The sequence below is a fragment of the Janthinobacterium sp. NKUCC08_JDC genome (assembly GCF_019345575.1).
GTDB lineage: Bacteria > Pseudomonadota > Gammaproteobacteria > Burkholderiales > Burkholderiaceae_D > Janthinobacterium > Janthinobacterium aestuarii.
This window is the reverse complement of sequence record NZ_JAHKQW010000001.1, coordinates 1-54,756: the sequence shown is the minus strand read 5'-3', so window position 1 is coordinate 54,756 and position 54,756 is coordinate 1. Positions and strand designations below refer to the sequence as shown.

The 54,756-nt window shown below is 60.9% G+C and carries 60 protein-coding genes, 1 tRNA gene and 1 pseudogene (1 of these 62 only partly in view); 27 read left to right on the top strand and 35 right to left on the bottom strand.

Annotated features, from left to right (window positions below):
* From KO538_RS00305 to KO538_RS00215, 19 genes are all read right to left on the bottom strand, one after another.
* Positions 1-120, bottom strand: partial view of a hypothetical protein gene (locus KO538_RS00305; protein ID WP_219327170.1) — the 5' end (the start) only. Its footprint begins 1,350 nt before the window's first position; only the first 120 of its 1,470 coding nucleotides appear in the window; it begins with the start codon at positions 118-120; its stop codon lies beyond the left edge, outside the window.
* Positions 117-5,441, bottom strand: coding sequence for a tape measure protein (locus KO538_RS00300; RefSeq protein WP_219327169.1), 5,325 nt, complete (start codon positions 5,439-5,441; stop codon positions 117-119). Before KO538_RS00300 ends, KO538_RS00305 begins: the two co-directional genes overlap by 4 nt.
* Positions 5,431-5,775: a DUF1799 domain-containing protein gene (locus tag KO538_RS29725; RefSeq protein WP_219327168.1), complete on the bottom strand. Its 345-nt coding sequence runs from the start codon at positions 5,773-5,775 to the stop codon at positions 5,431-5,433. Before KO538_RS29725 ends, KO538_RS00300 begins: the two co-directional genes overlap by 11 nt.
* Positions 5,776-5,792: 17 nt before the next feature.
* Positions 5,793-6,140, bottom strand: a complete 348-nt coding sequence (locus KO538_RS00290; protein WP_219327167.1) for a hypothetical protein — start codon at positions 6,138-6,140, stop codon at positions 5,793-5,795.
* Positions 6,141-6,178: 38 nt separating this feature from the next.
* Complete coding sequence (locus tag KO538_RS00285) at positions 6,179-7,150, bottom strand: phage tail tube protein (RefSeq protein WP_219327166.1); 972 nt, start codon at positions 7,148-7,150, stop codon at positions 6,179-6,181.
* A 3-nt stretch (positions 7,151-7,153) separates the two neighbouring features.
* Entirely contained in the window at positions 7,154-7,318 is a 165-nt protein-coding gene (locus KO538_RS00280) for a hypothetical protein (RefSeq protein WP_219327165.1), read from the bottom strand.
* Positions 7,315-7,758: a hypothetical protein gene (locus KO538_RS00275; protein WP_219327164.1), complete on the bottom strand. Its 444-nt coding sequence runs from the start codon at positions 7,756-7,758 to the stop codon at positions 7,315-7,317. Before KO538_RS00275 ends, KO538_RS00280 begins: the two co-directional genes overlap by 4 nt.
* Complete coding sequence (locus KO538_RS00270) at positions 7,755-8,075, bottom strand: hypothetical protein (protein ID WP_219327163.1); 321 nt, start codon at positions 8,073-8,075, stop codon at positions 7,755-7,757. The genes KO538_RS00275 and KO538_RS00270 overlap by 4 nt, the downstream gene beginning before the upstream one ends.
* Positions 8,075-8,404 carry a DUF2190 family protein gene (locus KO538_RS00265; RefSeq protein ID WP_219327162.1) on the bottom strand — a complete coding sequence of 110 codons (330 nt, stop codon included), beginning with the start codon at positions 8,402-8,404 and terminating at the stop codon, positions 8,075-8,077. The genes KO538_RS00270 and KO538_RS00265 overlap by 1 nt, the downstream gene beginning before the upstream one ends.
* A 57-nt stretch (positions 8,405-8,461) precedes the next feature.
* Entirely contained in the window at positions 8,462-10,528 is a 2,067-nt protein-coding gene (locus KO538_RS00260) for a ClpP-like prohead protease/major capsid protein fusion protein (protein WP_219327161.1), read from the bottom strand.
* A gap of 79 nt (positions 10,529-10,607) precedes the next feature.
* Positions 10,608-12,140: a phage portal protein gene (locus KO538_RS00255; protein WP_219327160.1), complete on the bottom strand. Its 1,533-nt coding sequence runs from the start codon at positions 12,138-12,140 to the stop codon at positions 10,608-10,610.
* Positions 12,140-12,373, bottom strand: a complete 234-nt coding sequence (locus KO538_RS00250) for a hypothetical protein (protein WP_257620094.1) — start codon at positions 12,371-12,373, stop codon at positions 12,140-12,142. The genes KO538_RS00255 and KO538_RS00250 overlap by 1 nt, the downstream gene beginning before the upstream one ends.
* 87 nt (positions 12,374-12,460) lie before the next feature.
* Complete coding sequence (locus tag KO538_RS00245) at positions 12,461-12,745, bottom strand: Mor transcription activator family protein (RefSeq protein WP_219327159.1); 285 nt, start codon at positions 12,743-12,745, stop codon at positions 12,461-12,463.
* Complete coding sequence (locus KO538_RS00240; RefSeq protein ID WP_257620092.1) at positions 12,745-14,811, bottom strand: phage terminase large subunit family protein; 2,067 nt, start codon at positions 14,809-14,811, stop codon at positions 12,745-12,747. Before KO538_RS00240 ends, KO538_RS00245 begins: the two co-directional genes overlap by 1 nt.
* Positions 14,808-15,317, bottom strand: coding sequence for a terminase small subunit (locus tag KO538_RS00235; RefSeq protein ID WP_219327158.1), 510 nt, complete (start codon positions 15,315-15,317; stop codon positions 14,808-14,810). The genes KO538_RS00240 and KO538_RS00235 overlap by 4 nt, the downstream gene beginning before the upstream one ends.
* A gap of 216 nt (positions 15,318-15,533) precedes the next feature.
* Complete coding sequence (locus tag KO538_RS00230) at positions 15,534-16,286, bottom strand: hypothetical protein (RefSeq protein WP_219327157.1); 753 nt, start codon at positions 16,284-16,286, stop codon at positions 15,534-15,536.
* Complete coding sequence (locus KO538_RS00225) at positions 16,283-17,011, bottom strand: hypothetical protein (protein ID WP_219327156.1); 729 nt, start codon at positions 17,009-17,011, stop codon at positions 16,283-16,285. Before KO538_RS00225 ends, KO538_RS00230 begins: the two co-directional genes overlap by 4 nt.
* On the bottom strand, positions 16,950-17,888 hold the full coding sequence (locus KO538_RS00220) for a YdaU family protein (RefSeq protein WP_219327155.1): 939 nt from the start codon (positions 17,886-17,888) through the stop codon (positions 16,950-16,952). The genes KO538_RS00225 and KO538_RS00220 overlap by 62 nt, the downstream gene beginning before the upstream one ends.
* Positions 17,889-18,018: 130 nt before the next feature.
* Positions 18,019-18,630, bottom strand: coding sequence for a hypothetical protein (locus KO538_RS00215; RefSeq protein WP_219327154.1), 612 nt, complete (start codon positions 18,628-18,630; stop codon positions 18,019-18,021).
* 435 nt (positions 18,631-19,065) lie between these two features.
* Between KO538_RS00215 and KO538_RS00210 the strand changes: the two genes are divergently transcribed.
* From KO538_RS00210 to KO538_RS00120, 19 genes are all read left to right on the top strand, one after another.
* Positions 19,066-19,782, top strand: a complete 717-nt coding sequence (locus KO538_RS00210) for a S24 family peptidase (RefSeq protein WP_257620091.1) — start codon at positions 19,066-19,068, stop codon at positions 19,780-19,782.
* Positions 19,783-19,802: 20 nt separating this feature from the next.
* Positions 19,803-20,306, top strand: a complete 504-nt coding sequence (locus KO538_RS00205) for a hypothetical protein (RefSeq protein ID WP_219327153.1) — start codon at positions 19,803-19,805, stop codon at positions 20,304-20,306.
* Positions 20,307-20,762: 456 nt separating this feature from the next.
* Positions 20,763-21,104, top strand: a complete 342-nt coding sequence (locus KO538_RS00200) for a hypothetical protein (RefSeq protein ID WP_219327152.1) — start codon at positions 20,763-20,765, stop codon at positions 21,102-21,104.
* The gene (locus KO538_RS00195) at positions 21,101-21,439 is read left to right on the top strand and encodes a hypothetical protein (RefSeq protein ID WP_219327151.1); all 339 of its coding nucleotides are present in this window, start codon (positions 21,101-21,103) and stop codon (positions 21,437-21,439) included. Before KO538_RS00200 ends, KO538_RS00195 begins: the two co-directional genes overlap by 4 nt.
* Positions 21,436-21,579 (top strand): hypothetical protein, encoded by a 144-nt coding sequence (locus tag KO538_RS00190; RefSeq protein ID WP_219327150.1) that lies wholly within the window; start codon positions 21,436-21,438, stop codon positions 21,577-21,579. The genes KO538_RS00195 and KO538_RS00190 overlap by 4 nt, the downstream gene beginning before the upstream one ends.
* 112 nt (positions 21,580-21,691) lie before the next feature.
* On the top strand, positions 21,692-21,880 hold the full coding sequence (locus KO538_RS00185; RefSeq protein ID WP_219327149.1) for a hypothetical protein: 189 nt from the start codon (positions 21,692-21,694) through the stop codon (positions 21,878-21,880).
* A 44-nt stretch (positions 21,881-21,924) separates the two neighbouring features.
* Entirely contained in the window at positions 21,925-22,491 is a 567-nt protein-coding gene (locus KO538_RS00180) for a PRTRC system protein E (protein ID WP_219327148.1), read from the top strand.
* A 14-nt stretch (positions 22,492-22,505) separates the two neighbouring features.
* Positions 22,506-22,907 (top strand): PRTRC system protein C, encoded by a 402-nt coding sequence (locus tag KO538_RS00175; protein ID WP_257620089.1) that lies wholly within the window; start codon positions 22,506-22,508, stop codon positions 22,905-22,907.
* A gap of 2 nt (positions 22,908-22,909) precedes the next feature.
* Positions 22,910-23,116: a hypothetical protein gene (locus tag KO538_RS00170; protein ID WP_219327147.1), complete on the top strand. Its 207-nt coding sequence runs from the start codon at positions 22,910-22,912 to the stop codon at positions 23,114-23,116.
* Entirely contained in the window at positions 23,113-24,165 is a 1,053-nt protein-coding gene (locus tag KO538_RS00165; protein ID WP_219327146.1) for a PRTRC system protein F, read from the top strand. Before KO538_RS00170 ends, KO538_RS00165 begins: the two co-directional genes overlap by 4 nt.
* Complete coding sequence (locus KO538_RS00160; protein ID WP_219327145.1) at positions 24,162-24,911, top strand: PRTRC system protein B; 750 nt, start codon at positions 24,162-24,164, stop codon at positions 24,909-24,911. The genes KO538_RS00165 and KO538_RS00160 overlap by 4 nt, the downstream gene beginning before the upstream one ends.
* 18 nt (positions 24,912-24,929) lie before the next feature.
* Positions 24,930-25,721: a PRTRC system protein A gene (locus KO538_RS00155; protein ID WP_219327144.1), complete on the top strand. Its 792-nt coding sequence runs from the start codon at positions 24,930-24,932 to the stop codon at positions 25,719-25,721.
* Positions 25,722-25,732: 11 nt separating this feature from the next.
* Complete coding sequence (locus tag KO538_RS00150) at positions 25,733-26,521, top strand: PRTRC system ThiF family protein (protein ID WP_219327143.1); 789 nt, start codon at positions 25,733-25,735, stop codon at positions 26,519-26,521.
* A 26-nt stretch (positions 26,522-26,547) separates the two neighbouring features.
* Entirely contained in the window at positions 26,548-26,937 is a 390-nt protein-coding gene (locus KO538_RS00145) for a hypothetical protein (RefSeq protein ID WP_219327142.1), read from the top strand.
* An 11-nt stretch (positions 26,938-26,948) separates the two neighbouring features.
* Positions 26,949-27,635 (top strand): hypothetical protein, encoded by a 687-nt coding sequence (locus KO538_RS00140; RefSeq protein WP_257620088.1) that lies wholly within the window; start codon positions 26,949-26,951, stop codon positions 27,633-27,635.
* A 10-nt stretch (positions 27,636-27,645) separates the two neighbouring features.
* Positions 27,646-27,894 carry a hypothetical protein gene (locus KO538_RS00135; protein ID WP_219327140.1) on the top strand — a complete coding sequence of 83 codons (249 nt, stop codon included), beginning with the start codon at positions 27,646-27,648 and terminating at the stop codon, positions 27,892-27,894.
* Positions 27,895-27,906: 12 nt separating this feature from the next.
* Positions 27,907-28,461 carry a hypothetical protein gene (locus tag KO538_RS00130; RefSeq protein ID WP_219327139.1) on the top strand — a complete coding sequence of 185 codons (555 nt, stop codon included), beginning with the start codon at positions 27,907-27,909 and terminating at the stop codon, positions 28,459-28,461.
* Positions 28,458-28,715 carry a hypothetical protein gene (locus KO538_RS00125; RefSeq protein WP_219327138.1) on the top strand — a complete coding sequence of 86 codons (258 nt, stop codon included), beginning with the start codon at positions 28,458-28,460 and terminating at the stop codon, positions 28,713-28,715. Before KO538_RS00130 ends, KO538_RS00125 begins: the two co-directional genes overlap by 4 nt.
* Entirely contained in the window at positions 28,712-28,975 is a 264-nt protein-coding gene (locus KO538_RS00120) for a hypothetical protein (RefSeq protein WP_219327137.1), read from the top strand. The genes KO538_RS00125 and KO538_RS00120 overlap by 4 nt, the downstream gene beginning before the upstream one ends.
* Here the strand turns inward: KO538_RS00120 and KO538_RS00115 are convergent.
* From KO538_RS00115 to KO538_RS00100, 4 genes are all read right to left on the bottom strand, one after another.
* On the bottom strand, positions 28,970-29,935 hold the full coding sequence (locus tag KO538_RS00115) for a site-specific integrase (RefSeq protein WP_219327136.1): 966 nt from the start codon (positions 29,933-29,935) through the stop codon (positions 28,970-28,972). The genes KO538_RS00120 and KO538_RS00115 overlap by 6 nt on opposite strands.
* Before the next feature lie 155 nt (positions 29,936-30,090).
* A tRNA-Leu gene (locus KO538_RS00110) sits at positions 30,091-30,174 on the bottom strand.
* 102 nt (positions 30,175-30,276) lie between these two features.
* Positions 30,277-32,568, bottom strand: a complete 2,292-nt coding sequence (locus KO538_RS00105) for a TonB-dependent receptor (RefSeq protein WP_083292933.1) — start codon at positions 32,566-32,568, stop codon at positions 30,277-30,279.
* A gap of 438 nt (positions 32,569-33,006) precedes the next feature.
* Positions 33,007-34,731 carry a methyl-accepting chemotaxis protein gene (locus tag KO538_RS00100; protein WP_219327135.1) on the bottom strand — a complete coding sequence of 575 codons (1,725 nt, stop codon included), beginning with the start codon at positions 34,729-34,731 and terminating at the stop codon, positions 33,007-33,009.
* Between KO538_RS00100 and KO538_RS00095 the strand changes: the two genes are divergently transcribed.
* Positions 34,730-34,945: a hypothetical protein gene (locus tag KO538_RS00095; protein WP_219327134.1), complete on the top strand. Its 216-nt coding sequence runs from the start codon at positions 34,730-34,732 to the stop codon at positions 34,943-34,945. The genes KO538_RS00100 and KO538_RS00095 overlap by 2 nt on opposite strands.
* Before the next feature lie 52 nt (positions 34,946-34,997).
* On the opposite strand, the gene KO538_RS00090 is transcribed toward KO538_RS00095, so the two are convergent.
* From KO538_RS00090 to KO538_RS00075, 4 genes are all read right to left on the bottom strand, one after another.
* A complete protein-coding gene (locus KO538_RS00090; protein WP_219327133.1) occupies positions 34,998-35,387 on the bottom strand; it encodes a DUF4440 domain-containing protein in 390 nt (129 codons plus the stop codon).
* Positions 35,387-35,599 carry a hypothetical protein gene (locus tag KO538_RS00085; RefSeq protein ID WP_034755154.1) on the bottom strand — a complete coding sequence of 71 codons (213 nt, stop codon included), beginning with the start codon at positions 35,597-35,599 and terminating at the stop codon, positions 35,387-35,389. The genes KO538_RS00090 and KO538_RS00085 overlap by 1 nt, the downstream gene beginning before the upstream one ends.
* A gap of 51 nt (positions 35,600-35,650) precedes the next feature.
* Positions 35,651-36,151, bottom strand: a complete 501-nt coding sequence (locus KO538_RS00080; protein ID WP_219327132.1) for a DUF2939 domain-containing protein — start codon at positions 36,149-36,151, stop codon at positions 35,651-35,653.
* A 127-nt stretch (positions 36,152-36,278) separates the two neighbouring features.
* The gene (locus tag KO538_RS00075) at positions 36,279-36,725 is read right to left on the bottom strand and encodes a DUF2939 domain-containing protein (protein ID WP_219327131.1); all 447 of its coding nucleotides are present in this window, start codon (positions 36,723-36,725) and stop codon (positions 36,279-36,281) included.
* A gap of 112 nt (positions 36,726-36,837) precedes the next feature.
* Here KO538_RS00075 and KO538_RS00070 point away from each other — a divergent pair, with 112 nt between their 5' ends.
* Entirely contained in the window at positions 36,838-37,674 is an 837-nt protein-coding gene (locus KO538_RS00070) for a hypothetical protein (RefSeq protein ID WP_219327130.1), read from the top strand.
* A gap of 15 nt (positions 37,675-37,689) precedes the next feature.
* The gene (locus KO538_RS00065; protein ID WP_219327129.1) at positions 37,690-39,897 is read left to right on the top strand and encodes an acylase; all 2,208 of its coding nucleotides are present in this window, start codon (positions 37,690-37,692) and stop codon (positions 39,895-39,897) included.
* A gap of 107 nt (positions 39,898-40,004) precedes the next feature.
* On the opposite strand, the gene KO538_RS00060 is transcribed toward KO538_RS00065, so the two are convergent.
* The gene (locus KO538_RS00060; RefSeq protein WP_219327128.1) at positions 40,005-41,186 is read right to left on the bottom strand and encodes a PLP-dependent aspartate aminotransferase family protein; all 1,182 of its coding nucleotides are present in this window, start codon (positions 41,184-41,186) and stop codon (positions 40,005-40,007) included.
* Positions 41,183-42,574: a pyridoxal-phosphate dependent enzyme gene (locus tag KO538_RS00055; protein WP_374106818.1), complete on the bottom strand. Its 1,392-nt coding sequence runs from the start codon at positions 42,572-42,574 to the stop codon at positions 41,183-41,185. Before KO538_RS00055 ends, KO538_RS00060 begins: the two co-directional genes overlap by 4 nt.
* Positions 42,575-42,864: 290 nt before the next feature.
* Between KO538_RS00055 and KO538_RS00050 the strand changes: the two genes are divergently transcribed.
* Positions 42,865-43,413 (top strand): thymidine kinase, encoded by a 549-nt coding sequence (locus KO538_RS00050; RefSeq protein WP_219327127.1) that lies wholly within the window; start codon positions 42,865-42,867, stop codon positions 43,411-43,413.
* 1 nt (position 43,414) lies between these two features.
* On the opposite strand, the gene KO538_RS00045 is transcribed toward KO538_RS00050, so the two are convergent.
* On the bottom strand, positions 43,415-43,687 hold the full coding sequence (locus tag KO538_RS00045; protein ID WP_034755175.1) for a putative signal transducing protein: 273 nt from the start codon (positions 43,685-43,687) through the stop codon (positions 43,415-43,417).
* Between the two features lie 49 nt (positions 43,688-43,736).
* Complete coding sequence (locus KO538_RS00040; RefSeq protein WP_219327126.1) at positions 43,737-45,707, bottom strand: methyl-accepting chemotaxis protein; 1,971 nt, start codon at positions 45,705-45,707, stop codon at positions 43,737-43,739.
* Positions 45,708-46,226: 519 nt separating this feature from the next.
* Between KO538_RS00040 and KO538_RS00035 the strand changes: the two genes are divergently transcribed.
* Entirely contained in the window at positions 46,227-48,497 is a 2,271-nt protein-coding gene (locus KO538_RS00035; protein WP_034755182.1) for a carboxy terminal-processing peptidase, read from the top strand.
* A 199-nt stretch (positions 48,498-48,696) separates the two neighbouring features.
* Here the strand turns inward: KO538_RS00035 and KO538_RS00030 are convergent, their stop codons facing one another.
* Complete coding sequence (locus KO538_RS00030; RefSeq protein ID WP_219327125.1) at positions 48,697-49,623, bottom strand: LysR family transcriptional regulator; 927 nt, start codon at positions 49,621-49,623, stop codon at positions 48,697-48,699.
* A gap of 106 nt (positions 49,624-49,729) precedes the next feature.
* Between KO538_RS00030 and KO538_RS00025 the strand changes: the two genes are divergently transcribed.
* Positions 49,730-50,944, top strand: a complete 1,215-nt coding sequence (locus KO538_RS00025; protein WP_034755187.1) for an MFS transporter — start codon at positions 49,730-49,732, stop codon at positions 50,942-50,944.
* Positions 50,945-51,108: 164 nt separating this feature from the next.
* Here KO538_RS00025 and KO538_RS00020 read toward each other — a convergent pair whose 3' ends face one another.
* Complete coding sequence (locus tag KO538_RS00020; protein ID WP_374106817.1) at positions 51,109-51,792, bottom strand: pentapeptide repeat-containing protein; 684 nt, start codon at positions 51,790-51,792, stop codon at positions 51,109-51,111.
* A gap of 309 nt (positions 51,793-52,101) precedes the next feature.
* On the opposite strand from KO538_RS00020, the gene alaC reads away from it, so the two are divergent.
* A complete protein-coding gene (gene alaC, locus KO538_RS00015; protein WP_034755193.1) occupies positions 52,102-53,319 on the top strand; it encodes an alanine transaminase in 1,218 nt (405 codons plus the stop codon).
* Between the two features lie 331 nt (positions 53,320-53,650).
* Here the strand turns inward: alaC and KO538_RS29230 are convergent, their stop codons facing one another.
* Positions 53,651-53,791, bottom strand: coding sequence for a hypothetical protein (locus KO538_RS29230; protein ID WP_257620082.1), 141 nt, complete (start codon positions 53,789-53,791; stop codon positions 53,651-53,653).
* A 26-nt stretch (positions 53,792-53,817) separates the two neighbouring features.
* Between KO538_RS29230 and KO538_RS00010 the strand changes: the two genes are divergently transcribed.
* Positions 53,818-54,486 carry an alpha/beta fold hydrolase gene (locus KO538_RS00010; RefSeq protein WP_257620080.1) on the top strand — a complete coding sequence of 223 codons (669 nt, stop codon included), beginning with the start codon at positions 53,818-53,820 and terminating at the stop codon, positions 54,484-54,486.
* Positions 54,487-54,647: 161 nt separating this feature from the next.
* Here the strand turns inward: KO538_RS00010 and KO538_RS00005 are convergent.
* Positions 54,648-54,756, bottom strand: a pseudogene (locus KO538_RS00005) (IS1595 family transposase); the annotation flags it as partial.

Here is a 54,756-nt window from a genome sequence, read left to right as displayed (position 1 = left end):
CGGCCAGGACGAGATAAAACGCGTCACTTCGACGCCGGCCACATTCACCTGCACCTCGATCAGCACCATGCGACTGGCCGACGAGCTTTGCAGCCACGTCAAAAATTGCACATCGGTCATGCGGAATACTCCACTTGTTTCGCCCAGGCGGATGCCTTGGCGGATTTATCGACGCCGGCCACGACCGTCTTGGCCGCTTTGTCGTTCGATTCGACGGTGGCCTGGATGGTGGCGCCGGTTTGCTTGGCCTGATCGGCGCGCAAGCCCTTGAGCTCGACTGTTTGGGCATCCAGCCTGGCGTTCAAGGCGCGGATTTCAGCGACCAATGCGTCGGAGCCAACATTCGAGCCAGCCGAATAGCGCATGGCGTCAAAAACTACGGGGGCCGGGGCGCTGGAAAAAGCGACTGGTGCAGCAACGGCTGGCGCATTGGTAAATTCCACACCCATGCCACTCGCCGTGCCCATCGCCGCACGCAGGTTGGCGATGGCTTGCGCCACCGTCAGCACGCTGTCGTTGATGGTGATCAGGCCCGACACCTGGGCCTTGAGAGCGTCCAGGCTGGCCTGCTGCACGTCGACCTGAGCCGAGGCCCACTTGGCAGCGTCCTCGTTGGCGGCGATGACGCGCGCGTAATCCGCCGCGTACTTGGCATCAGAGGCGTTCACCACCTGCGACGCCGTCAGGAACGCCTGCTCAGCAGCCGACAGGCCGGACTGCGCCGTCGCATCGCCGGCATTCGCCGCCGCCAGGGTTTTCTCGAATTGCGCCCGTGCCTCGGCATACTTTTGCTCCGGCGTCAGCACGGACTGGCTGCCCAGGGCCATGCTGGCGTTCAGGCTGTTCAAGGTAGCCACCCACGATTTCGATTTATCCAGCGCCGTCTGGGCCGCTGCCGATTCCTTTTCGTAGGCCTTGCCCAGCGCATCCTTGGCCGACACGACCGCCCTGGCCGCCTGCACCTGGTCGAACAGCGCGCGGTTGACGGCGGCGACGCTGGAGCGCTGGATGGCCAGCAGTTCCGTTTCGCTTTTCGTCAGTTCGTTGAGCTGTTTTTGCAGGTCCAGGCGTTCGCTGGCAATTTCGCTGGCGGTTTTGAGCACCGCTGCATACTCGCCAGTTGCCGCAGCCACTTCGGCAGCGTAATCGGCAGCTTTCTTGAACGGTTCGGCAAGGGCAATCAATTCCACATACATCGCCTGGCCAGCAGTCGTATTCAGGTCCTGCGCCAACACCAGGGCCTTAAACTGATCGATCGTCGTCACGCCCGATACGCCCAGCTTGCCCATGGCATCGTTCACCGATTTCGTGATCGGTGCCATGCGCTCCGCTTCCGACAGAAAGTTTTCGACGAAGAAGCCGGTACCGCTGGTCAGCTTGTCAAGGCCGCCGGCCGCGGCGATCAGGCTTTCGCTCAGCGCCACCGCGCCAAGGCCAGTGGTATTGAAGGACTTGCCCAGCACGGCCAGCACGTCGGACACCTGCATAAAGTCGTTGGTGACGCGCACCAGTGTTTCCAGGTAGCCTTCGCCAACCGCCTGGTATTCCTGCAGGCCGGCCACGCCGAACTTGGCCATGTTGTCCCCGAGCTTGGAAAACGCCGTTTCCAGTGCTTTCTGCTGCTCTTCGCCAGACAGTCCTTTCAAGCTGATCTTGCCCAGATCGACGACAAACGAATTAAGCCGAGTGTTGAATGCGGCGCCGCCCATGCCCAGCACATCAGCGGCATCGCGGATTGTCTGTCCCATGCTGCTGATGATCATGGTGAACTGGTTATTCATTTCCCCTGACAGCGCGGCGGTTTGTGTACTGTCCTTGTCCTTATAGGTGAAACCGAATGCCTTCTTCTTCGTGTTGACATCGGCATACGCTTGGGCGGTAAAGCCCAACGCATCCACATTCCCAAGCGACATGGCGTTACCGGTAATGCCCTGGTCTTTGATCGACGTCGAAGTCTTAAACAATTTCGATACCGCAAAGCCGATTGCCGCACCGATTGCCATGCCGATGGGGCCAGCGACCGCGCCCATCATCGTCAAGCTGCCGCCAATCGTGCCCATCGTCATCGCGCCAGCGATACTGCCACCCAGCATGGCGCCGCCGTAGGTGGCTGCACCGGACAGGGCCAGTTGCCCACCCTTGCCGAACGTCGGCGCCGAGCCGGTCTGTATGCCAGCTGCCGCACCACCGCCCTCGGCAACTACGCCCGAGCGGGCGAGCAGGCCGGCCAGATTGCCGATCCCGCTCACCATCTTCCTCAGCGACGAGTCCATCGAAATGGTGTGCGCCAAGCCCAGGCCGGAGTTTTTCTCCATGATGGCCAAGCTGTGCGCGATCGATTCCGATTTCGCGGACGAATCACCCAGCACCGTGCCAGTGCCGTTGGCCGCCTGGCGTTGTTCGGACAGGCTGACGCTGCCCCCGCCCATGCCACCGAACATTTTTGCCCCGATTGCAACTACAGCCGCCAGCGTCGCCGCGCCGGCCGCCAGGTTCAGCGGGAACGGTAGCGAGGCCAGAGCTTTCACCACGGCCGTAATGCCCCAGGCGCTGGCCTCGGTCGCGGCCAGGCCAGTGGACGCGGCCGTGGTCGTCGCCTCACCGGTCAACTTGGTGGCGTTCAAGGTCAGGTTGGCGGCGACCTCCGCCTCTTTGAAGAAAATCTTCTTGATCATCGACTCGACAGCCATCGCCATTTCGTAGGCACGAAATGCTTTTTCTGCAGTTTCCATCACCTTGTAGCCAGTGCTGTTTTCCTTGAAGAAGACCTTGGCGGCGCTGGCCATGTCGCCATAGCTTTTGATCTTCGCCTGGGCACTTCCACGCGCGGCGGCGATCTCGGCCTTGGCGATCGCATCGGCACCACTCTTGGGATCGGCTTTGACCGTCGCCAGTTGTGCGGCGATCGCCTGCTGCTGCACCGCGTAGCCAGAGAGCGCGGTCGTCAGGCCGCCGATGGCGCTGCCGACCTTCCCAAAGGACGCGGCCATGCCGTCGGCAGCGGATTTTGTGGCGGCATCAACAGCGGTCAGAACGTCGAGCAGTTCCTTTGCCTTGGCGACGCTGGAACCCGTGTCGAGCGCGCCCAATGTATTTGCCGTGGCTGCCTTTTCCTTTTGCAGGCCGATCATGCGCATCAGGTGATTAACTTCTGCCTCATCCAGGTCAAGATCCTGCGGGCCACGTCGCGCCAGGCGATCCTCCATTCGAGCCAGGGTTAGTGCCTCGATCTGGGCTTTTGACATACCGTAGGTAGCGATGGCCTGTTTATTTGCCTCGATCTCGTCGTAAGCTGCGGCGGCTTCCTGGTCACGACCATCTTTCAGTTCCTGGACAGCTTTTTGGACGTTCTTGGCCGACAGCAGCTGCGCATCTTCGCGTGCGACCTGTGCTATTAACCCGCGGGCGCGCTCGATGTCGGCAGAATTCAGTTTGGTTTTATCCGCCAGGATGGCTGCATTCAGCTTGACCGTCATTTTCTGTGCGTCGGTCATATTTTCATAGCCGAGCGCCTCCAACTTGTTGGCTTCCAGTTTCTCTTGAATGGATGCCACCAATGACTTATAGGCGTTTTCTTCCTGTTTCAGGGCCGATGCAGCGCCCTTATCGATGTATTTCGCCCGGATACTTACTTCAATATCAGCGGGGATGGTTCCAAAGTTCGCACGCAACTCGGCAAGCTCAGCTTCCATGCGGTCTTTTGCAGAGCCATATTTCCCGCGCCAATCTTTAATTCGATCATTTCGAGTTCCCTCTTTATCCACTATGCGCTCTTCCTGCGCACTCGCAATCTTGCTCTCCAGCGTGTTGTAATCAGCGGTGAGAGTGACAACCAATCGAGCAAGTGATTCTTTGGAGCGCAATGAGAATCGGCCCACGCCATTCTGTGCATCTTCCATATTTTTTTTTGCCTTGGCCAGCGCATCTTTATCTGCATCATTGGCATGTTTGGCAACAGGAACCGCATTTCGCAGGGCGTTACGCTCCTTCAGTTTGACTATTTCCTTGTCCAGCCGATCAATCGCTTCCAATGTTGTTTCAGCTACAACTTCCGCAGTTTCCTTCGCGGCCGCCTTTGCCTTGTTGGAATAATGAGACCAGGCAATAGCCGCCGCACCCAGCGCGGTAATGATGAGACCAATCGGCCCCCCCATAAAAGCCATAATGCCGCGCAAGACACCCATGGCCCTGGTGGCAAGGGTCGCCGCGGCTGCCTGGGCAGTCAAAGCCACTGTAGCTGCGGTGGTTGCCCTGGTGGCAGCAGTAGCAGCGGCGGCTTCAGCCGCCATCGCCACAGCATGCGCTTCCGCTAGGGCAGTTGCGCGTGCTTCGGCAGGGATCAAGCCATTCAACGCTATGGCAAGCATCACCTCGCCTTCGGCTGCCGCAATGGCAGTGCGCAGTTCGGCAACCCTGGCGGTGGCCAGCGCTGCAGCGGCGCCAGTCGCCGTACTAGTCGCACGCGCCTCGGTCAGCTTGGCCGCAGCTGCTATGGCGCTGGCCTCACTGGTCGTGACGGCAAGCGCCAAACTACTGGTCGCAGCTGCCTTGTTTGCAACCGTCGCAGCATAGGTGTCAGTGACCCACTTGCTCATCCAGGTACCTAATTTGGCGGCGGTGAGCGTCGTGATGGTGCCCATCAGTATCGCCATGTTGTCCGACAAGAGTCGAATGCCGGTCGTCAGCGCAGATACAGTGCCGTTGGCCTGCGCCTTGACGGCCGTGAGTTCCATGAATTCATCTTTCAAGACCGTCAGCGCGCCGCCTATGGTGGCGATTTTCTTGCCTTCTTCCTGCAGCGCCCCCAGAGCTTTTGGCAGTACATCGGCCATGATCTGTGACGTGATTTTTCCCTCGCCAGCAAGGCCTTTCAGGGCGCCAATCGGCAAGCCCATGCCATCTGCCAAGGCTTTCATCAGGCGCGGCGCGGCTTCGTTAACGGCATTGAATTCTTCACCGCGCAGGGTGCCGGAGGCGAATGCCTGCGACAACTGCAGCTGGGCCGACGCCGATTCCGTCGCCGTGGCGCCGGAAACTTTCAGCGCCAGGTTGACGGTTTCGGTGATGTCGGCAACCTGCTTTTGCGTCGTGCCCAGTTCGCGCGTGCCGTTGGCAATGCGCGCATACAGCGTTCCGGTGCCAGCCAAGGACTGCTGCGAGCCTGTGGCGATGCGTTTCACATCGGCGTAGGCGGCGTTGTATTCGTTCTGCGACACCGTCGCCAGACGTAGCTGGGCAGTGAATTTCGTATACTCATCGCTCATGCCGACGATGGCGGCCAGCCCCGTGCCCATACCGATGGCTCCCAAGGCGGCGCCAACCTTGTCGCTGTACGACGCGATATCGCGAAGAGAAGATGTCGACTGCGTGCGCAAGCGATTGAATTCCCGGATCGCCTGGGTCGAGTCGGCGGTAATGATTACGCGTGATTCATTTGCCATCGGTTTTCTCTCTCCAGGCGCTCAAGGTCGCCCGCTCCATACATTGAATTTCATGAAAAATACGCTCTTCATCGCAGCGCTTGACGCGAGCCTTGCGCATGACAACTTCGACACCGGGGTAATTCAATCCGGTCGCGCCGGCCATACCCACCATCCACTGCGTGCTCATTGCCTGGAACAGATTCCAGCTGGGCACGTTCTCCGGCCACAAGTACAGTGCTTCGCAAGCGACTGGCGCCCGCCGAAGCCGAAACCCTATGCCTGCAGCCGCTTCTTCGGTCAATTCGCGGCGTAGCGCTTCGTCTTCGCCTGACTCCACCAGGCCGAGCGCCACATGGCGCGCGACCTGACTTAGTTTTTTGCCTTGGCGCCGGCCTCTTTCATGTAGGCGGTGAAGCACAGCATGCCCAGGCCGGAGATATTGAGGAGGGCTTCGAGCGCCTCGGCGCAAAATTCCGCCGGCGTGTCATCTTCTTCCAGCACCAGGCGCTGATCGCGCCAGCCGGTTGCGACGCCGGTGATGAACTCGTCCACTTGCGTTTCGCCGCTGCCGATGGCCGTTTTCAGGTCCGCAGCATTGAGGCGATTGCAAATCAAGGTGAATTTGAAGGGAATGGCCTTGCCGCCTTCATTCGTATGGGAACCGGACACCAGCACTGCTACGGTATTACCAACAACGATTTTGTATTTTTTGGTCATGATGTATTTCCTGATAGCGGGGCCAGCGGCCCCAGGGTTTAAAAACTGGTAACGATGCGGATTTCGTCGTTGCCGGCGACGGGGTTGATCAGCAGTTTGTAGCCGCACATGCGAGCGCCGTTGAGATCTTCCTTTGTCGGCTCGATGCGCTGCACGCCGGGCATGAACACGCAGACACGGCTGCCGGCGACGGTACCGTGGACCATGCCGAGGCTGGTCTTGGCGGTGGCCAGCACGGCGGCCATGGCGGCCACTTCTTGCGCCGCGGTCAGATCCAGCTGGACGGCGCCAGTGACCTTGCGCTCGGTGATCGGCACCGACTCGCCGCCCAGCAGCGGCTGGAATGGCGTGCTGATGCCCAGCTCGATGGTCAGGCCCTGGCTTGGATAAAAGTCGCCGCCGACGAGCGCCGGCGCGGTGGCCGTCGCATGCGTTGCGCCCCAGATCAGGTTGCCGGAATTGGCGTCCAGGACGATTTCGGGAATCTGCCAGTCTTCCAGTTCGGTGGTCGGCGCGGCGGCAACGGCAACGCCGCCATTCAGGCAAACGAATTTGCACGAAATAACCGGTTTTTCACCTACGGTCAGCTTGAGCGAGGCAGTGCCGCGCGCGCCCAGGCCTTTGTGGATCACGCCATCGTCATACCAGTAAATGGTGGCCGATTCAAAACCGGTCGACACCGGCACGTAATCGACGCGCACGCCGGCCGTCACCACCTCGGCAAAGCCGCATGCACGCAGCAGCGTGCCCCAGGCCGGGACGGCGCCCAGGGTGCCGGCGCCGACCAGTTCGACGTCGAAGCCCATTTCGACATAGCGGCTGCCGACCAACTGCTCGTCACCGCCCAGGTAGGGCCGGATATTGTTGCGCTCGACGTTTTGCGCGTTCAGCGGGTTGATACTCAGGTTGCTGACCAGCATGGCGTTGGCCGCGCCGGTCGGCACGGCGTCGACGCCGTACACGGGTTCCGTTTTGGCGAGGATCGCCGTATTGCGAATGAGGCGAGACATGGATTACTCCTGGTTGGGTTGAGTGGCCGGATCCGGGTTCTTGACGAGCGTGCCGTCAGCCGGATTGCGGGTATAGCTGCCGCCCGTTTTCGGCTCGGACTGGCGGGCAGGTACCGGCGCCGGCGTAACCTGCATCGCAGCGGCTGGTTTGGTTGTAGCGACATTCATGTCAAGGTCCTTCCTTTGGTTTGATGCATCACCACGAATTTGGCTGTGATGCAGGCTATTTTTGAATCGAGCTCATCCACTTCCCACGACAGCGTGTCGCCGGGCAGCGGCTCGAGCGACATGGCGGCGCCGTTGAGGGTTGGCGCCAGCGCCAGGCGGTCGAACACATCCACCAGTAACGCATCGGCGACCGCATCTGGCTCTGCGCCGGTGGCGCGCGCATAGCATTCGACGTTAATCAATGTGGCCCAGGTGGTCGGGCCGCCGATGACCTGCGCCAGGGTGGAGGTGCTGCGTTCGATGCGCACCACCAGGCCGCTGGGCTGGTCTACTGCAAGCGGCCGAGCTCGCGAGCGGAAGATACGGCCGCCCGACAGCGCTGGTTCGACCTGCAGCTGGTCGACGATTGCGGTGACGATGGTAAATTGCGCGCTGTTCATGGGCGTTCCAGCAGCACAAGGGTGATGCCGGTGGGCGCTTCGCCATCTGGCTGCCGATCTGCAACGCGCCACGTCACCGCCTGGGCCGCGCCCCCGACAACGATCTGGATCATGCTGCTGTCGAAATCGGCCGGCACGTCAGCGTTCATGATCTGCATTTGCGGCACAGAGGCACCGACGCGGGCCGGACCTACCGTAGCCGCCGAATACTCGGCGTCGAATACTACCGGTACCACCTTGGCGCCGATGGTCGCCGTAGCGTTTGCCAGTTTTTTATGCGCGATGCAGTTCATGCGCGCTTCCAGGCCGGCGAACATCAGGCGTTGATCTTGATGTGAACGAAAGTGGTACCGGCAGCAGCTGGCGCAGCAGCGAAGCCGGCCAGGGTGTTGCCAGCAGCAGTGGCGGTCATGCGGCTGTTTGCGGCATCCCAGTACAGCAGATCGCCTTGAGCGACAGCGTCGGTACCCAGCTTGGCGACAGCCCACACGCCGGTGACGGAGGCGCTGCCAGCGCCCAGCGCTGGAATATCGGCCAGGGCGATACCGACACGCTCGCCGATGAGAACGACAGCGCCAGAGACAATGGCGGAATCGCCGGCGGTAACGGTCAGGATCTCGCCTTCCTGAATGTAATTCTTGGCCATGATGGCTCCTATATAGTTGCGAAGTGCCGCCGTAGCGGCGCGTATCAGGGTGGCGGCCTACTGGCCGGGGTTTTTGACCATCGTGCGGTAGTCCAGCGCTTTGACGCCGGCATCGATGCGGACCTTGAATTCGACGCCATCGACATGCCAGCCGTTTTGCTGTTCCAGGGTCGGCGCCTCATTGCCATCCAGGTAGCTCACTTCGACGGTGTCATGCAACGCGGCATTGGCGGTGCCGTACCACGTGGTCGACGAATTGGCATCCAAGCGCGCTTCGGAAATGACGTCGAAGGTGTTGCGCACGGAGTTCGGCGTTGTGTTGTTCTTGCTGGCTGCGCCGACTTCATATTCACTGTCCCGCACCACGCTAGCCGTGCCTTCCAGCGCCAATGGCACCAGTAAATGCGCCATCCGCAGGCCGAGGAGAGACTCGCCTTGCTTTTGCAAGCCCATGCCAACACGCATCGCATCGATGCCGGCCGTGCTGATGGCGGCGGCGGCAAGCAGATTTTTATGGTCTGCGTGGAACAGCGGCACACCATCCGACATCGGCGGATTGCTGGTCAGGATGGCGTATACCAGGTCGCCGATCGTACGGATTGCGGCGCGGCCCATGCGCTGCGGGATCTTGGAAAATGCGTCGATGTCATCATTGATGATGCCCTGGCGTGTGATGCTGAACATTTTTCCGTAGGTGGCCAGTTGGACTGTCTCGCCGCGTTCGCCGATGGTTGCATAGGTGTATTCACCGCCATCCTGCACCTGGGCGAGCGCCGGGAACATGTTCAAGTCGACGCGCTTGCCAGGCTTGAAGTCGGTCAGCGTGCCTTTCGCGGTCCACAGCTGGAACGTTTCTTCGGCTTCTTCATAGCCCTTCAGCATCGCCTTGTTGGCAACATTCGCCAGTAGAAGCGGGAAATCACTGCCTGTATGGGTAAATGCAGCGGCGATCAGGCCCATTTTGTCCATACCAGTGGTTTTTACGCCCGCATGCACCAGGCTTTCACGAGCAATATCGAGCAGGGTGAAGCCGCGATAATTGTTGTTGGTCTCGTCCTTGGCCAGCTTGCCGCGCGCCATGATCGACGCGGCGGCGCCAGCGCGGAACTTGTCGCGCGAGTCTTCAACGGTGGCAATGTGCGTGCCGGCCACCGGACCAGCGTCTTGCGCCAGGTGCGCCAGTAGCTTGATGCCGGCCTGCTCGGCGCTGCAGCCGTGGTCGTCGGCGCAGGCCGCCTGCAGCTCGGCGACACCGGCGACGGTGCTGAATTTCGCAAACGCGGCGCCGATATCGGTGCGACGTGTCTTGTCTGCCGCCAAAGCAGCGGCGGTGATTTGGGCGTGTGTCAATGCAGTCGCTGCTGGAATCGGTGCAGCTGCAACCGGGGCGGTAGTACCTGACATGGTGGGGTTCTCCTTTGGGGTGATCGGTGTTGGTGCGGCGGCAGCCGCTGGAATTTGTGGCAGAACAAATGAATCGAAGCGCGCTTTGACAGACAGAGCCAGGCTGGCCGATGCGGCGATCGGCAGCGCCGAAATGGTGGCGTCGACCAGCTTGGCGGCCAGCGCCTGTTCGGCGGTGTACCAGTGGTCTTTGCCGTCCGTCAGCAATGCCAGGATTTCCGCACGGTCGCCGCCGGTCTTGCTGGCGTAGCTGGTAGCCATCGCCTCGGACCAGGTATCGAGCATGTCGGCGTACTCACGCATGGCCACGCTGTTGCCTTCGGTCCAGCCCCATGGTGCGTGGATCATCATGGCGGCGTTTTCCGCCATCTGCACGGTATCGCCGGCAACCGCAATCAGGCTGGCGATCGAGGCGGCTATGCTGTCGATAATCGTTGTGACATGCGCCTTGTGGCGTTTGATCGCGTTATGGATCGCAATGCCATCGGTGACCGAACCGCCATAGCTGTTGATACGCACGGTCATGTGGTCGACATCAAGCGCGGCCACGTCACGCACAAAATTGGACGCCGTGATGGTGTCGCCATACCAGCTCTCGCCGATATCGCCGTAAATCAGAATTTCAGCCGAGGATGCCGACGCCGCTGCACCGGCCCGCGCGCTGGGGCGGATGGTGTACCAGCTTGCGGCTTGGTTCGATGCTGCGTTTGGAGTGGGCATGCTGTTTTCCTTGTTCAGAGCAGACAGTGTCTTTTTTACGGAGTCTCATTTCTAGGGAGAAATGAGACAGTTTGTATATTTATTCGACGTCGGCGTCAGGCGTTGCTGGCTGCGGGTTTTTCTGCTCATTGCCGTAGTCCGACTTGAAGACCAGGTTCTTTTCCTTTGCGGCCGCGCGATGCGCCGCACTTTGCTCGAGCACATCGCGCGGGTTGGCGCCGCGCTTGCGGATGACTTCCACTTCGCTGGCAAATCCGTCCTGCACCAGCGCATGCCAGGCCATCGCTTCCTTGAGCGGATCGATCCAGGGCATGGACTGTCCCACGAACAGCGCATCGTCCACGGTGGCCGGGTTGACATCTTTCGGAATACGCACCACACCCGACAAATGCGCGACGGCGACGAAATCGATCCAGGTGGGCTGCAGGTATTGCCCGACAAATTCGTCCGTCAGCACGGCGTAATTGATCCATTGCTCGACCAGTTCCTGGCGCTGGCCGGAATAGGTGCCGGTGTAATCGCGCGCGACGCTGGAATAGCTGGCCTGGATGCCGGCGGCGACGGCGCGCAGCTGGCCCTGGCGGAATGTGATCAAGTTTGGGTTCGGTCGGTTCGAGTCGATCATGCCGATCTCTTCGCCGGCCAGCAGACTGTCGATGATCATGCCGGGCGCCATGCCCAGCTCGCGCTGCGCGCCATCGGCAGCTGCACTTCCATCATTGGGATTGCCATAGAGGCTGGCGTCGCCTTTTTTGACGTAGGCGGTCAGCGAGGCGGCCACTTTGGCGGCGATGCGTTCGGACTCCTCGTAATCCTTGATGTCTTCCAGGCGCGTGATCACGCTGGCAAACACGGAAACGCCGCGCATCTGGCCGATGCGGTCGACCATGGCGATATGGTGCATGCGCGAGACGTCGATGCGTTTCATTTCGGTGGCATGCTTGCTCCAGATGCCGCCGTTCGGGAATTCTTTGTACGTGTAATAGCCGGTTGGCCGGCCCCAGGCGTTGCGCTCGATGCCCTGCTGGATATTTTTGCCGATGTCGTGGTAATCCATGGGGATCAGATCGGCCTCGATCAGTTCGAGCGAGTAAGGCACGCGCGTGCCATGGTCCAGTCCTGGCACGGGGCCGATCAGCCGCTGCGAAAAGCATTCGCCATCGCGCAACCAGGTGCTGGCAACAAGCCGCTGCGTTTTGCTGAAATGGTGGCGATGCGTGACTTCGGGGATAAGTTGCCAGTCGCGGTACGCTTCGCGCAGCGCTGCCGCATACTCTTCGTGGATGGTGCCATCCATTCGCCGCGGCTGTGGCTCGATGCCTATGCCGTTCGGTCCGATGACGTTGTTGACCAGCACGCCCAACGCGCCGCGCGCCAGGTCGTGGTTTTCGACCAGGTTGCGGGCCAGCGCGCGCAAAGTAGTGGCGCCGTGCTGTACCACCGCATTCGGCGACAGCGCATCCTTGGTCATTTTGCGCAGGCGCGATGGCTTGGCCGCCTCATACTGGCTCAGCACACGCCGCGCCTGCATGCGGCGCAAGCCTGTCGCCGGCGAAATATACGCAACGACACGATCAAAAAAATTAAATGGAATTTCGGTATGCTGGGCCATTAGTGTGGCCCCCGGAAGCTGGCCAGCGAGTAGCCCAAGCCGCCGATGGTCGGCGCCCTGTTGACGGTTGTCGCTTCCTGCTGCACGCGGCGCTCCCACTCTTTGCGGCCTGCGGTGATACTGGCGAGGTCCTCCATGCGAAGTTTGCGATCGCCGAGGGATACCTCTTTCCCTTCCAGTACCGCCGCTTCAGCGGCGAGGTACTTGGCGAGCATGTCGGTTGCAGTGGTCATTGGGACTCCTTCAGGTGAAGGGCCAACGGTAACGGCGCGGCTGTCTCATTTCTAGGGAGAAATGAGACTGTATTTCACTGCTGCGTATCAGCCACCTTTAACGATTTTGTAGAAGTGGCCGCGGCTGATGCCATATTCCTCCATCAATTCGCGGCGGTTGCACATGTTGTATTGGTCGCGGATCGCCTGCGCACGCTCGTCGGCGACATTGCCGGTTTTCTTGACGTAGACTTCCTGGCCGCCCCATTCGATGCGCAGCTTTGATTCAAGCGCGCGGCGTACTTCCGTCGTGATCACCTCGGCGCCGAGGACTGCACGCAGTTCATGCAGCATGTGCGCGACGATATCTTTTCTGTGGTAGTACGTTGTCATTATTTAAAACCCCTTTTAGACCAGTTGTCAGAAGCAAAGCGGCTAGCGCCTCGCTGTTGTGTGGGCGCCGCCGGTTTCGCCGGCGCCGTAATTTTTGGTGCTTCGACCGCACGCGCAGGCGCTGCCGGTTCGGAAATATTCAATGGCTCGGCGAAGAGGTCGGCCATCGTTGGCTGCACTTCTTCCTCCAGCTGGTCCCACCACTTTGCCGTTTTCTTCGCCAACTCGAAATGCGTTTCCAACCATACGGCGTAAACGGTGCAATCCCATGCCTCGACGCGCTTGCGTATCGCCGACCAGCGCGATTCCGTTCCGCCGGCGGTAATTCGCTCAGCACGGATCTCACCTGCCATTTGCTTGAAGAATTCATCGGGCAACTCCTTCGAAAAATGGATATAGCCGGGGCCTGGCCTGGTGATCTGCAGGCGGCCGTAAATCAGGTCTTTGGCCAGGTTGGTGCCAACCTGCCACAGCAGCGCGCCGTGCTTGCGGATGCGGCCGCGCCAATCGATATCGACCTTGGTGGCGCCGTCCTTGATGTGCTTTTCCTTGCCTGAACGGCCCTTGACGGCGAACACGCGGCGCGCGGCATTGGCGGCGCAAAATGCGTAGACCGCATGCGTGTTGTGGCCGCCGCTGTCGATTGCAGTGCCGTGGATCTTCAGTTCCTGGCCGCTGGCGTGCCGGAACTTGTTCTCGAACAGATATTCGGCGACGTCAGCCCAAACAGCATCCTCGTCCGGATTGCCGTAAAAAATGCGGTAGTCGATGATCCATTTCTGGCAGCCGCGGCCATAACCCCACACGGCAATCTCGATGCGGTTCGGCTGGGTGTCGGCGCCGGCCAGCAGGCGCACGCAGCCGTGCGGCACCGAACCCAGCTTGTAGGGCTCGGCGCGCTGTTTCAGCTGCTCGGAGTCGGTTTTTTCGACATCCAGTTCCCAGGTGCGGCCCAAGGTGGTGTTGGTGAAGGTTTTCAGCGACGTGATGTCGCCTTCCTGCGCCTTGTTGTGCGCATTGATAAATTCGCGCACCAGCGTGGCCCAGGTCACCAGTGGGCTGTATGCGGTCCAGACGTGGAAGGCGATGTGGCGCAGCGCACTGATCACGGCGCCGCTGGCGTTGCGGAACACGCCGGCGTGGTCGATCGTGATGCTGGCGTCTTCGTTTTGCCAGCGGCCGTTTGGTGCCGCCGCCAGGTACTGGCCCTGGTCGATCATCGAATCGCAATGCGGGCACATGTGGCGCACGCTGTCCGGATCGTTGTCCAGCCATTTGAAGCCGTGCGTTTCGTCTTTGCCACCCCATGTCAGCGCGTGGAATTCGCCGCAGTCGGGGCATGGGATGGCGAACTGGAAGCGCGCGTCGGCCAGGATGAAGCGCGCTTCGATCAGCGAAAAGCCTTTCAGGCCCGGGGTGGAGCCGGCGACCAGCTTAGGAAACGTGGCGCCCTCGACCCGCTTGGCCGCCAGGGTAATCGGATCGCCTTCCTTTTCGATGTCGCTGTCGAAGGCGTCGAGCTCATCGAGCAGCGCGTTGTCGACCGAGATGCGGCGGTAGCTGCGCGCCGCCTTGCCGCCACGCGTGTGCAGCAGGCAGCCCAGGAATTTCTTTTGCAGCAGGGTGTTGTCCTTGTTACGGGACATGTGAGACGGAAACGCTTTGCGCATGACTTTCACGTCGCGCAGCATCGTTTCCAGCTCTGTCTTGACGAATTCGTCGCTGTCACCGTCGGTCGGCTGCCACAGTGCCTGGTTGCGGCGCTTGTGCTCGATGAAATAGGCGATCGCCGCCAGCAGCATCTTGGTGTAGCCGACCCTGGCCGACTTCATGAAATCGACTTCGCGAATATCGTTATTGCTGATGCACGCCATGATGGCGCGTTGGAACGGCCACGCCTCCCAGGCCTGCTCGACGTAGGACGATTCTTTCGACAGGTAAAAGTGCTTGGCAGCCCATTCGTCCAGCGTCATTGGTTCGGGTACACCGAACGTGCCCAACCCGCGCGTCAGGCAGGCGGACAGTTCAGGCGAGCGCCAGTTGAGGACTTCGGCCAGATCGCTCATTCGCCCTGATCCTCTATCACCTGGTGCTCAGGGGCAGTACCGTCCTCCTCTTCGTCGTCGCGCAGGTTGGCCAGCGAGATGTTGGCCACGATGTTGCGCACCTTGGCGATCTCTTTTTCGATATTGCCGATCTCATCCGACGACAGCGACGGCACGCGCCGCTTGACCGCGCCTGGGATGGCGTCGAACAGGCCACCGATGCGCGCGCCAGCCTTCGACAGCACCTCTTCGATCAGCACCACTGGCGCCAGTTCGCCGCGCGTGACGCCGTTCTGCATCTCGATGCGCTCGCGCTGCACCTTGGCCAGCATGGCGCGCTCGGCTACCAGGTCCAGATCGCCGCCAGATGATCGCCCGGCTGCTGTTTCGCGCAGGTGTGAGCAGTAGGCGTGCAGCATCTGCTGGCCGGACATGCTCGAATCAAGCAGGCCGCGCCCGACAAGATTGCCCACCGCTTGCTGACTCACGCCCACCAGCGCGCCGAAGGCAGCTTGCGTCATTGGCATAGACAAATCAGACAACACAACCCCCTTGCAAATACCCTGTGACTAGCGAAAAAAGGGGGTTCGAATTACCCTTGCAAGGGGAGGTTGGGGAGTACCTTTGAGAAATATTTCCCAATTGAAATATTTCTATTGAGGCATTGTTGCTATAAGGTAACATGCGTTCTTGCTCGATTGTTTCCATTGGATGTGATTTCATAATAGCAACCTTTCCTTGTGTCAGCGTGCGGTCCGCCGCGCCTCGACGTAGGCGCGCGCAAACTGGCCGGCAAACTCTTTCTCAACGGTTTTCTCGACCACGTATTCGAAGTCGAAAATCTTGTGATAGCTGGCGTAGCGTACGAACACCATCACCGGCTTGAGCGATCCAGGGCCACCGCCCCGCATGCTTTGGTACACGCCCAGCGGCATGCGGTCGCCTGGCCGGCCGACGAAGTAGCGGAAGCCTGGCTTCTTCTTCGTGCCAATGGCCATTTTGGCGCGGCCCTGGGCCGTCATGTTCGCCTTGTAGCCGGCCTCTGGGAACGAGCGGAAATAGGCCAGGATTTGCACAATCTGGCCTCGGTTCATGTTGCCGTAGCTGTCAAGCTTAGCGCCTTTGCCGGGCACGATGCGGTAGCCAGGTGGCAGTGCACCCACCGACTGCATGGCGCGCTCGAAGCGCTTCATGGGCCGCGTACCGCCCTTGATCTGCGGCGCCAGGTAGGTGGCCGCCGGTGTCGCCTTGGCGGTGAAGTCCTTAAGCTTGACCTCGGCGCTAAGGTTGGACTTGGTGGCTGGCCGCACGAACAGGCTCGACAACGTATAGGGCGTCGGGCTGCGGAAAATGTCCCGCATTTCGTGCTTGAGATTGGCGCTGGCCAGCTGGGCCGTGCGCGTCAATGCCACGCGCGTGGCGAACTGCACCTGCTTTGTCCCGGCATCGGCAAACGCCGTCAACTGGCGGATGGCTGGGGCCACGTTGATGGTCATGCGCGCATCCCCAGTTCGCGCTCAGCGCATTCGATGACGAAAATGCTGAACTCCATGCCCGCCTTCTTTCGTTCCATGATGCGCCGGGCCCAGCGCCTGCCGTCGCCTTGGCCGGCATCGCCCAGGGCCTTGATCTTGAACGCGCCGATCAGTTGCTGTGCCTTCCGGCTCGACATCATCGTCTTGCCGGGCGCGGGCAGGGCGACCGGATCCTGCGCCGGGACAGGCTCGATCACGTCACGCTCCAGCTCGGCGGCCAACGCTGCTTCCCAGCGCGGTCGCAGCACGGCATAGGTGCTGTGCGCGCAATCGAAGGCACCCAGCTTGCGCCAGGCCCAGAACACGGCAGGCGACGACCACACGTTCGGCTCGCCGCGGGCGCGCAGCGCGCCTTGCTCCAGGGCTTCGTGGAACGCCACCGACGGGTCGATGGGCGGACGGCACAGCGCCAGAAATTCCGGCAGCGTCGGAGGCCAGGCTCGGGTATCCAACCGCTCGACGCCGCGCGTCAGCTCGGCCGTGGTCAGCACGAACAGCTTTTGCGCCCAGTGGCGCTTGATGCCGACGGGATCGATGCCTTTCCACTGGTCTGCGAATTTCACGCCATAGCTGAACGCCATCTTGTTGAACAGCGCCTTGACCCACTTTTCCGGGATCGCCTTTTCAGGCCATGCAAGCGCCTGCTCTTCCAGGGGTGATGTCGATAATGTTGTTTGGTCGTTCATTTTTTTGTAGTCCGCTTCCTATCAATCCATCGAGGGTGTCCTGCCGTGCCTGATCCCGTACTGTCGCGGTGCTGCCGGGTGCTGCCCGTGCTGGAGGAAGGGCGCCGGCCACCTGCATGACCTTGGCTTCCCCTGCCCAACGCTTCAGGATGCTCACCACGTAACCGATGCCGATGCCGCCGTTCGGTTTGGACTTTTTCGCCTCGGCGCATGCCGAGAGCGCCGTATCGACACTGATGCCTTGCTCGACCAATGCCAGCAGCCGGGGATCTGCTGGCTGCGTTTGCACGCCTGCCTTGCGAAACGCAATGCTCAGCTCGACCGCCGTTGCCGCGCCCGCGCGGTCTATGCTCAGTGTTGGCTGTGCTGGGGGTTGGTTCTGGTTTTGGTTTTGGTTTTGGTTTTGGTTTTGGTTGGCACCATCGCGCACTGTTCCCGCACTGTTCGTGCACTGTTCGGGAACAGTGCTTGTACTTTGAGCATGCTGCTGTTGCACAAAATCCAGCGTGCTTTGCCCGCCTGCCGCGAGTTCAGCGGCCAGTCGCGCTGCCTCGTCACGCTTTTTCTTCGCTGCCTTGCCACCAGCACTGCTGGCCTCCAAGCCTTCGTAGTACGCTTGGATCTGCGCCTCAGCATCAGCATCCACCCAGCCGGCATCGGTCAGGACGAAAAAGTCTTCCAGCACATTTTGCGCAGCGGCGATTTCTTCGGGCGTGCTGACGCGCAGCAGGCGGAACAGCCTGCCGGTGTCGGCCAGCAGTGGTGCTTCCTTGTCGAAATATAGGTCGCGCATGTCGCGGTAGATGCCGCGCTCCAGGCGAGACAAATGCAGCGTGCGCGTATTGAAATCGCCGATGTGATGCGGGTAGTAATTCATGAGTGACGATTGCCCTGGTCCTTGAAAACCATTAATTTCAGTCTCTTTTCCACAGTCAATTTCCCAATAGCAACAAATAGGGCGAAAAAGAGCCGGCCATCAAAATCAGGCCGGCCCATGTAAAACGGCTTTATCGCTGCCGCGCCGGGTGGAACACCTTGTCGATAACCGCTCTGGTGCGGCTCACCGCGCGCTTGGCCCCTTCGAGCAGGCGCACCACGCGCGCTTTCTTTTCGTGGGCACGCGCGGTGCGGCGCAGAGCCAGGTCCAGGTTGGCATGCGTCGGCTGGGCGATTGCGGTGGCAACGGCTGCCAGCGCATCGGCGTCGGCGCTGGCCATCTCGCACACGTCGGCCAGGCCGAGGCCGATTTCGTCGGCAGTTTCCAGGGATCGCACGCACAGGCCGAAGCGATGCAGCATCTCGTTCAGGCAATCCATGCGCTCGGCAGGCGGCAGGCCGGCCAGCACTGACAGCACGAAATTGGCCGGCAGCAGGTTGTTTTCCTTCGATTCGTCATCTAGCCAGCGCAGCACGCGGTCGCCGTTGTTTTTGGTGCGCTGGTATTCGTCCGGATGTGGCTCGAATCGAATGCCAGTGGCGGCTGGGCCGCCGACCTCGTCGTGCGCCTGGACGATCATGCTGATCGCGCTGTAGCTCGACAGGCCGACGTCTTTTCGCCATGCGCTGACGTGTTCGCGCAGGATGCCGATCAGGGTTTTTTTGTGCGAATCGTTCCGCATGCTATTTCTCTCCGGAATGGGTATTCTTAAAACATGAACAAAACGACAAAGATGAACAGCGCCGCATTTCAACCGCCCGAAGCAGGCGCCGGGGCACCAGCGACCACGAACCCTGCCTGCTCTGGCGCCGTGCTCGGGATGGTAGTGGTGGGTGGCTGGCTGCTGGAGTGGCTGGCAGAGGGCGGCGAGCACCGATCTTGATGCAGGGTAAGCAGGCGCATGCCAATTGCCAGCGATGGGCGCAATCCACGCCGGCCGCCCGCAAAGGCATTGATCGTCGATTGGCTGCATGACGCGAGGTCTGCAAGCTGCTGTTGCGTCAGGCCTGTCGCAAGTAAATCTTGAGTGATTTTCTGTGGATCCATGCCCAATTATTACATACGTATTTTGCTTTAACAATACCTATGTATTTAAACATTTTATTACAATCGTAATATGAAGACACTGGCAGAACGACTTATTTGGGCACGTGAGCAAAAGAGCTTACGAGATGGCAACGATTTCACTCAGGCCGACTTGGCCATCAGGGCAGGCGTGTCACAAGGGGCAATCGGGCATCTGGAGTCCGGCAGGACAAGCACGTCGAGAAGCATCACTAGCATCGCGAAGGCGCTCGAGGTTGATCCTGCTTGGCTGGCGGAAGGTAAAGGTGATCCGTTTCCGGTCGCGTGGGGCGCGGTTTCGCCGAGCATTGATCCTATCAGCGTCGTAATCGCAGAGGATGAAGATCCAGATTTCTACCAGATTCCAAAGGTTCAACTACAGCTCTCAGCTGGCATTACGGGTTTCCAAACCCTTCCTGAGATACACGATGGCGCGAAAGTAAGTGTGGCGAAGAACTGGGTAGAAAGAAACAGATACCGGCCGAGTTCTTTAATCGCGCTAACGGTAAAAGGTGAGTCTATGGAACCGAACCTTTATCCAGGCGATCTTGTAATCGTAAATACAGCACAAGTTGAAATGGTTGACGGTGCTGTTTTTGCCGTCAACTATGAGGGCGAAGCTGTCATTAAACGACTTTCACGAGATTCGGGGCAGTGGTGGCTAAGCTCGGACAATCCCGATCAACGAAGATATCACCGGAAAAGCTGTCGGGGTGGTGAATGTATTATGATCGGCAGGGTTGTTCGCCGTGAAACGGACCGAATTTAGGATATCAATATCAATCCACTATGCCAAAAATAAGAAGTTCAATTTTGATCCCCCTTGTAGCGGCAATCGCAGGCCTCTCCATCTTTTGGATAAAATACGAAGAATGGATCAAAATTCCGCGGGCGAGAGAGCCTGTGCGCGCACTGATGAAGGACCCTGATAGCACACAGTTCAAGGCGGAATATCTTGAGGGTGACGGATGGCTGTGTGGGGAATTAAATGCAAAAAACGAATATGGTGCGTATGTTGGTTTCAAGCGGTTTATGTCAAATGCAAAAGGCGGAAAAATTTATATCGATGGCATGGGCGCCTTAGGCAATCAACATGATGCGGAAAGTACCGGGGAAATGATAGCGCGATTGGATAAGGAAATTAAACTTCTTAAACAATCGAATGAATCAAGGCTTAACGGAGGTCCCATCATAAAATACTCCCAGCAAGAACGCGATACGATAGTCGCACAATGGATATTCAATAATAAATGGGCTGAAAACTGTCCATCATCGACTTCATTACATGGGTAATGGGGCTGATTTTGATATCTGAAATTTTTGGTCATGCCATAATTAAAATTAACCGAATCCCCTTTGTACTCATACTTGCAACTGAAAATTACACCTATCCGCACAGAGCGCTGCAGATGCTGAGATTTGTAGAAACTGTGTTACCCCCACTCCCGATAATTATACTGTCCCCGCGAGTCGGCGGCTATTCTAAAGCCTATTCAACATTTAACATTGACAAAATATTGCAAAAAATCAATGTTGATAAAATAGAATGGAAAGCTCTGCCACTTCCCAAATGCTGCCGGCCTGCTGACCTACCGTTCTAGCCGAGCACTCAAAAAAACCTGTAGCTGTCCTCGTTGTACGTCAAAAAAATGACGCTTGAAAAAATTAACTACATTTGTATTGATTGACTTAAATACGTATGTAATAATCACTCCATCGACGCACCAACCTCAACCGATGGAGAGCCACATGGCACCGCATACAGCATCCGAAGCAGCGCCCGAGAAAACCCACGTCAGCATCCCGTTTCTCACGTGTGCGGTGTACCGCTCTGAACTTGAGGCGAATGTCGAACAGCAACAGCCCGAAGACCAGGCCGCCCTGAAAAAGATCGCCACCGATCTGTACCATGAATTGCTCGCGGCCCGCGCCATCATTAGCGAAATGACGAACAACATGACCGCCCCGCAAAAGCGCGTCGCCAGCACCAACCTGTACGAAGCCGGTTTCATGGGCGCCAGCGGCGGCATGACGCGCGTCGCCGAACGCCACAAGGTTCTGGCAGCAGCCGAAGCGGCAGGCATCAAATGAAAACCGCCATCTCTCATGTGGCCAGCGCCGCGACCAGCACGACGAGCCTGGCGGCGCGCGTGCGCCGCATCGCCCTGGTGCTGACCGACCGCGCGCAGCGCAATGCGGTGGGCGCCACCTACAGCCTGGCCAACGAGCGCGGTGAAAAAATCGCGCTGGTGTCGATCGCCCAGCAAGGCTTGGGCTCGACACGCCGCACCGCGATGCGCATGGCGTTATCAGGCGAGCTGGTGGGCGCGCTGCGCGCTGCCAGCACCGACTACGAAACAAGCGGCGCCGTTTCGCCCGACACCATGAACCGCATGCGCCAGCTGCTGGGTGAGGTGGACGCATGATGCGCGCCTTCACCGTCACCGTGCAACGGGGCACCTGGCCTCTCGTCACGTATTCGGCGCTGGGCACCGACAGCGCCACCGTGATCATGGCCGCCATCGACCGCTTCGGCCCTTGCGTCATTACCGCGAAACCTCGCTGAAAGCCCGGCATGCGCACCATTTTCAACCTGTTCAGTTTTTACCGCCGCCGCGGCGCCGGCATCTACGCCGCGGCGCGTCGCGCCTTGCACGTCTATCGAAACGGATTCTGACATGACCAAGATCGAACCCGACCGCGCCGCATTGGAAATCGCCTACGGCCAGCTGCACACCACCAGGCCGCTCGACGAGCTGCTCAAGGTGCCAAATCTCCGCGCCACGTTGTACGCGGTGGCGCGCCGGCACATGAAGCGCCGCGACCGGTTCGATCCGAAAAAAATGCAGGCGAACGATAACGATTAATTTCGAGCAACACCAACCGCAGCACCAACCATAGAAAGCACGCCATGTTTACAACATTGCACGCGCTCACCCAAAGCGCGACGCTGATGATCGTCGTGACCGCCGAGGGCGACGACCTGCGCGTCAGCATCACCCCGACCCAGGCCGGCGACAAGACCAAAGCCCACAAGTTGCAGCCGCTGTCGCTGGTGGCCAGCCCGGCCGAGCTGGACGATGGCTTTGCCGCGGCCATTCAATCCTGGCAGGCGCCGAAGCTGTCGCTGCAGCAGCAGGTCGAGGCCGCGAACGCCGCCGGCGCCGACCCCGTCGCACCACCAGCCAGCAGCAAATCTGCGGCGAAAGAGGTGGGCAAACGCCCAGGCCCGGGCCGGCCGAAAAAGAACGACAGCCCAGCACCAGGCGGCGAAGGCGCAGCCGGCGCCGGCGCTGATAACGCCAGCCAACAGGAAAACACGCCACCTGCCGGCAGCGACGCTGGTGCTGCTGCGGCGACCAGCACGCCACCAGTTGGCGGCGCCGAGGCCGAAGAACCCGAAGAAATCATGCCGGCACCTGCCGGCAACCCCGCCATCACCGCCGCCGTCGACACGGTAACCCTCGACCTGTTCTAAGAAAGCTATCTGCCATGGCAATGCAAATCGAAAAACTGATCCGCGAATTCCGCTACAACAGCGTGGTGCTACCCGACCCGAACAGCACGTTCACGCTGGAGCAGGTGCGCGACTTCTATGCGACCGTGTACCCGGAAATTATCAGCGCCGAAATCGAGGGCCCGGAACAGCGCGGCGCCAATTTGGTCTATACCTTCCGCCGTGCCGTAGGCACCAAGGGCTGTGAACTGACCAGCATGATCCGCGACGTGGGCGCGCTGCTGCACGCCAACTGGCTCGACAGCGAAGACGCCGAATTCATCAAGGAACTGCAGGGCGCCCTGAGCCGCAACGAAGTCACATACATCGACCACGATGCGCGCGAGCGCCTGCAGGCCTTGCACGACAAACACTGCGCCGTCGCGGCCGCCGCCTGATCATGATGACCCGCAAAATCGCAATCGAGCGCCTTCGAACGGTCGGCACCCTGAGGGCCGACGGCGTCGCGGCCAACACGGTCAGCTTGGCCGACGCCACGGCACCACTGAGCCGCGCCATTTCCCAAGTGATCCACCACCAGCGCCGTCAGTCCACAAGCGCCCAGCGCGTGCTGGCGCCGGCATGTGCACAGATGGTGCTTCCATGAACGCACTTGCCACCCTGGCGCTGCCGGCGTTGAACCCATCGATACCGGCAGCCATGACACTGCGGCAAGAGAACTACATCGTTAAGCCTCTGGCCATCGCGTTGCTGGAAGCGAACCTGATAACCGATGCCATGCTCCAGCCGCGCCCAAATATGCCCCTGGTCGAAGTGTTCAACTTTCCCGACGAGCGCGCCCTGATTATCAGCAGCCTGAGCAAATGGTGGAACTCCATCCAGTATCAAGCCAAGCATTTCAATTGGCAGCTGCACGTCCAGGCGCTGGATGACCTGACGGGTACCCATAGCCATCAGGACGGTACCGTCTGGTTTTGCCTGGAGCGCACCACCAACACGGATATCCCGCGCTGGACACTGGCCGCCCGGATCATGAAGCTTGAAAACACGCTGCCAGGCTTTGGACAGACCGTGCTGGCCTTGTTGCTCGACGCAGTCCAGCACCTGCCGAATGCGCTTGATCTCTGGTTTGCCGACAGCCTCGCTCAATCGTTTGCATGGGGCGATTCGGCGAACGACGCCGAGTTGCTTGAGAACACCCGCATCGACATGGGCTATGCAACGGTGCAAGAGGTCTTGGATGACGGCCACGTCATTACACGTGAAGAATTCTATCGGGATATGCCGATGTGGGCGGTCAACCCGAAAAGAGTATGCACGCGTGACGAGATCGCCGCAGCAGCAAAAAGTGCATTCGACCGCGATGTAATCGGTGCATGCGATGCCATTTCACGGTTGGCGTGCGACCCCGCTTTCAATATGCACTCTCACCAGGTGGGCGCGCACCAGGCCGGCTGCGATTCCATCGACGGATGCTTCGTGCTGCTGTGGAAGGAAGGCGATCCCGTCTCGCGCCTTATTGACAACCACCTTAATGACCTTGGCAACTGCGGGGAATACAACGAGTTTATTGACGTTACACCGATCAAACCCAGCGCAATGGCGATCCGGGAGTACCAGGCGCGCACGGCAAGCATCATGCGCTTGGCCGAGGTGACAGAGAATCTGCTGGACCTGGTGGGGGAACCGTTTTGAAGACCGTCGATATCATTTCCGCCAAAGACGCGACACTACACCTGTCGAAAGCCATCCTGTTGTATGAATCGAGAGCAGGTTATGGCCACCACGTGTATGCCAGCACGCACAGCATCGACATTGATGCGAGCCATCCACACCGCCGCGTCATTGGCGCCGGTACTCCCCTGAAACATGCCGACCTGGTGGACTTCGCGGCCGCCGTCAATATCAAAACGGCACATACGGGTTTTGTGCCAGACAGCTTGCTGTACACCTCACCTACGTTGATGGCCTGGTGGGTACCGGCAGCGGTGCGCGGGACCTGGTTCAAAACAGAGTATCCGCAGATTGGCGTCGCACATGGCCAGGCAGCACACCCGGCACTGGTGTTTATCGCTACCCGTAGCAGCTGGTATGTGTTCGCCTTGCGGACCTCGGCACGGCCGACGACCGAGACCATGCTGGACCATGCACCGCATTTCAATGTCAATGACCAAGGGCTGATCTGCACTGGCAACGTTCAGTTGCCGGATTCACTCAGCACCGCAGCCATGGCGGACTACGAAACAGCCTTCTTTCGCAGCCATTTCACGCATTCCAACCGCCGATCAACGCGGGCCGTACGCCGCAAAGGAGGGCTGACCGGCCTGTGGGCAGACCAACTGGCGGCGCCAGATCCTGAATCCATGCGGCGCGCCCTGATGTCAACGAAACAAACGCTACGCACTGCTATCGAACGCATCGCCAACAACCACCAAATCTAGTTAATTAAAAGGAAATTTATGAACGGCCAAGAAATCACCATGAAATTTGACGAGTTGCTGGACATCACGAAGCAATCGTTTGCCACCTTTCTCGCGCACACCGAGCAGGCGATCCGCGAAGAACGTCCGTTGCTGCTGGCCGTCGACGAGGAAGCTGCTGAACCAGATGCACTTGCTTTGGACCTCACGTATGTGCGTGCCGTTCCAGTGGCAGTGGTTCCGACGCATAGTGAATTCCTTCCGCTGCAGCAGAATGGCCACCGTTTCCTGATGGCACGGGACGGCATGTACCTGGAGGTGCGCCGTCCTTGGCTGCACGTGATCCACCAGCTGGCCGCGCAATCGGCGGTGCGCATGCCTTACGGTGCAATCGAGCCCAAAGTGGAGTTTGGCTTTGGCAAGATCGGCAGCGCGCTCGAGGAGCTGCGGGCGTTCGGCGAGATCGCGCGCCTCAAGTCGCCGATCGAGAGCGCGGCGAGCCTGATCTGGAACGACGAGACAGGGGAGTGGGCCGTGCGCTACCCGCTGCCGATTGGCGAGCCGACCACTGACCATATCCAGTTTCAGCAGGTGCTGCTGGCCGAGCGCGAGCACCTGGCGATCGACCTGCACAGCCACGGCTTGTCGCCGGCCTTCTTCAGCGACACCGACAACCAGGACGACGCCGGCGCTGTGAAAATCTCGGGCGTCTTCGGCAACCTGGACCAGCTGGTACCGACGGTGGCGTTCCGGCTGTGTCTGCTGGGGCTGTTTATTCCGATAACCGTCCCCGCCGCCAAGATTTTCGAAGCCGCATCTGCCACCGCTTAGGAGCCATCGACATGCCACATATCACCCCGGCCCGCTTCCTGGATCGCGTTGTCACCATCGCGCTGATTGGCTGTGGCGGCAACGGTTCGCAGATGCTCACCGGCCTGGCCCGCCTGAACCATGCACTGTGCGCGCTGGGCCACCCCGGCCTGCACGTGTGTGCCTTCGATCCGGACACGGTCAGCGAGGCCAACATGGGTCGCCAGCTGTTCGGCGCCTTCGACGTCGGTTCGAGCAAGGCGCACGTGCTGGTCAACCGCATCAATGCCTTCTTCGGGCTTGACTGGCAGGCGCATTTCGGCCGCTGGGATGCCGCGAAGATTCAGCCTGACATGCTGATCTGCTGCGTCGATAGCGCCAAGTCGCGCCATGAAACCATGCGCAGCTACGGCGAAACCCGTGCCGCCTACATCATGGACATGGGCAACAGGGCGGCCGATGGCCAGGTGCTGTTCGGCGAGCCTGATGGATACGACGCGCGCGTGGTGGTGCCGCCTGGCAGCGCGCGCCTGCCAGACCCGTACCGCGTGCTGCCCGAACTAGTTGACATCACGGCCATCGAGGACGACTCGCCCAGCTGCGGCCTGGCCCAGGCGCTCGAGCGCCAGGAATTATTCATCAACCAGGCTGTTGTCACGCCGGCGCTGTCGATACTTTGGGAATTTTTCAGACACGGCCGCCTGACCTGGCACGGCGCCTTCGTAAACCTGCGCACTGGAAGCATGCGGCCGTTGCTGGTGAAGGAGTCGGCGCCCGTAACGGCTGAGGCGGAACAACGGCGCGTGCGGGTGATGGCATGAGTAGGCACACCCCTGGGCTACTTTTCATGGCCGATACCTTCCAGGAGGAGGGCGGGCGTCCCGAGATTGTCATTCGAGGAATTGGCGGGCGCGCCGCCGTAGCGGTTGCCATGGACTTCGGCAATGCACCCGGAATGCAAGAAGCCAATGCGCAGCGCCTTACCACCTGCTGGAATGCATGCCTTGGGCTACCGCAAGAAACCCTCGCTGGCGGATGGACGGCGGCCGGCATGAGCACCTACGCAAAAGGCCTGGAAGAAAAGCTGCGCATGGCGCGTGGACTATTGCTGGCCGTCAAGGTTATGAGCGACAAGGACGAAATTGCCGACCATGACGAAGGCATGCCGTGCACATCAACCGAATTCGATGAACTGATCGAGGGGATACGCAATTTCTTATGGGAAGGTGCAACGTGAAAGAGCGCCAAATGTTATTCAACGCGCCGATGGTGCGCGCACTGCTCGCCGGCACTAAGGCCCAGACACGCCGGATCATCAAGCCGCAGCCACAAATGGTCACCGACAAGCGTATCGAGCCGTGGCGAGGCGATCCAGCCGTGCTCCTTTCTCTGCTGGCTGACTCGGGCCGCAAATGTCCGTACGGCCAGCCAGGTGATCGCATCTGGGGCCGCGAAACATTTTTCGCCTACGGCCGCTGGGTGACGCGCTACAGCGAGAAGAAGGGCAGCGACGAATGGCACTTCATCGACATGACGGCCGAATGCGACCGCACGCACCAGTACGATGCCGATTCCCCTGACGTGCCGCTGGCCGCTGGCCGCGGCGGCGCGCTGCCAGGCTGGTACAAGCGCCCCTCTATCTTCATGCCTCGCGCGGCGAGCCGCATCCTGCTGGAGATCGTATCGGTACGCGTCGAGCGTCTGAATGACTGCAGCGATGCCGATGCACGCGCCGAGGGCGTGGCACCTGACCAGGTGCGGCAAATTTCGGTATTCGGCGCGAACGACGTTGAGCGAGCAGCAATTTACCGGCGCGCCGCCATCGCGCCATACGAACGGCTATGGGAATCCATCAACGGCGCCGGCAGCTGGGCTGCTAACCCGTGGGTATGGGTGATCGAATTCAAGCGGGTGCCACTGCACCACCAAAAGTAAAGGATTGGCCATGAACACCGACAACACCAAAATCAAAATTTTTCAGGTCGATGACTGGGCATACGTCGCTGCCGAATCCGAACAAGTGGCGTGCGACTTTATCGCTACCGATTATGCACGATCAGATGATCCGGAGGACTGGGAATGCAACGAGATGACGCGTGGCATGCATGCTGATCTTGAGGCACTGCTCGCGGCACACATCGGAAGCGACGGCACATTCCCCGGCTTGATCGGCATTGACGCACATTATCAATAAGGACATCCAATTGTGAACACCTACCAAGAATTCTGCCGCCTGCGCGATCTCCATATTCCAGGAGTGAACGCCCCAAAACACACCGAGGCGGACGCCTTTTACATGGCCGCCGCCCAGCTGGCCGTGCCCGACGGCTACAAAGTGGCACCGCTTGAGCCGACGCCTGAAATTATCGCCGCTGCCGCAGTTGCCGCCCGGCCGACTGCCAGCCCGGCCGACATCACGCTGGCGCGCCTGGCGGCGCCGATCGTCCTGATGCAGATGGATATGGCGCCGGGCACGACGGTCGAAGCGGTCGCCGGCATGCTGGCCACGATGGCGCCTGCATATCGTGCAATGCTGGCGGCCGCGCCGGCGCAGGTGCAAGAGCCTGCAATCTGGCACGTCGCCAGCGAAGGTGCGCAGGGCGATGCCAAAGATTTGACGGATGAGCGCATTTATGACATCGCCGCATCATGCGAATTAGGAATAGGGCGCAACGACCACGAAACTTTCCAGCGCTTTGAGTTTGCCCGTGCCATCCTTGACGCTATCGAGATCGCTAACAGTAACCTGGCGAAATCATGAGCCGCTTTCCTGACTACTTCGCGCCCAGGCCTGCGCCGAAGCCAATCAGTGCCGCGCGCTGGGTACCGCTGGCAAAAAAGCACGGTATGTCGATCGACTTTGCATGCAAATGCGTTGGCATCATCGGAATTACTGAATTCTGGGGCGACCCATGTTTTGAGCCAGATGTCGCCGCGTGCGTGGTCAAGGTAGCGGAAATGATCAATTCAAGCAGTCACGGGACCCAATTGAAAGAATCTGGAGAGCAATTATGACAGCCACTGAAACCGACGTCCTGGCCAAGCTGGCCGAGGCCATCGAAAAAATGCAACGACCCGTTTTGCCGCTGTCCGTGGATCTGTGGGATACCAACTGCCTGGCCACCTATTTTAAGCGTTCAGCGGCCCGGGTGCGCAGCGACATAGTTTGCCTGCCGACTTTCCCGCGGCCTATCCGGCTGCCGGTGGAGGGGCGCTCGCAGGCGTTGTACAAAGCGCGCGAGGTGATCGCATGGACGGAAAAGCACACTTCATAGTTTTGCCGCGATATCGTCGGCAGTTGCGTTGTAATACGTCTGCAGCTGCCGGATATCGCGGTGTCCGACCATGCGCGCCAGATCCAGCACACCCAGCTTGCCGGCCAGGCGCGTGATGGCTTCGTGCCTGGTATCGTGGAAAGTAAGGCCTTCGACGCCAGAACGCTTACGGGCCTTTCGGAAAAGAGCATCGAGGGAGGCGGAAGAAATATCAAAACCGTCCGGCACCATCGCCCATATCTCCTGCGCGCGCGGCGATAGCGCCACATCCCGTGCAAAACCATTCTTCGTCATTTTCAGCCTGGCCACGCGGCCCGATACATCCGCCTTGCCCAGGCCACATATTTCTCCAGCACGCATAGCCGTTTCAATGGCGAACAGGAAGGCGAGGGCAATGCGATGCTGTTTCGTCGTCGGCACTATGTCGGGGGCCTTTCGATCCCAACCCAGGGCCAGGCAGATGGCCGTGATTTCATCCTCGCTTATCAGCCTGTCCCTGGGTGGCTTGGCCTTCGGCCGTGCAACGTCGGTAGTGGGACTTTTCGATAGCCACTTCCATTCCTTGCGCGCTACCGAGAACACATGCGACAGCAGGTTCATTTCACGATTTACCGTTGCCCCGGATACGGTCCTGAGCCGCTCATCACGCCAGGCGGCAACGTGGGTCTCATCGACCTCAGAGATTTTCACGGCTCCAAGGGATGTTGCGCCCATAGCGGCCAGGCGGTTGACCTCAAAGCGTTTGCCGGCCTTAAGCCTGGAAACCTCGCGCTCGTAACGATCAAACGCATCCTTGCACGTCTCTTCGACAACTTTGGCCTTGCCGTTGGCAAGCTGCACGCGCTGGTCCGCCTCCCAAGCGAGCGCCGCCGCCTTGGTTTCGAAGGTGCCGGACACCCGAATACCCTTGACCATGAGGCGATGTCGCCAAATTTTTCCATCCTTGACCGGAGCTGCCATTTTGGTAAATCCATTGGTAAATTTTGGTAAATGGTAGCAGCATTTCGGTGTCCTATGCCGCATTTTGCGTTTTCTACAGACGAAAAAAAACCCGCTTTCCCCTATGGAAATAGAGAAAAGCGGGTTTTGTACTACTATGCGTTTTTTGTTCTGAGTGCCCGGAGCCGGAATCGAACCGGCACGCCCTTACAGGCGGGAGATTTTAAGTCTCCAGTGTCTACCAGTTTCACCATCCGGGCAGCGCGGCGAGATTCTAGCACAGGTGATGTGCATCACGCCATCTTGTGCCTGAGCCGCGCTGTCCGGTTTGCGCCGGACAGCGCGGTTTTATCTAGCGGCCGTCAGAACGTCGCCTTGAACTGCACCCCATACGTCCTCGGTTCGTTGACGATGCCCGTCAGGTTGTCGAAATCGATCGCGCCCAGCGACTGGACTTGGTTGGTGATGTTGCGGCCATATGCGGAGACTTCGTATTTGTCCCATTTGTAGCCGACGCGCAAGCCGCCTTCGAGCAGTTCCTTGGCCTTGTATTCCTTCGCTTCATACAGGAAGAAGTTGTAGCTGGTGCGGTAGGCCCAGTCCGTGTAGGCGTAGAACTCGCCATTGGCGAGGGGAATGCTGTACTTCAGGGTGAAGTTGGTTTGCCATTCCGGCGCGCGCGGCAGCGGATTGCCGTCGATGTAGGCCGTACCCTTGAACGGGCCCAGCGGGTCGGTCACGGTGCAGCCGCTGGCCGGGTTGTTTTGCGCGTTGCCGCAGCTTTGCACGAACAGTTTCTTGTCCTGGATTTCCGTGTGGTTGTAGCTGCCTCCCAGGGTCATGCTGAGCGAATCGCTGAGGTTGGCCTGGAAATCGAGTTCCACGCCACGGCCCGTGGCCTTGTCGGCGTTGATCAGCTGGTTCATGTTGACAGCGCCGCTGCCGGCCGTCAATTGTTTGTCCTTGACCCGGTACTGGAACACGGCCAGGCTCAGGCGCGCGCGTTTGTCGAACAGATCCTGCTTGATGCCCGCCTCGACGGACAAGGCTTTCTCGGCGCCCGCAAACGAAGGGCGGTCGGCCAGGCCGTTCAGGCGTCCCTGCATCGACGGCGCGCGGTAGCCGGTGGCGATGCGCGCGTAGGCATTCGTTTCCGGCGTGAGCACATAGGTGCCGCTCAAGTCCCAGCTAACGTTGTGCGACGTGTCGTTGAGGTTGAAGGGGCCGGCCGTGGTCGCTTCCACGCGCTTGGCCGAGAAATCCTTCTTGTCGGTCGTGTAGCGCAGGCCGGCGCGCAGTTTCAGGGCGTCCGAGACCGTGTAGTTGAGCGAGCCGAAGGCCGCGTACGACTTCGAGCTCTGGTTTTGCGTCGCGTAGTTCGGGCTTTGCGGATTGCCGGGCGCCAGGCTGTTGAAGCCGATGCTGTCGATCTGGATATCTTCCTTGAAGTAGAACAGGCCGCCTATCCATTGCAGCGGGCCGCGGGCAGACGACTCGGCGCGGAATTCCTGCGAAATCTGCTTGTGGTTGGGGATGACGTCGGCCGTTTCCACGACGAAGGGGATGAAGCCGGGGCCCATCGGCGGCGCGTACACGGCGCCATAGCCGCCGTCGACGTCGGCGCGGCTGAAGAAATCGAGTTTTTCGTAGCCGGTGATCGAATGCAGGGTGACGCCCGGCAAGTCCCATTTCAGGCGCATGCTGCCGCCCTTGGTTTTCAGGTGCTGGCGGTTGATGCCGTCGGTCGGGTAGTTATCGTAATCAAAGCCGTCGACCAGGTCATTCGTGCCCTGTTTCAGGATATTCGCGCGGAACAAGGTGGCCGTGCCATCGAGGTTGCGCGCATGCACGTTGAACAGGGCGCTGAAGTCGCGCGTGGGCTTGACCAGCACCTGCAGACGGGCGGCGCTGTCTTCATAGCCTTCGAAGTCGCGCGTGCCGGTGGGGCGCGGGTTGTGCACGCGGTCGTCGCGGCGTTGCGTCTGGCCGGAAAAGCGCAGGGCGACGGTGTCGCTGACGGGCACGTTGAAGGCGCCTTCCAGGTTCTTCATGCCATCCTTGCCGAAGCCGCCGCTCAGGTAGCCTTCCGTCTTGAAGACGGGCTTGGCGGAATCGAACTTGATCACGCCGGCCGGCGAGTTGCGGCCGAACAGGGTGCCTTGCGGGCCGCGCAGCACCTCGACCTGGTCGACGTCGAAGACGGGAAAGCCTTTCAGCATGGCGTTTTCCTGTACCACGTCATCCATCACCAGGCCCACCGGTTGCGAGGCGTTCAGGTCGAAGTCGGTATTGCCCAGGCCGCGAATGTAGAAGCGGGGGAAGGTGCGGCCGTAATCCGATTCGACGGAGACGCTGGGCGAGCGGCTGTTGAGGAAGCGGATGTCGGCGCCGCCGGCCGTCAGGGTGTCGAGCTTGTCGCCCTTCAGGGTGGCGATCGACATCGGTACGTCCTTGATGTTTTCCGCGCGCCGCTGTGCCGTCACGATCACCGTTTCCAGCTGGCCAGGACCGGCCTGTGCCGCCGGAGCGGCAGGCGCGTCGGCGGCCGGCGCCGGGACGTTGTCCTGTGCCTGCGCCATCGCCTGCAAGGGGAAGGCGGCAGCGATTGCCAGGGCAATCAGGGTGTGGCGTACTGTGCTGGCATGCGGTGTCATCATGAAACGGCTCCTGTCGGTCGAGGTTGTTGGGGGCATGCAAGCTGGCGCTGGCCAGCTGAACGAAAAATCATGCTAGCACGGAAAGTTTTGGTATTCATGCCATTTTCCAGCGACGGCTATTCATATCCGTTTCGACTGAATACGCGAATAAAATCGTATTTGTCGTCAATATCTGGTGGGTGCATAGTGGAGTGCCGGCAGGCTTGTGCGAGCGCAACAGCTGCCTGGCATGGTGGTGGAGTTTCCTGCGGGAGCGCAAACAGAGCGATGGTTTTTGCGGCGCTGACCGTGCCCGGGCACGGGAAATACAACAGCTGCCGCGGATTTTTTTGGAACGGGGCTTGTTGTTGCTGCGCGACAGGGAGGCGCCGCCTGCGACTATCTCCCTGTGCGTGTGACGTGGGGCATGCGTGACCGCATGCCCGGTCTGGTCAATTAAAACTCTTCCCAGTCGCCGGCCGTCACGGCTTCCGCTTGTACGGAACGGTGTTTTGCCGGTGCGGCCTGGCGCTTGACGGGGCTGCTGGCAGGCGCCGGTACCAGGCGCAGCGGCTTGCGGCTGGCGCGCGCAGGTGCTGGCGCGGGTGCCGCCACATGGCTGTCGTGCGTCTTGAAGATGCTCACGGTTTGTACCAGATGGCTGGCTTGGTCGCGCAGCGATTCGGCCGCCGCCGCCGCCTCTTCCACCAGGGCCGCGTTTTGCTGCGTGACGCTATCCATCTGGGCGACAGCCTGGTTGATCTGCTCGATGCCGGTGGACTGTTCCTGGCTGGCCACCGTGATTTCCGCGATGATGTTGCTGACGCGGGCGACGCTGGCGACCACCTCGGACATCGTCGTGCCCGCTTGCGCTGCCAGCCTGGAGCCCGCATCGACGCGGCTCACGGAATCATCGATCAGCGCCTTGATTTCCTTGGCCGCGCTGGCGCTGCGCTGCGCCAGGCCGCGCACCTCAGTGGCCACGACGGCGAAGCCGCGGCCCTGTTCGCCGGCACGCGCCGCTTCCACTGCCGCATTCAGGGCCAGGATATTGGTCTGGAAGGCGATGCCGTCGATGACGCTGATGATGTCGACAATCTTGCGCGACGACTCGCTGATCAGGTCCATGGTGCCCATCACTTGGCCCACCACGGCGCCACCCTTGCTGGCGACGTCCGATGCGGTCGTGGCCAGCACATTGGCTTCGCGGGCATTTTCCGCATTCTTGCGTACGGTGCTCGTGAGTTCTTCCATCGAGGAAGCGGTTTCTTCCAGTGAACTGGCTTGCTGTTCCGTGCGCAGCGACAGGTCGCTATTGCCGGTGGAGATTTCCTCGGCGGCCAATGAGACCGTGTCGGAATCCTGGCGCACGGAGGATACGACCGTGGTCAGCGACTCCTGCATGCGCTGTAGCGCCGACAGCACGCTGACGCTATCGGTCGGTGCAACACTGAGTTTGCCTGTCAGATCGCCAGCGGCAAGCAGGCTGACGGCGTCGCACAGCTGTTTCGGTTCTGCGCCCAGCGCCTTGAGCAAGCTACGCGTGATGAGCCAGCCAGCCAGGCCCGCCAGCACGATGGACAGCAAGCTGGCGCCGATGAGGATATTCCTGTTGAGAATGTAGTGCTCCTTGTCTTCCTGCAGGATGACGGCGGAGTGCCTGTCCGTCAGGGCGAAATATTCATTGCTGGCGGCGACGAGGGCGGCCAGCAGGGGACGGCATTCCTCGTTCATCTTGACGATGGCTTGTTCGGTTTTCTTTTGCAGCGCCAGGTCGACGATGCCCAGCGCCACGGGAGCATAGCGTTTTTCGATGCTGTCGATCTTGCTGATGATGGCGCGCACCTCGTCCGATACTTCCGGCCGCTGTGCCAGTTGCAGCAGCAGCTGCATGTTCTTGACGACATCGGCATGCGCCTGCAAGACCTGCTTGCGTTCGATTTCCAGGTCTTCCGGCTTGGTGACGAGCACCAGGTTCCTGGCCGCCACGGCGCGCATGTCGATCGCGTCACGCACGCGGTGCGCCGTATTGGCGCGGGCCGTGATGCCGTTGACATACTGGTCAAAGCCGGCGTTGAAGGTGGAGAAACTCCGCACGGACAGGATCGAGATGCCGATGAGGAAAAAGACCAGCAGGCCGAAAGCCAGAGTGAGCTGGGTGCGTACGGTGAATTTATCCATGATGTCTCTCCCAAAATACGTGGTAACGATTAGAAAGGGGGCTTGCGTGGGACGGGTGGCAGGCGCTTGCCTGCCAGCGGGTCATGCCTTACGCAGTGCTTTTCTATCCAGAACACGGATTCGTGGTGCGAGGATCGAATTAATTCAAAAAACCGATTTAGATAATTTATTTGTTTTATTTATTAAATTCATTGTTGCACAAAAAATTCATTAAATCAATCAGATTTTGCGTGTCAAAAAACAACTTTTCGACATGGGATACTTGTTCAGACAGGTATCGGCGTACCTTGGTGAAAGGTCATCTGCCAGCGGCCATCGCGCCACTTCCACAGCGAACTGCGCAAGCTGGCGCCGGAGGGCAGGGCGCCGCTGGCGTGGCGCTGCGAGCGGTAGGTCACGAAGGCAACGTCGTCGGCCAGCAAGCGGGCCTGAAAATCGCTGATGCTGCGCGGGCAAAAGTCCTCCGCCGGCAAGTCCGCCAGGGTCGCCGCGCGCGTCCACAGCGTGCCCGAGCTGCCGAATTCGATGAACTCGTCGGCCAGCAATGCCGCCAGCCTGGCGCTGTCGGCGCGCACGGCCTGGCTTTGCAGCGCCGCTTCCAGCGCCTGCAGATGTGCCGCCAGATCCGCGGCGTCCGGCCCCTCCGGCCCCGTCATCAGATGGGAAACGCGCCGGCGCCCGATACATTCAGGCAGGCGACCTTGTCGCTGGAAAAGTATTTGATCTGTCCCAAGCCGATGGCGTAGCAGCCATCGCTGAGCGGGGAAATGGGGCCGGTGAGTTTTTCACCGTTGATCAAGGTCACCACCCAGGGCGTGGTGGCCGGTTTGCCTGCGTGGGTCAGGGCGTGTTGTACCAGGTCTGACATGCTGCCTCCAAAGAAATGTGGTTGGGCAGATGATAGCAGTGCGCGGCCGTTTTAAGCGTCGGCCAGCAGATTCTTGGGCAGCGCCACCGACGTGAGTTTCCAGCTCCACAGGCCATCGCGCTTCAGGGTCAATTCGCCGATATGGCTTTTGCTGTGGGCGCGCTGCACCACGACGCTGTTCCAGGAGGTGTAGCGCAGTTTGTAGTCGGGCTTGGTGTTGCGCTTGCGGCCGCTGATGTCGCTGACCTTGGCGAGTGGCTTTTCGTAGCGGTCATTGAGCTTCATCAAGGCGACGATGCCTTCGGGCATCAGCATGGTGTCGAGCAAGGGATCGATCACGTCGGGTCTGATATCGTCGGCCACTTCCGGCGCCGAGAACAGGGCATGCAGTTGCTGCCCGAGGCTGCCGCGCAGCTGTGGCAGGTCGATCTGTGCAGCCAGGGCCTGGCTATCCTCGTCCATGGTGGCCGCGCGGATCTTGTCCATGGTGAAATACGGGCTGCCATAGAAGACGCCGGCCAGCGCGACCAGTACCGCTACAGCGAGAAGCATCAATCTTTTCATCTGCGATCTCTCGGATCCCTGGCGACCCGATGCGCCTGAAGTGTTGGCATTCTACATAATATTTCCCAAAATCAATATGGTGGTTTAGGTAAGTGTTGTTTTAGATCAAGTTTTGTCAGAGTAATTCTGATGGCAAGGTAATGTCCGTCAGTTTCCAGTCCCAGATACCATGGCGGCGCAGCAGGAATTGGCTGGCGGCGGGGCCGGCGCCGCTGCGCCGCAGCACCACTTCATTCCACGAGCGGTACGCCATGCCGAAGTCGTGGCGCTTGCCGTCCGCTCCCTGCTTGCCGTGCAGGATCAATACCGTGATGCCGGGCGGCGAGACGATGGTGTCGAGCATTTCCTTGAAATCGTCTTCATTGGCCGTTTCGCCGGCCGCCCGCAACTGGCGCGCCACGCTGGCGCGCACGGCGGGCAGGTCGGCCTGCTGCGCCAGGGTTTCCAGGCGCACGGATTTTGCCGCGATGCTGATGCGGTACATGGCGATGTAGGGACTGACCCAGGTGAAGCCGATGGCGGCGACGGTAAAAATGATCGCGGTGGCGTACTTTCTTTTCATGGTCCGTGTTTTTGTATGAGCTGTGCCGCCGTGATTTTACCCGGCCAGGCATGTCGGATGGTGTAGCATTCGTACCGGCGCGGACCATCGCGCCGCAATATTGAGGACAACCATGAATATCACTATCAATCAGGTGCTGCAGTCGTATATCGACCCGCTCACCGCCAGCGAGTACGCGGCGCTCGAGCGCAGCCTGCTGGCCGAAGGCTGCCGCGATGCGCTGGTGCTGTGGAACGACGTGCTGATCGACGGGCATAACCGCTACGCCATCTGCCGCCAGCACGGCATCGAATTCAAGACCATCCAGAACACTAGCTTTACCTCGCTCGACGACGTCATGCTGTGGATGATCGACAATCACCTGGCGCGCCGCAGCGTGTCGGACTTCCAGCGCGGCGTGCTGGCCCTGCGCAAGAAGGAAATCGTCGCCGCGCGCAGCCCGGCCCCCGTCAGCGCCCAGGATGCGGCCGATGGCGAAAACGCGCCCAAGCCCGCCATGAGTACGCGCGAAGAAGTTGCCAAGGCGGCGCGGTTGAGCAGCAACCAGATCAGCCAGATCGAGAAGATCCAGAAAGCGGCGTCGCCGGAACTGGTGGAAGCCGTCCGTTCCGGAACGATCTCCATCAATGCGGCGGCCACCGTGGCATCCCTGCCGCCGGAAGAGCAGGTGGCTGCCGTCGCCGGTGGTAAAAAACTGCTGCGCCAGGCGGCCAAGGAAATCCGCGAACAGCGCGCCGCCACGCGCACGCCGCGCGAGCCAAAGGTGCATGTATCTCAGGATACGCCGGAGACGGGCAATGAGCCTTGGGCGGACAACGCGGCCCAGGCGCCGTCCGAAGCGGAGCGCCTGCGCGGCGAGATCGCCAGCCTGAAACAGAAGGTGGCGCAGCTGCAGGCGGAAAATGTGGAACTCAACCAGCGGATTGCAACTCTCATCGACGCATCCTGATTATTGGAGTAGTGAATGCCAGCTCGCCGTGCCTTGTTTGCCGCCATCGCCTGCGGCGCCGTCGCCGCTCCTCCCGTGCTGGCCGCGCCCGCCGTTTCTGTCACTGACATGGCCCGGTGGCAGGCGCAGGCCGCCCATGTCAGCATCGCGCGCGACACGTGGGGCGTGCCCCATGTGACGGGCAAGACGGATGCGGATGCCGTCTTTGGCCTGATGTATGCGCAGGCCGAGGACGATTTCCCGCGCGTGGAACTCAATTACATCAACGCCATGGGGCGGCTCGCCGAAGTGGAGGGCGAACGGGAGCTGTACCGCGACCTGCGCATGAAGCTTTTCATCGATCCGCTTGAGCTGCAGGCGCAGTACCGCGCCAGCCCGCCGTGGCTGCGCAAGTTGATGGATGCGTTTGCCGATGGATTGAATTTTTACCTCGCCACGCATCCGCACGTCAAACCCAGGCTGATCGCGCATTTTGAGCCGTGGATGGCCCTGAGTTTCAGCGAGGGCAGCATCGGCGGCGATATCGAATCGATCAACCTGGCGCAGTTCGAAGCGTTTTATGGTCAGCAGGCCAGGCCCGCCACCGTGGCGCTGGCCAGCGTGGAAACTGGATTGGAGCCTGAACCGAGCGGCTCGAACGGTTTCGCCATCGCGCCCGCGATCACGAAAAATGGCCATGCACTCTTGATGATCAACCCGCACACCTCGTTCTACTTCCGTCCCGAAGTACAAGTGACCAGCGGCGAAGGCCTGAATGCATATGGCGCCGTTACCTGGGGCCAGTTCTTCGTCTACCAGGGTTTTAACGACCGCCTCGGCTGGATGCATACCTCGGGCGGCGGCGACGTCATCGACGAATACCTGGAAAGCATAGTCGACAAGGATGGCGCATGGTTCTACCGCTATGACGGCGGCCTGCGCCCCTTGAAAGCCGCGCCGATTACCTTGCCATATAAACTGGCGAACGGCGGCATGGGCTCGAAAACCATCACCGTCTATTACAGCCATCACGGCCCCATCGTGCGCGCGCTGGATGGTAAATGGGTGGCCGTGCGCCTGATGAACGAACCGTTGAAGGCGCTGACGCAGTCGTACACGCGCACCAAGGCGCGCGATTACGCGGCGTTCTACAAGACGATGGAACTGCGCACGAATTCGTCGAACAATACCGTGTACGCGGATGCGGATGGCAATATCGCCTACTTTCACGGCAATTTCATCCCCGTGCGCGACCCGCGCTTCAACTGGAAGCAGCCCGTCGACGGCAGCGACCCGGCCACGGAATGGAAAGGACTGCACACGGTGGCGCAAACCATCACCCTGTTCAACCCGCAGAATGGCTGGATACAGAACACGAACAACTGGCCGTATTCGGCGGCCGGCGCCCACAGCCCGCGCCAGCACGATTATCCCGCCTACATGTCCGTGTATGGCGAAAACGCGCGCGGCCTGCACGCCGTCAAGGTTTTCCAGAACAAGAAGGATTTCACGCTCGACAGCCTGATCGCCGCCTCGTACGACAGCGAACTGACGGCTTTCGAATCCTTGCTGCCGCCGCTGTTCGCGGCATACGATGCGCTGCCAGCGGGCGACGCGCAACAGCTGGCGCTGGCCGACAAGGTGGCCTTGCTGCGCGCCTGGGACTGGCGCTATTCACTGACATCCATCGCCACCTCGCTGGCCGTGTTCTGGGGCCAGGAGCTGGCCGAACTGGCAGGGAAACAGGCGCGCGAGCAGGGCGTACCCGTGGTCGATTTTCTGGCAACGGAAAAGGTCACGGCGGCACAGCGGCTGGCTGCCCTGGCGACGGCGGCCGATAAACTGCAGCGCGATTTCGGCAACTGGCAAGCGCCGTGGGGCGAGATCAACCGTTTCCAGCGCCTGACGGGCGACGTGGTGCAGCCCTTCGACGATGTGCAAGCCAGCTTGCCCGTGCCTTATGCGTCGGGCAACTGGGGCGCGCTGGCCGCGTATGGACAGAGCAGCAAGAGCACCACGCGCAGGATTTACGGCGAGCGTGGCAACAGCTTTGTCGCGGCCGTGGAATTCGGCCCGCGCATCAAGGCGAAAAGCATCCTTGCCGGTGGCCAGAGCGGCGACCCGACATCGCCGCATTTCAAGGACCAGGCGGCCATGTATGCGCGGGGCGAATTCAAGGAGGTGCTGTTTTATCCCGAAGACGTGGCGAAGCACCTGGAGCGCAGGTACCGGCCCGGGGAGTGAAGTTGGTGAGGTGTCGGATTACGCACGGCGTTGCCGTGCTAATCCGACCTACCTGCCACGGCATACCGTAGGTCGGATTAGCGCAGCGTAATCCGACAATCACCCCCTCAAATCGCATCCAGCGCCGTGCGCAGATCATGCCGCAAATCCTCGATATCCTCGATCCCCACCGACAGCCGGATCAAGCCATCGCCGATGCCCAGCCTTGCCCGCTGTTCGGCCGGGATGCTGGCGTGCGTCATCAGGGCGGGGTGCTCGATCAGGCTTTCCACGCCTCCCAGGCTTTCGGCCAGGGCGAACACCTCGCAGCGTTCCAGGAAGCGGCGCGCGCTGGCCAGATCCGTGTTCAGGTCGATCGAGATGATGCCGCCGAAACCGTCCATCTGGCGCTGCGCCAACGCGTGCTGCGGGTGCGAGGCCAGCCCCGGATAAAACACTTTGTGCACTTCCTTTTGCTGCTCCAGCCACTGCGCCAGGGCCAGGGCGCTTTCGCAATGGCGCTGCATGCGGATGGCCAGGGTTTTCACGCCGCGCAACGCTAAAAAACTGTCGAACGGGCCGGCAATCGCGCCCACCGAGTTTTGCAAAAAGCCCAGCTGTTCGCGCCATTCCGCCTGGCGTTCTTCCGCGCCGACGATGGCGATGCCGCCGATGATGTCCGAGTGGCCGTTCAAATACTTGGTGGTCGAATGGACGACGATGTCGAAGCCGTGTTCCAAAGGGCGCTGCACGAGCGGGCTGGCAAACGTGTTGTCGGCCACGGCGATGATGCCCCGTGCGCGGCAGATGTCGGCGATCGCGCGCAAGTCGGCCAGCTTCAGCATCGGGTTGGTGGGCGTCTCGACCCACACCATCTTCGTTTCCGGGCGCAGCGCGGCCAGCAGGTTCTGGGGATTGGTCAGGTCGGCATAGCTAAATTCGTGACCGGCCGAGCGGCGGCGCACGCGCTCGAATAAACGGTAGGTGCCGCCGTACATGTCGTCGCCGGCGACGATATGGCTGCCTGCATCGAGCAATTCCAGCACGGACGAAATGGCGGCCAGGCCCGAGGCGAACGCGAACGCCGCGCTGCCGCCTTCCAGGTCGGCCACGCAGCGCTCGAGCGCCCAGCGCGTGGGATTGTGCGAGCGGCCATAGTCGAGGCCCTTGTGCACGCCGGGGCTGTCCTGTACGAAGGTGGAGGTGGCGTAAATGGGCGGCATGATGGCGCCCGTCGACGGGTCGGGCGACTGGCCGGCGTGGATGACGCGCGTGGCGAGGCGGCTCTTGCGGGTGGTTTCCTGGCTCAAGATAGTGTCCTGCGTAAGTGGTTGAGAAGGTCGAAGCGGGTGATCAGGCCATAGAAGGCGGCATCGTCGGCAACGACGGCCGTCAAGCCCCGGTCCAGGGTGGCGCGCAGGGCGGGCAAGCCGCTTGACGGCGCCAGCGTTTCGATCTGCGTCGTCATGGTGGCGCCCACCAGCGAGGCGAAATGGGCGGCGTCGCCGGAGACGTGCAGCAGCAAGTCCGATTCGTCGATGATGCCAACCAGTTTGCCGTCGTCGATGACGGGCAGCTGCGCCAGGTCGCTGGCGCGCATGCGGTTGAAGGCCGTGAGCAGGGTATCTCCCGGGGCCACGCTGACGACGTCGCCCTCGTCGTAGCGGCGTCCGATCAGGTCGCGCAAGTCGCCCGACACGGCCCGCTGCAACAGACCCTGGTCGCGCATCCAGCCATCGTTGTAGACCTTCGACAGGTAGCGCGTCCCCGTGTCGCACACAAACGTGACGACGCGCTTCGGCGTCGTCTGCTCGCGGCAGTATTTGAGGGCGGCGGCCAGCAGGGTGCCGGTGGACGAGCCCCCTAAAATGCCTTCGGCGCGCAAGAGGGCGCGCGCGGAGTCAAAACTTTCCTGGTCCGTGATGGTGTAGGCCTTCGTCACGCTGTCCATGTCGGCGATAGCCGGGATGAAGTCTTCGCCGATGCCTTCGACGGCCCACGAGCCGCTCGTGTCGGCCACTTTGCCCGTGTCGATGTATTCGGTGAGGATGGAGCCTTGCGGGTCGGCCAGCACGAATTCGAGCTTGGGCTGCGCCTTGCGGAAGTAGCGGGTCAGGCCCGTCAGGGTGCCGGACGAACCGACGCCGACGACGATGGCGTCCACGTCATGGCCAGTTTGCTCCCAGATTTCGGGCGCCGTCGTCGTTTCGTGGGCCAGCGGATTGGCGGGATTGTTGAACTGGTCGGCGAAGAAGGCGCCCGGCAGTTCGCGCGCCAGGCGCGCCGCATAATCCTGGTAGTACTCGGGATGGCCCTTGCCCACGTCCGAGCGCGTGGTGTGCACTTCCGCGCCCAGGGCTTTCAGGTGCAGCACTTTTTCCGTCGACATCTTGTCGGGCACGACGAGAATCACGCGGTAGCCCTTGATGCGGCCCACCAGCGCCAGGCCGATGCCGGTATTGCCGGCCGTCGCCTCGACGATGGTGCCGCCCGGCTGCAGGCGGCCGTCCGCTTCGGCCGCCTCGATGATGGACAGTCCGATGCGGTCCTTGATGGAACCGCCGGGATTTTGCGATTCCAGTTTCAGGAACAGCTGGCACGGGCCCGTGTCGAGCCTGGTCACTTCGACCAGCGGAGTATTGCCGATCAGCTTGTATAGCGCTGGCGGCTGGGATGGGGATGGCATTCGATCATTCATGGTGGCTCCTGTCAGAGAAACAACGGCTCCGGATTGTGTCCCGAGCCGCCTTCCGTGCCGCGCAGTGTAGGCGGGCGGACGAGTGCGGCGAACGAATGTTTATATGCTTGCATATGCGCGCTTCGCATATCGGCGGCAAGGTTCGCGATGCGAGTATGCGCCGTTTTTATCCCGCTTGCCGCACCAATGGCCCGACTATTAAGCTGCCGCAAGTCCGCCATTGCGATTTATAATCACGCCTCGAAAAGATACTAAATAGTATTGAAATTACTCAGACAGGGCAGGCGGCAGTGGCAAAACTTTATTTCCGGTATTCCGCGATGAACGCGGGCAAGTCGACGGCCTTGTTGCAGGTCGCGCACAACTATGAAGAGCAGGGCCAGCAGGTGCGCCTGTACACGGCCGCCATCGACAGCCGCTACGGCGTGGGCCGGGTCACCTCGCGCCTGGGCCCGCAGCGCCAGGTCGATATCTTCCATGCCGATACGAATTTCCTCGACGATATTCCCCAAGTCGCCTGTTTGCTGGTGGACGAGGCGCAATTTCTCAGCACGGTCCAGGTGCAGCAGCTGCACCAGCTGGCGCAAGTGAAGGGCGTGCCCGTCATCTGCTACGGCTTGCGCACGGATTTCAAGGGCGAACCGTTCCCCGGCTCGGCCTACCTGCTGGCGCTGGCCGACGATATCGAGGAATTGAAGAATATTTGTACGTGCGGCAAGAAGGCGACGATGAACATCCGCGTGGATGAGCAGGGCCGCCGCATCAAGGAAGGCGAGCAGATCAGCATAGGCGGCAACGAAAGTTACCGCCAGGCGTGCGGGCGCTGTTTCTACTCGTAAATTAATCAGCGACGGGCGCACCCACATCGGCATCATCCGACAGCGCCAGGTCGCCCCGCTCGAAGGCGGCGAGGATGTCATTGGCGCGCGCCACGTCGTGTTCGCGCACCATCACGCGGGCGCCGCCGATGGCGGCCGCCAGCAGCATGTCGGCTTGCATGTGCTGGTCGTCCGTCAGAAGCACGTCGATGCCGGCCGCTGCCAGGCAGCCGCGGATGACGTGCGCATCCGTGGGGATCATCAGCCGGGCAATCAAAACATAGTCGTCGTGCATCGCGTCTCCTGGCAAGGTGGTATGCGCCATCTTAGCACCGCGCCCGCTTTTACAGCTTGAACACGCTCACCACCTGGTTCAGCTCCTGCGCCTGTTCCTGCAAGGCGTCGGCGGCCGCGGCCGCTTCTTCCACGAGGGCCGCATTCTGCTGGGTCACCTGGTCCATCTGGGCGATGGCCTGATTGACTTGCTCGATGCCGCTGCGCTGCTCTTCGCTGGCCTGCGCGATTTCGGCCATGATGGTGCTCACTTGCTGCACGCTGGCCACCACGGTGTCCATGGTGGCGCTGGCCTGGCTCACCTGGGCGTGGCCCAGGTCCACCGTGCTGGCCGACGCCTGGATCAGGTCCTTGATGTCTTTTGCCGCTGCCGTCGAGCGCTGCGCCAGGGTGCGCACCTCGGTGGCGACGACGGCAAAGCCGCGTCCCTGCTCGCCGGCCCTGGCCGCTTCCACGGCCGCGTTCAAGGCCAGGATATTCGTCTGGAAGGCGATGCCGTCGATGACGCCGATGATGTCGGCGATCTTGCTTGACGAGCTGCGGATGGCGTCCATGGTGCTGGCCACCTGCGCCACGGCCGCGCCGCCTGTTGCAGCCAGGCTGGACGAGTCGTGCGCCAGCCGGCTTGCCTGCTGCGCGTGATCGACGTTCTGGCGCACGGTGGAGCTCAGTTCCTCCATCGAGGCGGCCGTTTCTTCCAGCGAACTGGCTTGCTGCTCCGTGCGGCTCGACAGATCCAGATTGCCGCTGGCGATTTCACCGGACGCCGTGGCGATTTGCCCGGCGCTGCCGCGCACGTTGCCGACCACTTGCGACAGGTTGTCGCTGATGCGGTTCATGGCCAGCAGCAGGCGGCCGATTTCATCCAGGCTGGTCGTATCGAGGTGCACCGTCAGGTCGCCGGCGGCGATTTGCGCGGCGGCCGTTTCGGCGGCGGCCAGCGGGCGCGACACGAGGGTGCGCACGAGCCAGTACAGCAGCAGGGCGAAGACGAGCAGGGCGATGAAGCCGGAAACGGCCAGCTGGTTGCGCATCTGGCGCGCTTCCGCCGTGATCTCGTCCGTGAAGGTGCCGCCCGCGATGATCCATTGCCAATCCTTGAATTGACGGTAGTACAGCTGCTTTTCGCGCGCGCTGGCAGCCGTTTCGCCGGGCGCCGTCCACGTGTAGCGCATGGCGCCGTCTTTTTGCGCCAGCATGTCCTGGATGAACAACCGGCCGTCGCTGGCCTTGAAGTCGAGCGCGCTCTTGCCTTCGCTGTTCGGGTGCAGCACCAGGTGGCCGTAATTGGCGCCAGGGGCCGTGTCGACGATATAGATGTAGCCCGTCTGGCCGATCTTGACCTGGCGAATCTTCTCTTTCAGCATGGCCAAATTCTTGCTGATATCGAGGCCGATGAACAGCACGCCCACCACCTTGCCGCCCGCATCGCGCACGGGATCGTATTGCGTGATGTATTGCTTGCCGAACAAGGTGGCCATGCCGACAAAGCGCTGGCCCGCGCGCAGCGGCGCATAGCTGGGGTGGTTGTGGTCGAGCTGGGTGCCGATGGCCCGTTCGCCATCCTGCTTTTTCAGCGAGGTGCTGATGCGCACGAATTCATCGCCATTGGCGGCAAAAATGGTGGCGATCACGCCCGTCTGGGCCGTGTAGCGGTCGACCAGGGCCGTGTCGAGGTTGAGCACCTTGCCGCCGTTGGCCAGCGCGGGCGTGGCCTTGCCAGCGACGGCCACCATGGCGCCCGCGTCGACCGTGAATGGGCCGGGAAATTCGGCCGCGAACAGGCGCGCAAAGCTGGCCGCCTCGTTGACCATGGCCGTGTGGAACACTTGCGTGGTCGTCATGACGCTATTGAGTTCGCTGGTGACGGCCGCTTCGGCGCGCTGTTCCAGCGCAGTCGAGGTGCGGATGCTGATCAAGGTCGTCAGGCTGGCGAGGATCAGGCTGACGAGGGCAAACGTGAACACGGTAATCTTGCCGCCGACACTCCAGTGGCGGGGGGAGAACGAAATTGTAGGCATAGTTTGAGTCTGGCAAAGGGTAATCAGCTCGGCCATTCCTGGTCATGACATGACACGCGGGGAGGGGATCTGGTGGGGATACTGCTGAAACGGAGGCGCGCCGGCTGTGGGAGCCGCGCACGGGTAAGCTGGATTTCAGGGCGCGATGATAGCATGTTGCTTGCCTTTTGTTACTAAGTGTTTCCCGCAGGAATTACTTTTTTGCGTAAAAACATCACCGACATCAAGGATTGCAAAAACGGCCCATTGACTTTTTGGATTCCAATGGCACATCTGGGTCATCTTCGTTGGGGCCGATGTGATTTTTGTCACGAATGTTTCACTTTGTAATGAATGAGACGCCATCCTTAATCCGCGTTTAAGCTTCCGGGAAGAAACTGATATTCCTTGGGAGACTGCCAGGCCGTATCCTGTAGAATAATATGCAGACCAGTCGTGTATTCCCCTTACTGTCTTGCTGGCTGGCGCATGAATAGCTGCGCCGCCTGGAATTGATTCAACTAATTTTCGGAGAAGCCGATGAAGAAGCAAATGATGCTGGTCACCCTGGTGCTTGCCCTGTCAGCCAACGCTGGCGCAGCCCAGACGGACAAGAGCGCCGCTCCTCCGCTACCCATGAAGCCGCTGGCCCAGCAAACGCAGGCCGCCTTGTGGGCATCGCGCGTATTGACGCGCGTCCATTACAAGGCCATGCCGCTCGACGACGCCATGTCGGAGAAAATCTTCGACCGCTATTTCAAGTCCCTGGACGCGGAAAAACTGTTTTTCGTGCAGGCCGATATCGACCGTTTTGCCCCGCTGCGCACTAAGCTCGACGACGCCATCATCAATGAAGACCTGACGTCGCCGTTTGCTATCTATAACTTGTACCAGCAGCGTTTCGACGAGCGCATGGCGTATGCGCGTGAATTGCTGAAAACCAAGTTCGACTTTGCCGCCGACGAGAGCTACCAGATCGACCGCGAAAAGGCCGCCTGGCCGAAGAATGACGAGGAAGTGCGCGACCTGTGGCGCAAGCGCGTCAAGAACGACTGGCTGCGTTTGAAACTGGCAGGCAAGGAAGACAAGGCCATCCGCGAAACGCTGGACAAGCGCTATGAAAGCTACACGACCCGTGCGCGCAAGCTCAACAGCGAAGACGTGTTCCAGATTTTCATGAACGCCTACGCCATGTCGATCGAGCCGCATACCAATTACCTGGGTCCGCGCGCTTCCGATAACTTCGACATCGCCATGCGGCTGTCGCTCGAAGGCATCGGCGCCGTGCTGCAGACGCGCGACGAATACACGGTCGTGCGCGAAGTCGTGCCGGGCAGCCCGGCCGGCTTGTCGGGCAAGCTGAAAGTGGGCGACCGCATCGTCGGCGTGGGGCAGGGCGAAAGCGGCCCCATCACCGAAGTGCTGGGCATGCGCATCGATGATGTGGTGCAGCTGATCCGCGGCGCCAAGGATTCCGTCGTGCGCCTCGACATCTTGCCGGCCGACGCCGGCCCCGACGCCAAGCACGTGATCGTGCCGCTGGTGCGCAAGAAAATCAGCATGGAAGAGCAAGCGGCGAAGAAATCGATCATCGAAGTGCGCGACAACGGCGTCAAGCGCCGTATCGGCGTCATTGCCCTGCCGACGTTCTACCAGGACTTCGAAGCGCGCCGCCGTGGCGACAAGGATTTCAAGAGCGCCACGCGCGACGTCAGCCGTTTGCTGGCCGAGTTGAAGAAGGATAAGGTCGACAACGTCCTGATCGACTTGCGTAACAACGGCGGCGGTTCGCTGAACGAAGCCGTCGAACTGACGGGCCTGTTCATCGACAAGGGCCCGGTCGTGATGCAGCGCAATGCCGAAGGCAAGGTCGACGTGGAAAGCGACACCAATACCGGTCTGGCCTGGGATGGCCCGATGGGCGTGCTGATCAACCGCGGATCCGCCTCGGCATCCGAAATTTTCGCCGCCGCCGTGCAGGATTACGGCCGTGGCGTCATCATCGGCGAAGGCAGCTTCGGCAAGGGTACGGTACAGACCTTGTTCAACCTCGACCGCTTCGGCGGCAGCGAGAAAGCCCGCTTCGGCGAGCTGAAGATGACCATCGCCCAGTTCTTCCGCATCAATGGCGGTACCACGCAGTTGCGCGGCGTGACTCCCGACATCAAGCTGCCCGCCATGTCGGACACGGAAAACTTCGGCGAATCGAGCTATGACAATGCCCTGCCATGGGTGGCCATCAAGCCGGCGCCGTACATGCCGACGGGCGACCTGAAGGATATCGTGCCGCTGCTGGACAAGAAACATGAAGCGCGCGTGGCCAAGGACAAGGATTTCCAGTACCTGCTCGATGACATCGCTCTCGTCGTCAAGCAGCGCAAGGAAAATCAGATTTCGCTCAATGAAACCGTGCGCCGCAAGGAGCGCGATGCCCAGGAAGCGCGCGCCAAGGCCCGTGAAAAACGCCTGATCGCGCAGATTTCGAATCCTGCCGACGACCTCGTGGTAATTCCCGATCCGAAAGACGTGCTGAAGGGCGCGAAAGCGGCCAACAAGACGGCCAAGCAGATCGCGGCCGTGAAGGGCGCCTTGCGCACCGACGACGGCTTGCAGGGCGACGAACGTGCGCTGAGTGCCGAGCTGGATGCCGAAACGGCCGCCAAGAGTGCCAAGGACGTGCTGCTGAACGAAGCGGCGCGCATCCTGGCCGACGAAGTGGCGCTGATTAAGGCAGACACCCGCCTGGCATCCAAGGTCTTGCCGTATGCCGCGGATGTGAAGGCGACGCCGGTGGCGGCGACAGCGAAGTAATGAATGCGGGGTCAGACCCGTCGGGTCTGACCCCAGCTTTTGCTTTGGGGTAAACAGTAGTTATTCGTTTCGCGAATTTCTATCATTCCAACAATCAATTGGATTGATATGCCGCGATGCAGCATAATTCACTTGTCTCCTCTATTCTCCTCCAAGAAAATAGATTCAGCCCGCTCCTTGTAGCGGGCTTTTTTTTGCCTCAGATATTGTGCGTGGGCAGTTGTACGTCGGGGTGGGCGGCCAGCAGGGCCGTGATCCAGCCGGCGAACGCCTGCAGCTTGGGCGTGGCCAGGCGGCCTTGCGGCGTCAGCAGTGACATCGGCATCGGCGTCGGCGGGCAGTCGGGCAGCACTGCCACCAGCGCGCCGCTGTCGAGGTGCTGGCGCACCTGGTACATGGCCGCCTGCGCCACACCGAGTCCTTGCAGTGCGCAATCGACGCTGGCATCCGCGTCGTTGACGGCGATGGGGCCGGCCATCTGCACGCGCACCACTTCCTTGCCTTGTTGGAAATCCCAGTCGAAGGCGCGTCCCGTGCGGCCCGAATAATGCATGATGCCCCGGTGCTCTGCCAGGTCGGCCAGGGTGTGCGGCGTGTCGTGCCGCGCCAGGTAGGTGGGCGAGGCGCACGTGGCGAAGCGCATCAGGCCGACCTGCTTGCCGATGAAGGCGGAATCCTGCAAGGTGCCCACGCGCAAGGCGCAATCGATGCCTTCCTGCGTCAGGTCGACCAGGCGGTCAGTCAGGCTCAGCTGCAATTGCACGTCGGGATACGCGGCATGGAATTGCGCGATATGGGGAATGATCAGGCGCCGGCCCACGGTATTGGGCAGGTTGATGCGCAGTAAGCCGCGCGGTTTTTTCGCGTCCGGGCCGCGAAACGCCAGCTCCGCCGTATCGACGGCTTTCAGGATATCGAGGCAGTGGCGAAAGTATTCGGCCCCTTCCGGCGTCAGCGACAGGCGGCGCGTGGTTCGCTGCAGCAATTGCGTGCCCAGGTAGGCTTCCAGCTTTTGCAGCGTGGCCGTCAGCGCGGCGCGCGGTAAATTCAATGTTTCGGCCGCCTTGGAAAAACTGTTGGCCTCGACGATGCGCACGAAGGTTTGCATGGCCTTGATCTTGTCCATGGTGATTGTTCATCTTATGTGAAAAGTGTAGATGGATTATGCCCTAATTATCTTTGCCACAGTTTTGCCTAGAATGGCAACATCCCTACCGAACCGAGGAAACAACATGAACAAGGCCTCACCGTCTGCTCCCCACGACATTTCACCCGCCATGGTGCTGCTGCTGGCCATCGCTTCCGGCCTGATCGTGGCCAATCTGTACTACGCGCAAACCCTCGTCGGACCCATCAGCGCCTCGACGGGCCTGTCGGCCAAGGCCGCCGGTCTCATCGTCACCCTGACGCAAGTCGGCTATACCCTGGGCCTGCTGTTTGTCGTGCCCCTGGGCGACTTGCTGGAAAACCGCCGCCTGATCGTCACGGCCTTGCTGGTGACGGCCACGGCTCTCGTGGCGGCGGCTCTCTCGACGGGCGCCATCGTGTTCCTGGCCGCCGCGCTGGCCATCGGGCTCGGTTCCGTGGCGGCGCAAGTGATCGTGCCGTTTGCCGCCCACCTGTCGCAGGAAGCGACGCGCGGCCAGACGGTGGGCAAGGTGGTCAGCGGCTTATTGCTGGGCATCATGCTGGCCCGCCCCGTGGCCTCGCTGGTGGCTGCGCACGCCAGCTGGCACGTGGTGTTTGGCGGTGCCGCCGTGCTGATGGTACTGCTGGCGCTAGTCCTGCGCCGCGCCTTGCCCGTGCGCCAGCCCGTGTCGAGCATGAAATATCCCGCCCTGATGGCTTCGCTGTGGCATCTGCTGCTGGGCACGCCCGTGCTGCGCCGCCGCGCCGCCTATCACGCGGGCTTGTTTGGCGCTTTCAGCCTGTTCTGGACCGTCACGCCGCTGGTGCTGTCCAGCCCCGCGTTCGGCCTGTCGCAAACGGGCATCGCCATCTTTGCCCTGGTGGGCATGGCCGGTGCCGTCGCTTCGCCCATCGCCGGCCGCCTGGCCGATGCGGGCCACACCTTGCCGGCCACTGCTGTTGCGCTGGCGCTGGGCATCGTCGCGTTTGCCTTGCCGATGTTTGCGCCTGAATCGAAACATGTGGCGCTGGGGCTGCTGGTGGTCGCCTCCATTGTGCTCGACATGGGCGTGGCGGCCAATCTGGTGCTGGGTCAGCGCGCCATCTTCAGCCTGGGCGCGGAAGTGCGGGGCCGTCTGAATGGCCTGTATTTCGCGCTGTTCTTCGCCGGCGGCGCGGCCGGCTCGGCCATCGGCGCCTGGGTATATGCCAGCTACGGCTGGCAGGCAACATTGCTGACCGGCATGGCGTTTCCAGGCTTGGCCTTGCTGGTGTGGCTGGGAGAATTTATACCGCAGGCCGCGCGCCGCACGGCTTGAAACCCTGATGGGGCCTCATTATCACTGATGAGTATTTCTATCATCATGAAGATAAAGTGGCGTGATATGCCGCAATGCCGCAAGATGCACTTGTCTCCTCTATCTCCTCCAAGGAAATAGATTCAGCCCGCTTCCGTAGCGGGCTTTTTTTTTACCTGTTCAGATCAAATCACCACCAGATCGAGCGCGCGCATGAAGTTCGCCGCCTGCGCATGCGTGATGACGGCGCCTTTCAGCAGCGCCGCTTCGCTCAATTTGAAACCGTCGATATCGGCGCCGCGCAAGTCCGCGCCCTGGAACTTCGCCAGTTTGATGGTGGCATTGCGCAGGCTGCCGCCTTCGAAGACGGCTTCGCGAAAGTCGCAGCCGGCCAAGTAGGCATCGGAAAAATCCAGCTGTTTTAATGTCGCCTTGCGGAACGAGAAGCCGCGCAAGTCGGCGCCCACCAGCAGGCTGTCTTCGAAGGTGAGACCCAGGTGGGCCACTTCCTCGAAAGACGCGCCCGTCAGCTTGCAGCCGCGGTAGGTGGCCGAGGCCAGCTTGGCGCGCCGCCATTTCGTGTTGTTCAGGTCGCAGCCTTCGAAACTGGCGTCGACGGCGTCGACGGATTCGAAATCGGCGCTGCCGGCGCGGCAGCGGCGCCAGGTGCTGCGTGCCAGTTTGCTGGCGAACAAGCTGGTGTCGGCAAAGGTGCAGCGCTCGAAGGTGCAGCCTTGCAAATCGAGGCGCGACAGGTCTTCGCCGTCGAACGCGCAATCGATGAAGTGGCGTACCGGCAAGGCCAGTTGCTGTTCCATGCCGGTGCGGTCCAGGGTCATGCCAGTTACTGCGGTGTCGTGTGTTGCCATCCGTCTAATTCCTAAAGTAAAAAACAGGGGAGGGATGGCGCGGCGGGAAAATGCACGAACCAGAACACCTCCCCGGCTGGTGTAACAGTCAGAGGTCAGCGCCGTGGGTCCGCGTGGGCGGGAGCATGCCGGACTGTGCCGGGCACTTACCGGGTTACCAACCGGTGCGCTCATTTTCGATCTGCCTGCATTGTAACGGCTTGACTACACACTTGCCAGTTCTTGCGAAGCCGGGTTAGTATCGTTGCAGGCACACGCATTGTGCCGACGTCGCTCGGACGGATCCGGGCGCTTACGTATAGAGATACCATGACCGACAGCCAAGCTCCGCGCAGCTTTTCGCGCATCAATCGCCTTCCCCCCTACGTTTTCAATATCACCGCCGAACTCAAGATGGCCGCGCGCCGCCGTGGCGAGGACATCATCGACATGTCGATGGGCAATCCCGATGGCGCCACGCCGGCCCACATCGTGGACAAGCTGGTCGAGACGGTGAAACGCCCAGACACGCACGGTTATTCCGCGTCAAAAGGCATCCCCCGCTTGCGCCGCGCCATTGCGCACTGGTACAAGAAGCGCTATGAGGTCGACATCGACCCGGACAGCGAAGCCATCGTCACTATCGGCTCGAAAGAGGGCCTGGCCCACTTGATGCTGGCGACGCTCGACCGTGGCGACACGGTGCTGGTGCCCAATCCCAGCTACCCGATCCACATCTGGGGCGCCGTGATCGCGGGCGCCGATATCCGCTCAGTGCGCATGGGGCCGGGCGTGGACTTCTTTGCTGAACTCGAACGGGCGATCCGCGAAAGCTACCCGAAACCGAAGATGATGGTGCTGGGTTTCCCGTCCAACCCCACGGCGCAATGCGTGGAGCTGGAATTTTTTGAAAGAGTCGTCGCGCTGGCGAAGCAGCACAATATTCTGGTGGTGCATGACCTGGCGTATGCCGACATCACTTTTGATGGCTGGAAGGCGCCGTCCATCATGCAAGTGCCCGGCGCGCGCGACGTGGCCGTCGAGTTTTTCACCATGTCGAAAAGCTACAACATGGCGGGCTGGCGCATCGGCTTCATGGTGGGCAACGCGGAACTGGTGGCGGCCCTGGCGCGCATCAAGAGCTACCACGACTACGGCAGTTTCACGCCCGTGCAAGTGGCGGCCATTGCCGCGCTGGAAGGCGACCAGAGCTGTGTGACGGACATCTGCGCCCAGTACCAGCGCCGCCGCGACGTGCTGGTGAAAGGCTTGCATGAAGCGGGCTGGATGGTGGAGAAACCGAAGGCGTCGATGTATATCTGGGCGCATATCCCGGAAGCGTATCGCCACCTGGGTTCGCTGGAGTTCGCCAAGCTGCTGCTGCAAAAGGCCAAGGTCAGTGTGTCGCCCGGCATCGGTTTCGGCGAATATGGCGATGAATACGTGCGCTTCGCCCTGATCGAAAACGAGGCGCGCGTGCGGCAGGCGCTGCGGGGCATCAAGAATATGTTGCGTTCTGGCGACGGGAAAACGGAAGCGGCAGCATAAAAGTTGCCGTGTGGAATGCTTCGTTGCCCCTAATATCACTATCGCGTATTTCTGACATCACGAATATAAAGTGGTTTTATATGCTGCGACGCGGCATCATTCATCTGTCTCCTCTATCTCCTCCAAGGAAATAGATTCAGCCCGCTCCCGCAGCGGGCTTTTTTTTGCGCGTCCCCATCGCCGCTGTCCACCGCCGGCAACACCAGCGGCCCGCCGCCAGATCATCGGGCCAGACCTTGCCCCTGCAAGAAGATCAGGTCGCCGCAAAAGCTGCAAAAATGACATTGTTGAGTGCTAGTATTTCGACTCGCCTGCCGATGCGGGCAGCTCGTCACCACTCTCCAATCATATCGGGAATCATCATGACCTCATTCATCAAGCCATTGTCCATTGCCGCCGTCGTGGGTACCTTGTTCGCCAGCGTCGTTCCTGCCAGCCCGGCTTCGGCGGCGGGCGCCGTCAAGCCCACCATCGTCCTGGTCCATGGCGCGTTTGCCGATGCATCGAGCTGGGGACGGCGTCGCCGCCATCCTGGCAAAAGACGGCTACACCGTCATCGGCGCGGCCAATCATCTGCGCAGCGTCAAGAGTGACGCCGATTCCGTGGCCCGCGTCGTCAACAGCGTGCCTGGCTCCGTCGTGCTGGTGGGGCACTCCTACGGCGGTTCGGTGATCAGCGCGGCTGCCCACGCAGGCGGCAACGTCAAGGCGCTGGTCTACGTGGCGGCTTTTGCGCCCGATGCCGGCGAGACGGCCGCTGGCCTGTCGGGCAAATATCCGGGCGGCACCTTGGGTACGGCCTTGGCCAAGCCCGTACCGCTGGCCGATGGCAGTAACGACCTGTTTATCGAGCAGGCCAAGTTCCACGACCAGTTCGCCGCCGATTTGCCGGCGGCCAAGGCGCGCCTGATGGCGGTCGGCCAGCGTCCGATCACGGATGCGGCGCTGAACGAAGCCTCGCCTGCGCCAGCTTGGAAGGGTATCCCGTCCTGGTTTGTCTACCGCAAGGCAGACAAGAATATTCCCGCAGAAGCGCTGGCCTTCATGGCCAAGCGTGCCAACGCGAAGAAAACCGTCGTGATCGACGGCGCTTCCCACGTGGTGATGAGCTCGCATCCGGCGGAAGTGGCCAAGCTGATCGAGGAAGCGGCTGGCAGCGTCAAGTAATCGACCAGGGCGTCACGCCAAGATATTGATGGGGCTTATCTTGCTCATCACAACACATGATTGGCGTGATATGCCGCAATGCGTCAAGATGCATCTGTCTCCTCTACTTCCTCACAGGAATTAGATTCAGCCCGCTCCCGCAGCGGGCTTTTTTTTTGGGGCTATGTCACCGTCAGATGTGGGAATCCTCCCAGCGTTGCTCTCAATAACGTTTCTGGCGAGCGGATGCGCCTGGCATCGAGTATCCAGCGCCACCCCAGATAATTTGGC

What these genes read in the sequence shown, in the direction of transcription:
- KO538_RS00300 (WP_219327169.1), bottom strand. Translation starts at nt 5,441, where the DNA reads ATGGCAAATGAATCACGCGTAATCATTACCGCCGACTCGACCCAGGCG.
- KO538_RS00290 (WP_219327167.1), bottom strand. Translation starts at nt 6,140, where the DNA reads ATGACCAAAAAATACAAAATCGTTGTTGGTAATACCGTAGCAGTGCTG.
- KO538_RS00285 (WP_219327166.1), bottom strand. Translation starts at nt 7,150, where the DNA reads ATGTCTCGCCTCATTCGCAATACGGCGATCCTCGCCAAAACGGAACCC.
- KO538_RS00280 (WP_219327165.1), bottom strand. Translation starts at nt 7,318, where the DNA reads ATGAATGTCGCTACAACCAAACCAGCCGCTGCGATGCAGGTTACGCCG.
- KO538_RS00275 (WP_219327164.1), bottom strand. Translation starts at nt 7,758, where the DNA reads ATGAACAGCGCGCAATTTACCATCGTCACCGCAATCGTCGACCAGCTG.
- KO538_RS00270 (WP_219327163.1), bottom strand. Translation starts at nt 8,075, where the DNA reads ATGTTCGCCGGCCTGGAAGCGCGCATGAACTGCATCGCGCATAAAAAA.
- KO538_RS00265 (WP_219327162.1), bottom strand. Translation starts at nt 8,404, where the DNA reads ATGGCCAAGAATTACATTCAGGAAGGCGAGATCCTGACCGTTACCGCC.
- KO538_RS00260 (WP_219327161.1), bottom strand. Translation starts at nt 10,528, where the DNA reads ATGCCCACTCCAAACGCAGCATCGAACCAAGCCGCAAGCTGGTACACC.
- KO538_RS00255 (WP_219327160.1), bottom strand. Translation starts at nt 12,140, where the DNA reads ATGGCCCAGCATACCGAAATTCCATTTAATTTTTTTGATCGTGTCGTT.
- KO538_RS00250 (WP_257620094.1), bottom strand. Translation starts at nt 12,373, where the DNA reads ATGACCACTGCAACCGACATGCTCGCCAAGTACCTCGCCGCTGAAGCG.
- KO538_RS00245 (WP_219327159.1), bottom strand. Translation starts at nt 12,745, where the DNA reads ATGACAACGTACTACCACAGAAAAGATATCGTCGCGCACATGCTGCAT.
- KO538_RS00240 (WP_257620092.1), bottom strand. Translation starts at nt 14,811, where the DNA reads ATGAGCGATCTGGCCGAAGTCCTCAACTGGCGCTCGCCTGAACTGTCC.
- KO538_RS00235 (WP_219327158.1), bottom strand. Translation starts at nt 15,317, where the DNA reads ATGCCAATGACGCAAGCTGCCTTCGGCGCGCTGGTGGGCGTGAGTCAG.
- KO538_RS00230 (WP_219327157.1), bottom strand. Translation starts at nt 16,286, where the DNA reads ATGACCATCAACGTGGCCCCAGCCATCCGCCAGTTGACGGCGTTTGCC.
- KO538_RS00225 (WP_219327156.1), bottom strand. Translation starts at nt 17,011, where the DNA reads ATGAACGACCAAACAACATTATCGACATCACCCCTGGAAGAGCAGGCG.
- KO538_RS00220 (WP_219327155.1), bottom strand. Translation starts at nt 17,888, where the DNA reads ATGAATTACTACCCGCATCACATCGGCGATTTCAATACGCGCACGCTG.
- KO538_RS00215 (WP_219327154.1), bottom strand. Translation starts at nt 18,630, where the DNA reads ATGCGGAACGATTCGCACAAAAAAACCCTGATCGGCATCCTGCGCGAA.
- KO538_RS00210 (WP_257620091.1), top strand. Translation starts at nt 19,066, where the DNA reads ATGAAGACACTGGCAGAACGACTTATTTGGGCACGTGAGCAAAAGAGC.
- KO538_RS00205 (WP_219327153.1), top strand. Translation starts at nt 19,803, where the DNA reads ATGCCAAAAATAAGAAGTTCAATTTTGATCCCCCTTGTAGCGGCAATC.
- KO538_RS00200 (WP_219327152.1), top strand. Translation starts at nt 20,763, where the DNA reads ATGGCACCGCATACAGCATCCGAAGCAGCGCCCGAGAAAACCCACGTC.
- KO538_RS00195 (WP_219327151.1), top strand. Translation starts at nt 21,101, where the DNA reads ATGAAAACCGCCATCTCTCATGTGGCCAGCGCCGCGACCAGCACGACG.
- KO538_RS00190 (WP_219327150.1), top strand. Translation starts at nt 21,436, where the DNA reads ATGATGCGCGCCTTCACCGTCACCGTGCAACGGGGCACCTGGCCTCTC.
- KO538_RS00185 (WP_219327149.1), top strand. Translation starts at nt 21,692, where the DNA reads ATGACCAAGATCGAACCCGACCGCGCCGCATTGGAAATCGCCTACGGC.
- KO538_RS00180 (WP_219327148.1), top strand. Translation starts at nt 21,925, where the DNA reads ATGTTTACAACATTGCACGCGCTCACCCAAAGCGCGACGCTGATGATC.
- KO538_RS00175 (WP_257620089.1), top strand. Translation starts at nt 22,506, where the DNA reads ATGGCAATGCAAATCGAAAAACTGATCCGCGAATTCCGCTACAACAGC.
- KO538_RS00170 (WP_219327147.1), top strand. Translation starts at nt 22,910, where the DNA reads ATGATGACCCGCAAAATCGCAATCGAGCGCCTTCGAACGGTCGGCACC.
- KO538_RS00165 (WP_219327146.1), top strand. Translation starts at nt 23,113, where the DNA reads ATGAACGCACTTGCCACCCTGGCGCTGCCGGCGTTGAACCCATCGATA.
- KO538_RS00155 (WP_219327144.1), top strand. Translation starts at nt 24,930, where the DNA reads ATGAACGGCCAAGAAATCACCATGAAATTTGACGAGTTGCTGGACATC.
- KO538_RS00150 (WP_219327143.1), top strand. Translation starts at nt 25,733, where the DNA reads ATGCCACATATCACCCCGGCCCGCTTCCTGGATCGCGTTGTCACCATC.
- KO538_RS00145 (WP_219327142.1), top strand. Translation starts at nt 26,548, where the DNA reads ATGGCCGATACCTTCCAGGAGGAGGGCGGGCGTCCCGAGATTGTCATT.
- KO538_RS00140 (WP_257620088.1), top strand. Translation starts at nt 26,949, where the DNA reads ATGTTATTCAACGCGCCGATGGTGCGCGCACTGCTCGCCGGCACTAAG.
- KO538_RS00135 (WP_219327140.1), top strand. Translation starts at nt 27,646, where the DNA reads ATGAACACCGACAACACCAAAATCAAAATTTTTCAGGTCGATGACTGG.
- KO538_RS00125 (WP_219327138.1), top strand. Translation starts at nt 28,458, where the DNA reads ATGAGCCGCTTTCCTGACTACTTCGCGCCCAGGCCTGCGCCGAAGCCA.
- KO538_RS00120 (WP_219327137.1), top strand. Translation starts at nt 28,712, where the DNA reads ATGACAGCCACTGAAACCGACGTCCTGGCCAAGCTGGCCGAGGCCATC.
- KO538_RS00115 (WP_219327136.1), bottom strand. Translation starts at nt 29,935, where the DNA reads ATGGCAGCTCCGGTCAAGGATGGAAAAATTTGGCGACATCGCCTCATG.
- KO538_RS00105 (WP_083292933.1), bottom strand. Translation starts at nt 32,568, where the DNA reads ATGACACCGCATGCCAGCACAGTACGCCACACCCTGATTGCCCTGGCA.
- KO538_RS00095 (WP_219327134.1), top strand. Translation starts at nt 34,730, where the DNA reads ATGATGTCTCTCCCAAAATACGTGGTAACGATTAGAAAGGGGGCTTGC.
- KO538_RS00100 (WP_219327135.1), bottom strand. Translation starts at nt 34,731, where the DNA reads ATGGATAAATTCACCGTACGCACCCAGCTCACTCTGGCTTTCGGCCTG.
- KO538_RS00090 (WP_219327133.1), bottom strand. Translation starts at nt 35,387, where the DNA reads ATGACGGGGCCGGAGGGGCCGGACGCCGCGGATCTGGCGGCACATCTG.
- KO538_RS00085 (WP_034755154.1), bottom strand. Translation starts at nt 35,599, where the DNA reads ATGTCAGACCTGGTACAACACGCCCTGACCCACGCAGGCAAACCGGCC.
- KO538_RS00080 (WP_219327132.1), bottom strand. Translation starts at nt 36,151, where the DNA reads ATGCTTCTCGCTGTAGCGGTACTGGTCGCGCTGGCCGGCGTCTTCTAT.
- KO538_RS00075 (WP_219327131.1), bottom strand. Translation starts at nt 36,725, where the DNA reads ATGAAAAGAAAGTACGCCACCGCGATCATTTTTACCGTCGCCGCCATC.
- KO538_RS00070 (WP_219327130.1), top strand. Translation starts at nt 36,838, where the DNA reads ATGAATATCACTATCAATCAGGTGCTGCAGTCGTATATCGACCCGCTC.
- KO538_RS00065 (WP_219327129.1), top strand. Translation starts at nt 37,690, where the DNA reads ATGCCAGCTCGCCGTGCCTTGTTTGCCGCCATCGCCTGCGGCGCCGTC.
- KO538_RS00055 (WP_374106818.1), bottom strand. Translation starts at nt 42,574, where the DNA reads ATGAATGATCGAATGCCATCCCCATCCCAGCCGCCAGCGCTATACAAG.
- KO538_RS00045 (WP_034755175.1), bottom strand. Translation starts at nt 43,687, where the DNA reads ATGCACGACGACTATGTTTTGATTGCCCGGCTGATGATCCCCACGGAT.
- KO538_RS00040 (WP_219327126.1), bottom strand. Translation starts at nt 45,707, where the DNA reads ATGCCTACAATTTCGTTCTCCCCCCGCCACTGGAGTGTCGGCGGCAAG.
- KO538_RS00035 (WP_034755182.1), top strand. Translation starts at nt 46,227, where the DNA reads ATGAAGAAGCAAATGATGCTGGTCACCCTGGTGCTTGCCCTGTCAGCC.
- KO538_RS00030 (WP_219327125.1), bottom strand. Translation starts at nt 49,623, where the DNA reads ATGGACAAGATCAAGGCCATGCAAACCTTCGTGCGCATCGTCGAGGCC.
- KO538_RS00025 (WP_034755187.1), top strand. Translation starts at nt 49,730, where the DNA reads ATGAACAAGGCCTCACCGTCTGCTCCCCACGACATTTCACCCGCCATG.
- KO538_RS00020 (WP_374106817.1), bottom strand. Translation starts at nt 51,792, where the DNA reads ATGGCAACACACGACACCGCAGTAACTGGCATGACCCTGGACCGCACC.
- alaC (WP_034755193.1), top strand. Translation starts at nt 52,102, where the DNA reads ATGACCGACAGCCAAGCTCCGCGCAGCTTTTCGCGCATCAATCGCCTT.
- KO538_RS29230 (WP_257620082.1), bottom strand. Translation starts at nt 53,791, where the DNA reads ATGGTGGGCTTGACGGCGCCCGCCGCCGAAGCCGGGCTGGCAGGAACG.
- KO538_RS00010 (WP_257620080.1), top strand. Translation starts at nt 53,818, where the DNA reads ATGCATCGAGCTGGGGACGGCGTCGCCGCCATCCTGGCAAAAGACGGC.